Annotated in this window: 47 protein-coding genes (2 of these 47 cut by a window edge); 40 read left to right on the forward strand and 7 right to left on the reverse strand. The window is 65.7% G+C overall.

Translation table 11 applies throughout. The annotated features are described in order from the left end of the window. The 17 genes from AC51GR_RS06835 to ileS all read left to right on the forward strand — a co-directional run. Positions 1-289: the final stretch of a peptidoglycan D,D-transpeptidase FtsI family protein gene (locus AC51GR_RS06835; RefSeq protein ID WP_496324111.1), read on the forward strand. It extends 1,724 nt beyond the left edge of the window; only the last 289 of its 2,013 coding nucleotides appear in the window; its start codon lies beyond the left edge, outside the window; the stop codon is at positions 287-289. 23 nt (positions 290-312) lie between these two features. After that, on the forward strand, positions 313-1,926 hold the full coding sequence (locus AC51GR_RS06840; protein ID WP_496323834.1) for a UDP-N-acetylmuramoyl-L-alanyl-D-glutamate--2,6-diaminopimelate ligase: 1,614 nt from the start codon (positions 313-315) through the stop codon (positions 1,924-1,926). Continuing rightward, positions 1,923-2,399 (forward strand): glutamate ligase domain-containing protein, encoded by a 477-nt coding sequence (locus tag AC51GR_RS06845; protein WP_496323835.1) that lies wholly within the window; start codon positions 1,923-1,925, stop codon positions 2,397-2,399. The genes AC51GR_RS06840 and AC51GR_RS06845 overlap by 4 nt, the downstream gene beginning before the upstream one ends. A 46-nt stretch (positions 2,400-2,445) precedes the next feature. Further along, on the forward strand, positions 2,446-3,534 hold the full coding sequence (mraY, locus tag AC51GR_RS06850; protein ID WP_496323836.1) for a phospho-N-acetylmuramoyl-pentapeptide-transferase: 1,089 nt from the start codon (positions 2,446-2,448) through the stop codon (positions 3,532-3,534). 19 nt (positions 3,535-3,553) lie between these two features. Continuing rightward, complete coding sequence (murD, locus tag AC51GR_RS06855) at positions 3,554-5,071, forward strand: UDP-N-acetylmuramoyl-L-alanine--D-glutamate ligase (RefSeq protein WP_496323837.1); 1,518 nt, start codon at positions 3,554-3,556, stop codon at positions 5,069-5,071. Further along, positions 5,071-6,843 (forward strand): putative lipid II flippase FtsW, encoded by a 1,773-nt coding sequence (gene ftsW, locus AC51GR_RS06860; protein ID WP_496323838.1) that lies wholly within the window; start codon positions 5,071-5,073, stop codon positions 6,841-6,843. The genes murD and ftsW overlap by 1 nt, the downstream gene beginning before the upstream one ends. 54 nt (positions 6,844-6,897) lie before the next feature. Continuing rightward, on the forward strand, positions 6,898-8,025 hold the full coding sequence (gene murG / locus AC51GR_RS06865; protein WP_496323839.1) for an undecaprenyldiphospho-muramoylpentapeptide beta-N-acetylglucosaminyltransferase: 1,128 nt from the start codon (positions 6,898-6,900) through the stop codon (positions 8,023-8,025). Continuing rightward, positions 8,022-9,542 (forward strand): UDP-N-acetylmuramate--L-alanine ligase, encoded by a 1,521-nt coding sequence (murC, locus tag AC51GR_RS06870; RefSeq protein ID WP_496323840.1) that lies wholly within the window; start codon positions 8,022-8,024, stop codon positions 9,540-9,542. The genes murG and murC overlap by 4 nt, the downstream gene beginning before the upstream one ends. Beyond that, a complete protein-coding gene (locus AC51GR_RS06875; RefSeq protein WP_496323841.1) occupies positions 9,539-10,501 on the forward strand; it encodes a cell division protein FtsQ/DivIB in 963 nt (320 codons plus the stop codon). Before murC ends, AC51GR_RS06875 begins: the two co-directional genes overlap by 4 nt. Positions 10,502-10,704: 203 nt before the next feature. Beyond that, positions 10,705-11,895 (forward strand): cell division protein FtsZ, encoded by a 1,191-nt coding sequence (gene ftsZ / locus AC51GR_RS06880; protein ID WP_496323842.1) that lies wholly within the window; start codon positions 10,705-10,707, stop codon positions 11,893-11,895. 8 nt (positions 11,896-11,903) lie between these two features. Then, positions 11,904-12,620: a peptidoglycan editing factor PgeF gene (pgeF, locus tag AC51GR_RS06885; protein ID WP_496324112.1), complete on the forward strand. Its 717-nt coding sequence runs from the start codon at positions 11,904-11,906 to the stop codon at positions 12,618-12,620. Then, positions 12,613-13,368 carry a YggS family pyridoxal phosphate-dependent enzyme gene (locus AC51GR_RS06890; protein ID WP_496323843.1) on the forward strand — a complete coding sequence of 252 codons (756 nt, stop codon included), beginning with the start codon at positions 12,613-12,615 and terminating at the stop codon, positions 13,366-13,368. The genes pgeF and AC51GR_RS06890 overlap by 8 nt, the downstream gene beginning before the upstream one ends. An 80-nt stretch (positions 13,369-13,448) precedes the next feature. Then, on the forward strand, positions 13,449-14,201 hold the full coding sequence (locus tag AC51GR_RS06895; protein WP_496323844.1) for a cell division protein SepF: 753 nt from the start codon (positions 13,449-13,451) through the stop codon (positions 14,199-14,201). Positions 14,202-14,267: 66 nt separating this feature from the next. Next, positions 14,268-14,549, forward strand: a complete 282-nt coding sequence (locus AC51GR_RS06900; protein WP_496323845.1) for a YggT family protein — start codon at positions 14,268-14,270, stop codon at positions 14,547-14,549. Positions 14,550-14,958: 409 nt separating this feature from the next. Next, positions 14,959-15,780: a DivIVA-like cell division protein Wag31 gene (wag31, locus tag AC51GR_RS06905; protein ID WP_496323846.1), complete on the forward strand. Its 822-nt coding sequence runs from the start codon at positions 14,959-14,961 to the stop codon at positions 15,778-15,780. A 27-nt stretch (positions 15,781-15,807) separates the two neighbouring features. After that, complete coding sequence (locus AC51GR_RS06910) at positions 15,808-16,266, forward strand: hypothetical protein (protein WP_496323847.1); 459 nt, start codon at positions 15,808-15,810, stop codon at positions 16,264-16,266. Between the two features lie 241 nt (positions 16,267-16,507). Continuing rightward, positions 16,508-19,720 carry an isoleucine--tRNA ligase gene (gene ileS / locus AC51GR_RS06915; protein WP_496323848.1) on the forward strand — a complete coding sequence of 1,071 codons (3,213 nt, stop codon included), beginning with the start codon at positions 16,508-16,510 and terminating at the stop codon, positions 19,718-19,720. Here ileS and AC51GR_RS06920 read toward each other — a convergent pair. Further along, entirely contained in the window at positions 19,717-20,436 is a 720-nt protein-coding gene (locus tag AC51GR_RS06920; RefSeq protein ID WP_496323849.1) for a TetR/AcrR family transcriptional regulator, read from the reverse strand. The genes ileS and AC51GR_RS06920 overlap by 4 nt on opposite strands. A 111-nt stretch (positions 20,437-20,547) precedes the next feature. Between AC51GR_RS06920 and AC51GR_RS06925 the strand changes: the two genes are divergently transcribed. Then, positions 20,548-21,003 (forward strand): nitroreductase/quinone reductase family protein, encoded by a 456-nt coding sequence (locus tag AC51GR_RS06925; RefSeq protein ID WP_496323850.1) that lies wholly within the window; start codon positions 20,548-20,550, stop codon positions 21,001-21,003. 87 nt (positions 21,004-21,090) lie between these two features. Beyond that, on the forward strand, positions 21,091-22,452 hold the full coding sequence (locus AC51GR_RS06930) for a DNA polymerase IV (RefSeq protein WP_496324113.1): 1,362 nt from the start codon (positions 21,091-21,093) through the stop codon (positions 22,450-22,452). A 166-nt stretch (positions 22,453-22,618) separates the two neighbouring features. Here AC51GR_RS06930 and AC51GR_RS06935 read toward each other — a convergent pair whose 3' ends face one another. After that, positions 22,619-23,557 (reverse strand): asparaginase, encoded by a 939-nt coding sequence (locus AC51GR_RS06935; protein WP_496323851.1) that lies wholly within the window; start codon positions 23,555-23,557, stop codon positions 22,619-22,621. Positions 23,558-23,702: 145 nt separating this feature from the next. Here AC51GR_RS06935 and AC51GR_RS06940 point away from each other — a divergent pair, with 145 nt between their 5' ends. Further along, the gene (locus tag AC51GR_RS06940) at positions 23,703-24,227 is read left to right on the forward strand and encodes a WKL family lipoprotein (protein ID WP_496323852.1); all 525 of its coding nucleotides are present in this window, start codon (positions 23,703-23,705) and stop codon (positions 24,225-24,227) included. A 122-nt stretch (positions 24,228-24,349) separates the two neighbouring features. On the opposite strand, the gene AC51GR_RS06945 is transcribed toward AC51GR_RS06940, so the two are convergent. Beyond that, entirely contained in the window at positions 24,350-25,342 is a 993-nt protein-coding gene (locus tag AC51GR_RS06945) for a hypothetical protein (protein WP_496323853.1), read from the reverse strand. A 24-nt stretch (positions 25,343-25,366) separates the two neighbouring features. Here AC51GR_RS06945 and lspA point away from each other — a divergent pair, with 24 nt between their 5' ends. From lspA to ilvA, 7 genes are all read left to right on the forward strand, one after another. Continuing rightward, complete coding sequence (gene lspA, locus AC51GR_RS06950) at positions 25,367-26,041, forward strand: signal peptidase II (RefSeq protein WP_496323854.1); 675 nt, start codon at positions 25,367-25,369, stop codon at positions 26,039-26,041. A gap of 17 nt (positions 26,042-26,058) precedes the next feature. Beyond that, a complete protein-coding gene (locus AC51GR_RS06955; protein ID WP_496323855.1) occupies positions 26,059-26,967 on the forward strand; it encodes an RluA family pseudouridine synthase in 909 nt (302 codons plus the stop codon). 2 nt (positions 26,968-26,969) lie between these two features. Then, on the forward strand, positions 26,970-27,638 hold the full coding sequence (locus AC51GR_RS06960; RefSeq protein ID WP_496323856.1) for a hypothetical protein: 669 nt from the start codon (positions 26,970-26,972) through the stop codon (positions 27,636-27,638). Positions 27,639-27,691: 53 nt separating this feature from the next. Next, positions 27,692-28,855 (forward strand): serine/threonine-protein kinase, encoded by a 1,164-nt coding sequence (locus tag AC51GR_RS06965; RefSeq protein ID WP_496323857.1) that lies wholly within the window; start codon positions 27,692-27,694, stop codon positions 28,853-28,855. A gap of 193 nt (positions 28,856-29,048) precedes the next feature. Next, the gene (dnaE, locus tag AC51GR_RS06970) at positions 29,049-32,600 is read left to right on the forward strand and encodes a DNA polymerase III subunit alpha (protein WP_496323858.1); all 3,552 of its coding nucleotides are present in this window, start codon (positions 29,049-29,051) and stop codon (positions 32,598-32,600) included. 93 nt (positions 32,601-32,693) lie between these two features. Then, entirely contained in the window at positions 32,694-33,131 is a 438-nt protein-coding gene (locus AC51GR_RS06975; RefSeq protein WP_496324114.1) for a nitroreductase family deazaflavin-dependent oxidoreductase, read from the forward strand. A 56-nt stretch (positions 33,132-33,187) separates the two neighbouring features. Beyond that, entirely contained in the window at positions 33,188-34,543 is a 1,356-nt protein-coding gene (gene ilvA / locus AC51GR_RS06980) for a threonine ammonia-lyase IlvA (protein ID WP_496323859.1), read from the forward strand. Between the two features lie 104 nt (positions 34,544-34,647). On the opposite strand, the gene treZ is transcribed toward ilvA, so the two are convergent. Next, positions 34,648-36,360, reverse strand: coding sequence for a malto-oligosyltrehalose trehalohydrolase (gene treZ / locus AC51GR_RS06985; protein ID WP_496323860.1), 1,713 nt, complete (start codon positions 36,358-36,360; stop codon positions 34,648-34,650). A 466-nt stretch (positions 36,361-36,826) separates the two neighbouring features. Between treZ and AC51GR_RS06990 the strand changes: the two genes are divergently transcribed. Genes AC51GR_RS06990 through AC51GR_RS07030 form a run of 9 tightly spaced genes read left to right on the forward strand, consistent with a single transcriptional unit; the run spans position 36,827 to position 45,986 of the window. Then, positions 36,827-37,567, forward strand: a complete 741-nt coding sequence (locus AC51GR_RS06990; protein WP_496324115.1) for an MlaE family ABC transporter permease — start codon at positions 36,827-36,829, stop codon at positions 37,565-37,567. A gap of 1 nt (position 37,568) precedes the next feature. Then, complete coding sequence (locus tag AC51GR_RS06995; protein ID WP_496323861.1) at positions 37,569-38,435, forward strand: ABC transporter permease; 867 nt, start codon at positions 37,569-37,571, stop codon at positions 38,433-38,435. Positions 38,436-38,439: 4 nt separating this feature from the next. Next, positions 38,440-39,741: an MlaD family protein gene (locus AC51GR_RS07000; RefSeq protein ID WP_496323862.1), complete on the forward strand. Its 1,302-nt coding sequence runs from the start codon at positions 38,440-38,442 to the stop codon at positions 39,739-39,741. After that, positions 39,738-40,757: an MCE family protein gene (locus AC51GR_RS07005; protein ID WP_496323863.1), complete on the forward strand. Its 1,020-nt coding sequence runs from the start codon at positions 39,738-39,740 to the stop codon at positions 40,755-40,757. Before AC51GR_RS07000 ends, AC51GR_RS07005 begins: the two co-directional genes overlap by 4 nt. Continuing rightward, the gene (locus AC51GR_RS07010) at positions 40,754-41,758 is read left to right on the forward strand and encodes an MCE family protein (protein ID WP_496323864.1); all 1,005 of its coding nucleotides are present in this window, start codon (positions 40,754-40,756) and stop codon (positions 41,756-41,758) included. Before AC51GR_RS07005 ends, AC51GR_RS07010 begins: the two co-directional genes overlap by 4 nt. Then, positions 41,752-42,876 (forward strand): MCE family protein, encoded by a 1,125-nt coding sequence (locus AC51GR_RS07015; RefSeq protein ID WP_496323865.1) that lies wholly within the window; start codon positions 41,752-41,754, stop codon positions 42,874-42,876. The genes AC51GR_RS07010 and AC51GR_RS07015 overlap by 7 nt, the downstream gene beginning before the upstream one ends. Further along, a complete protein-coding gene (locus AC51GR_RS07020; protein WP_496323866.1) occupies positions 42,873-43,991 on the forward strand; it encodes an MlaD family protein in 1,119 nt (372 codons plus the stop codon). The genes AC51GR_RS07015 and AC51GR_RS07020 overlap by 4 nt, the downstream gene beginning before the upstream one ends. A gap of 10 nt (positions 43,992-44,001) precedes the next feature. Next, positions 44,002-45,159: an MlaD family protein gene (locus AC51GR_RS07025; protein WP_496323867.1), complete on the forward strand. Its 1,158-nt coding sequence runs from the start codon at positions 44,002-44,004 to the stop codon at positions 45,157-45,159. A 56-nt stretch (positions 45,160-45,215) separates the two neighbouring features. Next, complete coding sequence (locus AC51GR_RS07030) at positions 45,216-45,986, forward strand: hypothetical protein (protein ID WP_496323868.1); 771 nt, start codon at positions 45,216-45,218, stop codon at positions 45,984-45,986. Between the two features lie 130 nt (positions 45,987-46,116). Here the strand turns inward: AC51GR_RS07030 and treY are convergent, their stop codons facing one another. The 3 genes from treY to AC51GR_RS07045 all read right to left on the reverse strand — a co-directional run bounded on the left by treY (position 46,117) and on the right by AC51GR_RS07045 (position 53,268). Next, on the reverse strand, positions 46,117-48,459 hold the full coding sequence (gene treY / locus AC51GR_RS07035) for a malto-oligosyltrehalose synthase (protein ID WP_496323869.1): 2,343 nt from the start codon (positions 48,457-48,459) through the stop codon (positions 46,117-46,119). Further along, the gene (gene glgX, locus AC51GR_RS07040; RefSeq protein ID WP_496323870.1) at positions 48,459-50,951 is read right to left on the reverse strand and encodes a glycogen debranching protein GlgX; all 2,493 of its coding nucleotides are present in this window, start codon (positions 50,949-50,951) and stop codon (positions 48,459-48,461) included. The genes treY and glgX overlap by 1 nt, the downstream gene beginning before the upstream one ends. A 94-nt stretch (positions 50,952-51,045) precedes the next feature. Next, entirely contained in the window at positions 51,046-53,268 is a 2,223-nt protein-coding gene (locus AC51GR_RS07045) for an acyltransferase family protein (RefSeq protein ID WP_496323871.1), read from the reverse strand. Positions 53,269-53,412: 144 nt separating this feature from the next. On the opposite strand from AC51GR_RS07045, the gene AC51GR_RS07050 reads away from it, so the two are divergent. The 4 genes from AC51GR_RS07050 to bioB all read left to right on the forward strand — a co-directional run. Next, positions 53,413-54,771 carry an adenosylmethionine--8-amino-7-oxononanoate transaminase gene (locus AC51GR_RS07050; RefSeq protein WP_496323872.1) on the forward strand — a complete coding sequence of 453 codons (1,359 nt, stop codon included), beginning with the start codon at positions 53,413-53,415 and terminating at the stop codon, positions 54,769-54,771. Positions 54,772-54,776: 5 nt separating this feature from the next. Further along, a complete protein-coding gene (locus AC51GR_RS07055) occupies positions 54,777-55,925 on the forward strand; it encodes an 8-amino-7-oxononanoate synthase (protein ID WP_496323873.1) in 1,149 nt (382 codons plus the stop codon). Positions 55,926-55,943: 18 nt separating this feature from the next. Next, positions 55,944-56,609, forward strand: a complete 666-nt coding sequence (bioD, locus tag AC51GR_RS07060) for a dethiobiotin synthase (protein WP_496323874.1) — start codon at positions 55,944-55,946, stop codon at positions 56,607-56,609. 74 nt (positions 56,610-56,683) lie between these two features. Further along, on the forward strand, positions 56,684-57,671 hold the 5' portion of the coding sequence (gene bioB, locus AC51GR_RS07065) for a biotin synthase BioB (protein ID WP_496323875.1). Its footprint extends 26 nt past the window's final position; 988 of the gene's 1,014 nt are visible here — the first part of the coding sequence; the start codon lies at positions 56,684-56,686; the stop codon falls past the right edge of the window.

Here is a 57,671-nt window from a genome sequence, read left to right on the forward strand (position 1 = left end):
CCCGGGTTACCAGATCAGCGGCAAGACCGGTACAGCGCAGCAGGTGGATCCGAAGTGTGGTTGCTATTCCAACGAGGCGTACAACATCACGTTTGCCGGAATCGCGCCCGCCGACAAACCGCGATACGTGATCGGCATCATGCTGGACAACCCGAAACGGAGCAGTGATGGCACCGGTGGACAGAGCTCTGCGCCGCTGTTCCAGACCATCGCGTCCTGGATGCTGCAGCGCGAACAGGTACCACTGTCATCCGCCCCGACGCCGCCACTGGTCTTGCAAGCCGGGTGACCCCACGGCGGTATGTTGAGGCAATGTCTGCTCCCGATAGTTCGGTGCTGCGCCCTGCCCTGGTCACCCCGACCTCGGTCGAGGCTCTCGCGGCAACCGGCAACGCACAGATAGACCTGATCGGCGCGGCGACGGTACAGACCGCTGTGCGCGGTGTGACCCTGCGGGCTCAGGATGTCCGGCCCGGTGATCTATACGCGGCGCTACCGGGCAACCGATTCCATGGCGCGCAGTTCGCCGCGGATGCACTTGCAGCCGGTGCGTCGGCAGTGCTGACCGATCCTGCCGGCCGCGACATCGTCGCCGGTCTCGATGGATCCCACGACTGTGCGGTGCTGGTTCATCCGCAGCCACGGCAGGTCCTCGGTGACGTCAGTTCACAGATCTATGGCCACCCCTCCCGGCATCTGACACTGATCGGTATCACCGGCACCTCGGGCAAGACCACCACGAGCTACCTCACCGAGGCGGCGTTGATGGCGGACGGGCACTCGGTGGGCCTGATCGGCACCGTGGAGACCCGGATCGCCGGGATCCGGCAGCCCAGTGCATTGACGACGCCGGAAGCCCCACAGCTACAGGGACTGTTGGCCGCGATGCTCGAGCAGGGCGTGGATTCGGTGGTGATGGAGGTCTCGAGTCACGCGCTGTATCTCGGACGCGTGGACGGGAGCCGATTCGCGCTGGGTGCGTTCACCAACCTCTCGCAGGACCATCTCGATTTCCATCCGACCATGCGCGATTATTTCGACACCAAAGCGCTTCTGTTCAAGCCGGATTCGTCGGTGCATGCCGAGAAGTCGGTGATCTGTGTCGACGACGACTGGGGACGCGAGATGCTGCAGATCGCCGGACCCGGCGCGATCAGCGTCTCCACTTCGGGATCGCCGCAGGGCGTCGACTGGCACGCCGGTCCGTCCGAGGTGGCGGCAGACGGCGCCCAGCACGTGACGGTGACCGGGCCGGACGGCCGGACATACGAGATGGTCGTGCCGATGCCGGGCCGATACAACGTCGCCAATGCGCTGACCGCCGTTGCGCTCGCCGCCGGTGCCGGTGTGCCGGTGGCGACGGCAATCGAGTCGATCGGTGGCGTTGCGGTGCCCGGACGTGTCGAGCGGGTGGTCCGCGGCCAATCGTTCCTGGCCGTTGTCGACTACGCCCACAAGCCCGCTGCGCTCGAGGCAGTCATCGGCACTCTTCGCGGTCAGAGCGAGGGCCGGATCGCCGTTGTCGTCGGAGCAGGCGGGGACCGCGACACCGGTAAGCGCCCGATCATGGGTGAGGTGGCCGCGCGCGGCGCCGAATTCGTTGTCGTCACCGACGACAATCCGCGCACCGAAGTCCCCGAAGAGATCAGGGCGCAAGTGGTCGCCGGAGCCGAGGCGGTACCGATGGCCGAACGCCCCACGGGTGCCGAGCCGGTCCGGGTGATCGGCGACCGAGCCGAGGCGATACGTGCCGCCGTCCGCTGGGTCAGGCCCGGCGACGTGGTGCTGGTGGCCGGCAAAGGTCACGAGGCAGGTCAAGAGATCAATGGCGTCAAACATCCTTTCGATGATCGAGTCATCCTGGCCCAGGCGATCGATGAGCTTGAAACGCAACACAATTCGACTGACACGGAGTCTTCACAGTGAGTAATACCGATAGTGGCCGGGCCGAGCAGGTGGACCGGGTCGACACCGGGGCGGTACGCGCTGCCCTGCGAGACCTGGCCGACGCGGTACACGCCGCGCCGCAGCGGCGCAGTTGGGCGGTGCTCGGTGAGATGGACATCCCGAAGGATCTCGATCCCGAAGACCGGCTTGCGATGACGCGCTGGGTGGTCTCGCACGACGAACTCGGGCGGCTGGCCGTGCGCCTGGACATCGGGCAGGTCATCTGTGTTGGAACGTCGCGGGCCGTCCACGGGCTCCACCAGGGGGCGGTCATGGAGGGCTCGTGGGGTTCGGAGGCGGTCCTGGTGTCAACGCCGCAGGAGGCGGCGGAGATACTGGACGCGCAATTCGGCGAGCACGACGTGGTGCTGGTGATGGGTGGGCGCGATCTCGGTCTCACCGAATACCTGACCGGCCGCGGCCACCGGACGCCGGGCGGAGATCCGGCATGAGTGCCTTCGATCACAGCGTTGATATTCGACAGATAGGGATGTTCAGGTGAGGCAGATCCTGATTGCGGGCGTGATCTCGCTGGCGGTGGCGATCTTGCTGACCCCGGTGTTGATCAAGGTCTTTTCGCGTCAAGGCTTCGGTCAAGAGATCCGCGTCGAGGGCCCGGCGAGCCACCAGACCAAGCGCGGCACCCCGTCGATGGGTGGCGTGGCCATCGTCGCGGCACTGTGGGCGGGCTACGGGGGATCGCATCTGTTCGGGTACATCTCGGACGGCAGTGGCCCGACGGCCTCGGGCATCCTGGTGCTGTCGCTGGCGACCACGCTGGCGCTCGTCGGCTTCCTCGACGACTTCATCAAGATCCGCAAGCAGCGCAACCTCGGGCTGAACAAGACCGCGAAGTCGGTGGGTCAGCTCATCGCTGCGTTGCTGTTCGGTGTGCTGGCACTGCAGTTCCGCAATGAAGCCGGTTACCAGCCGGCCAGCCCGAAGCTGTCCTACGTCCGCGAGATCGATGCCATCGCCATGGGCTCGGTGGTCTTCATCATCTTCGTGTGGCTGGTCGTCTCGGCCTGGTCCAACGCCGTCAATTTCACCGACGGTCTCGACGGCCTCGCCGCGGGCTCGATGGCAATGGTCCTCGGCTCCTATGTATTGATTACCTTCTGGCAATACCGCAACGCCTGCGTCGGTGGACCCAAGGCCGCCGAGCCGGGCTGCTACACGGTCCGTGATCCGCTCGACCTGGCGCTGATCGCCGTCGCCGGCGGTGGTGCCTGCCTGGGATTCCTGTGGTGGAATGCCGCCCCGGCAAAGATATTCATGGGAGACACCGGATCCCTGGCCCTCGGCGGACTACTGGCCGGCCTGTCGATCACCACCAGCACCGAACTCCTGGCCGTCGTCGTCGGCGCCCTGTTCGTTGCCGAGATCATCTCGGTCGTCATCCAGATCGCGGTCTTCCGGACCACCGGTAGGCGGGTGTTCCGCATGGCGCCGTTCCATCACCACTTCGAACTGTCCGGGTGGGCAGAGACCACGGTGATCATCCGGTTCTGGCTGCTCACCGCCATCGCGTGTGCGCTGGGTCTGTCGCTGTTCTACAGCGAGTTCCTCAGTGCCAGCGGGGGATAGGCCAGTGGGGGATAGGCCGGTGAGGGTTGAACCGGTCGGGCCGCCGCCGTGGGGTGAGCGCGTCCTGGTCGCCGGCGCCGGGGTGGCCGGCGCGTCCGCGGCCCGGTTCCTGGTGAGCCGGGGTGTGGCGGTCACCGTCTGCGACAACCGGCCGGCGGCGCTCGAACCGCTGGTTGCCGCCGGTGCCACGGCGGTGTCCCCGGGCGCCCTGATGGCGACCTCCGATTGGACCGACGACTTCGATCTCGTCGTCGCGTCGCCGGGATTTCGGCCCGACAACCCGCTCGTGGTGGCCGCCGCGAAGGCTGGGCTACCGGTCTGGGGTGAGGTCGAATTGGCCTGGCAGGTCGACCGATCCGGCGTCACCGGGCCGCCACGACAATGGCTGGTGGTCACCGGCACCAACGGCAAGACGACCACCACCGGGATGGTCGAGTCGATCATGACCGCTGCCGGGGCCTCGGTGATGGCCTGCGGCAACATCGGCCTGCCGGTGCTCGATGCATTGGTCGCCGAGCCCCGCGTCGATGTGCTCGCCGTGGAACTGTCGTCCTTCCAGCTCTTCTGGGCGCCATCTGTGCGTCCGACCGCGGGTGTGGTGCTCAACATCGCCGAGGATCATCTCGACTGGCACGGCTCGATGGATGCCTACATCGAGGCCAAGGCGATCGCCCTGTCCGGGCCGATCGCGGTGGTCGGCCGCGACGACCCGGTGGCGCGAGACCTCGCCGGTTCGGATCCGGACGGACGCACACTCGGCTTCCGCCTCGGCGTGCCGGAACCGGATGAACTGGGTGTGGTGGACGGCCGATTGGTCGACCGGGTCGACTGGGAGGCCGGTGCCGATTCCGCTCCGATCCCGTTGGCCGAGGCCGCGGTGTTGATCGACGCCGACAAGGTCCGGCCGCCGGGCCCGTCCGGGGTGCTCGATGCGCTCGCGGCCGCGGCGCTGTGCCGGGCGGTCGGGGCCGGCCCGCAGGCCGTCGCCGAAGGACTCGAAGCGTTCACCGTCGCCGGGCATCGCAGCGCGCCGGTCGCCATCGTCGGGACGACCACGTTCATCGATGATTCGAAGGCGACGAACCCCCACGCCGCGCAGGCGTCGATCCTGGGACATCGCCGGGTGGTCTGGGTTGCCGGGGGATTGCTCAAGGGCGCTTCGGTCGACGAACTCATCATCGCCATCCGCGATCGGCTCGCCGGGGTGGTGATCATCGGAGCCGATCGCGACATCATCAGAGATGCAATGGCACGACACGCCCCTTTGGTCCCAACAGTCACACGAGTAACAGGAGAAGATGGGGCGATGAACATCGTCCCGGCTTCGACAGATCCGGCTTCCGCCGACGCGGTCATGGACAGTGCGGTGCGGGCCGCCTGGGATCTCTGCGTAGCCGATCCGGACACCCCCGATGCAGTGGTGCTGGCCCCGGCCGCGGCGTCGCTGGACATGTTCTCCGGTTACGGGGCTCGCGGCGACAGCTTCGCCGCGAGTGCCCGCGCCCTCCCGGGCGCGCAGGTGCTGGGGGCCTCCTGATGCGAAAGAACCGGATCGACGCCGACGGCGACACTGCTGATTCGGATACCGGACCCGGCGGTGTGGACGTCGAGGACGATGGTGACCTCGACGGTGTCGACGTCGGAGGCGACTCCGCGAAGACAGCCTCGGAGTCGACCGGTCGCGCTCGTCGTCCGGCCGAGTCCACATCGGAGCGCCGGGTCATCACCCTGGGCGAGGGGATCGGTTCGATCCTCTCCAGGATTGCCGGTGTCCTGGGCCGGCCACTGGCGTCGTTCCATCTGGTGGTCACCCTCACCGTCCTGCTGACCGCCTTCGGGTTGGTGATGGTGCTCTCGGCCTCCTCGGTGGAGGGTTACTCCAAAACCGGCTCGTCGTACGGCATGTTCACCACCCAGCTGGTCTTCGCCGCGCTCGGTGTGCTGCTGTTCTACTTCGCCGTCCGGATGCCGGTGCGGATAATGCGGCGACTGGCCGCCCCCGCCATCATCATCACCACGATCATGCTGATGCTGGTCCTCGTGCCGGGGATCGGAACCCTCAGTCAGGGTGCTCGCCGGTGGTTCGTCGTCGGCGGGCTCTCGGTCCAGCCCTCCGAACTCGCCAAGGTCGCACTTTGTGTCTGGGGTGCGCACCTGCTGGCCTCACGTCGCCGCGACAACGCGCAACTGCGTGAGCTGCTGATCCCGCTGATCCCGGTGGCCGTGCTGATCTGTGGCCTGATCATCCTCGAGCCGAACCTCAGTACCACTGTCACCATCGCGATCATCATCGGTGCATTGCTCTGGTTCGCGGGCCTGCCGATGAAGGTCTTCGGGTTCTTCGCGCTCACCGGTGTGGTGCTGGCGGGCGTGTTCGCCATGTCGGCCGGCTATCGCAGCGCGCGGGTTCTCAGCTTCCTGGGGCAGGACAACGATCCGCAGGGTTCGGGCTATCAGGCCAGGCAGGCGCGGTACGCGCTGGCCAATGGTGGACCGTTCGGTGAGGGTCTCGGACAGAGCCGCGCCAAGTGGAACTACCTGCCCAACGCGCACAACGACTTCATCTTCGCGATCATCGGCGAAGAACTCGGGCTCGTCGGCGGCGTCATCGTGTTGCTGCTGTTCGGTCTGTTCGCCTTCGTCGGCCTGCGGATCGCGGCCCGCTCGGTGGACCCCTTCCTGCGATTGCTCACCGCAACCATCACGATCCTGATCACAGCGCAGGCGCTGATCAACATCAGTTACGTCGTCGGACTGCTGCCGGTGACGGGTATTCAGCTGCCGCTGCTGTCGGCCGGTGGCACCTCGACTCTGACGACGCTGGTCATGTTCGGGTTGCTGGCCAACGCGGCCCGGCACGAACCGGAGGCGGTGGCGGCACTGGCTTCCGGGGGCGACGGCAGGTTCGGCAGGATGCTCCGCCTACCCAACCCGGTTCCGTACGCTCAGACCCGTGCGGAGGTTCTGCGTGACCGCCTGGACCGGCGGCGGGTACAGCGCGCACCGAGTCCGGTGGGGCGGGCCCGTCGGGCCGCGGCCACCGAACCGGCGCGACGACCGGTGCGGAAACAGCAGCCCCCACGCAGCTATCCGCCGCGTGAGGACACCCGGCGCGTGCGGGTGCAGCGGCCCCAGGATTGGGGATATGACGGCACTGCAAGCCCGCCTCAGCGGAGGTCGCAGTCACTGCGTAACAATGACAGCTATGCCCATGATCGTCAGCCGCGAGATATCCGTCGCGGCAGCAATGCCTCTGCCCGACCGTACGGTGAGGACCGCCGGCGCCGCGACCCGCGACCGAGGCGGTGAGCGCACCGCCGGATGGAAATCTGGAACGGACGCACGTGGATGGGGCATGGGATCATGAGTGACTCGGCACGGCCGTTGTCGGTTGTGGTGGCAGGCGGTGGCACGGCCGGACACATCGAACCGGCCATGGCCGTCGCGGATGCGCTGATCGAGATCGATCCCACGATCACCGTCACCGCCCTGGGCACAGCGCGTGGACTCGAGACGACACTGGTGCCCGAGCGCGGTTATCGGCTCGAGCTGATCCCGCCGGTGCCCTTGCCCCGCAAGCCCAATGCCGATCTTGCGAAACTTCCACTGCGACTGCCGAAGTCGGTCGCCGCCACGCGTCGCATCCTCGACGAGGTGGAGGCCGACGTGGTCATCGGATTCGGTGGGTACGTGGCGTTACCCGCCTATCTCGCGGCCCGTCTGCGGAGCCGTCCGAGCGCGCGGATCCCGGTGCTCATCCACGAGGCCAACGCCCGTGCCGGTGTCGCGAACAAGGTCGGTGCGCGGTTGGCGCAGCGGGTGCTGGCCGCGGTTCCCGGCTCCGGTCTGCAGGCCGAGGTTGTCGGAATCCCGGTGCGCGCGGCCATCTCTGATCTCGATCGTGGTGCGTTGCGCGCCGAGGCCCGAGCGTTCTTCGGACTCGATCCCGACGCCCCGACCCTGCTGGTCTTCGGTGGATCGCAAGGTGCGCAGAGCCTCAACACCGCAGTACGCGGTGCGGCACAGACATTGGCGGACAACGGTATCGGCGTCCTGCACGCCTACGGGAAGAAGAACACCATCGAGCCGTTCGACGCGACTCCGGCGTATGTCGGCCTGCCGTATGTTTCCCGGATGGACCTCGCCTACGCGGCCGCGGATCTGGCCATCTGCCGGGCCGGGGCGATGACCGTCGCCGAGGTCTCGGCGACCGGTCTGCCCGCGGTGTACGTCCCGCTTCCGCACGGCAACGGGGAGCAACGACTGAACGCCGCCCCGCTGGTCGAGGCCGGTGGGGGACTGATGGTCGACGACGCAGATCTGACGCCCGACTATGTGGCACAGACCATCCCGCCATTGCTGACCGATCCGCAACGGCTCGCGGCGATGGCGGCTGCGGCCGCCGGATCGGGTGCCAGGGGTGCCGCTCAGGCGGTTGCCGCGGCCGGCATCGAACTCGCACAGGCCCGGCGTGCGTTGGTGAGCCGATGAACGACTCGAACAACCCAAGCCCGAAACAGCCTCTGCCTGCGCAACTCTCGCGTGTGCACATGGTCGGGATCGGTGGCGCCGGGATGTCCGGGCTCGCCCGGATCCTGTTGGCGCGTGGGGGTCAGGTCTCGGGCAGTGACGCCAAGGAATCGCGCGGTGTCATCGATCTACGCACCCGGGGTGCGCAGATCCACATCGGCCATGACGGTGCGGCGCTCGACATGCTCGACGGGGGACCGACGGTGGTGGTCACCACTCTGGCCGCCATCCCCAAGGACAACCCCGAGCTGGTCGCTGCGCGCGAACGCGGGATCCCCATCCTGCTGCGGCCCGGGGTACTCGCGACCCTGATGGAAGGCCACCGCAACGTGCTGATCGCGGGCACCCACGGCAAGACCTCCACCACGTCGATGACGGTGGTCGCGTTGCAGCACTGCGGCCTCAATCCGTCGTTCGCCATCGGTGGCCAACTGAACGAATCGGGAACCAATGCCCACCACGGATCGGGCGAAGTGTTCGTGGCCGAGGCCGACGAGAGCGACGGGTCGCTCCTGGAATACACACCGAATGTGGCTGTGGTTACCAATGTCGAGTCCGATCACCTCGATTATTTCGGGACCGTGGCGGCCTATGTGCGAGTGTTCGACGACTTCGCCGATCGCATCGTCGACGGCGGCACCCTTGTGGTCTGCCTCGACGATCCGGGGTCGGCGGCGTTCGCCGGCCGGGTGACCGAACGCCTGGCAGAGCGGGACATTTCCATCCGCGGCTACGGCGAGGGTCTGCACCGCGACCTGGCGCCGGATACCCCGCTCGCGGCCGAGCTGTCGAGCTGGCAGAGCCGTGCCGGCGGCGGTGTCGCGCAGGTTCGGTTCACCGAGCGCGACGGCGTCGTCGTCGAGCATGAGATGAAGCTGCCGGTGCCCGGTAAACACATGGCGCTCAACGCGATGGCCGCAGTACTGGCCGGAGAAGCCGCCGGCGCGCCGCTCGCCGATGTGATCAGGGGCGTCGAAGGTTTCACCGGTGTCCACCGCCGATTCCAGCTACGCGGCGCTGTCGGCGGGATCCGGGTGTTCGACGACTATGCCCATCACCCCACCGAGGTCCGGGCGGTGCTGACCGCGGCGCGCGACATGGTCGCGGCCGACGGTGGTCGTGTGATGGCCATCTTCCAGCCCCACCTGTACTCACGCACAGAGACATTCGCGACCGAGTTCGCCGCCGCACTCGACCTCGCCGATCAGGTCATCGTGCTCGATGTCTACGGAGCGCGCGAACAACCGATCCCGGGGATCAGCGGTGTGACGATCGCCGAACGGATCAGCAAACCCGTTGCCTTCCAGCCTGATGTCTCAGCGCTTCCGCGTCAGGTGGTCGAGCTGGCCCAGCCGCAAGACGTCATCCTCACCATCGGTGCCGGTGACGTGACCATGCAGGCCGGGGAGATCGTCAAGGCGTTGCGCGATGCCGGTCAGGTGAGCCGGGACGGCCGGCCGCCGCGGGGCGAACGGTGAACCGATCAGATGAGCCCGGACCAGGTCGTCTCGGTCCGGACGAGCCCGACGCGGATGGACTCGATGCCGGAGACCTCGGCGCGGACGAGTCCGGCGCAGCAAATTTCGGCGCCGACTTCGATGACGACGATTTCGATGACGACGTGCCCGGGGCGGCGGAGGTGGCCGCTCGGGACGACGACGACGGCGATTCGGGTGAATCTGACGAATCCGACACCGGGGGAGGGACGTCGAGGGCACGGCTGCGCCGGTTCACGCGCGGACGATTCACCCGCCGCCGGCGCAGTCGGCCCCCGATCAGCGGGATGCGGGTGCTGGTCGGCACGATCGGTGTCATCGCGGTGGTCTTCGCGCTGTTCCTGGTTGCCTACTTCACGCCGCTGATGTCGGTGCGATCGGTCGACGTGTCCGGCAATTCCGCGGTGCCGGCGGAGGAGATCACCTCAGCGGCAGCGGTTCCCGGTGGCGAGCCGCTCCTGCAGGTGGATGCCGCGGCAGCCGCCCAGCGGGTCTCGATGATCCCGCGGATCGCCTCGGTTCGGGTCAAGCGCGAGTATCCGTCGACCATCAGTATCTCGGTGGTCGAACGCGTCGCGGTCGTCTTCACCGAGCGTGATGGACAGAAGTACTTGATGGACAAGCTGGGATTCGAGTTCGCGCAACAGGATCCGCCGCCCGGACTGGCGCAGCTGCGAACCCAGAATCCGGGTTCGGGTGACGCCTCGACGCGCGCGGCATTGACCGTGATGGCCGAGGTTCCTCCTTACGTGTCCGAACAAATCGCCGCGATCGAGGTCGGTTCCCCGGTGAATATCGTGTTGGTACTCAAGGACAACCGCACCGTGGTGTGGGGAGATGACCGTCGAAATGCGGAGAAAGCGGAGACCCTGCGCCATGTGCTGACGCAACCGGGAACCGAATACAATGTGTCCAGCCCGTCGAATCCGACGTTCAAATAGTCGATTTGGTGCAAATTCGCAGAGTTCTTTCCCGACACGCCGCGCCGGTTGCTGGCTCAGGTGTCCGAAGGTGCCTAGCGTTTCCATCAGCACACGACTACTTGACATAACTCTAAGCCTATGGTTTAGGTTGAGGGTTTTCGCGAAGCGGCCGTGCCGTAGAACCAAACTGGTTCGAAGAGACCAAAAGGAAGGCGAGCGCCATGACGCCCCCGCACAACTACCTTGCCGTGATCAAGGTCGTCGGTATTGGCGGCGGCGGAGTAAATGCCGTCAACCGCATGATCGAACAGGGACTCAAAGGTGTTGAGTTCATCGCGATCAACACCGATGCCCAGGCCCTGCTGATGAGCGACGCCGACGTCAAGCTCGATGTCGGCCGCGATTCCACCCGTGGTCTGGGCGCCGGTGCCGACCCCGAGGTGGGTCGCCGCGCAGCCGAAGACGCGAAGGACGAGATCGAGGAGCTCATCAAGGGCGCCGACATGGTCTTCGTGACCGCCGGTGAGGGTGGTGGCACCGGTACCGGTGGCGCGCCCGTCGTGGCGAGCATCGCCCGCAAACTCGGCGCGCTGACCGTCGGTGTGGTCACCCGCCCCTTCTCGTTCGAGGGCAAGCGCCGCGGGGGACAGGCCGAGGTCGGCATCACCGCCCTGCGCGAATCCTGCGACACGCTCATCGTCATCCCCAACGACCGGTTGCTGCAGATGGGCGACGCCGCCGTCAGCCTGATGGATGCGTTCCGCAGCGCCGACGAGGTCCTCCTCAACGGCGTTCAGGGCATCACCGACCTGATCACCACCCCCGGATTGATCAACGTCGACTTCGCGGACGTCAAGGGCGTGATGAGCAACGCGGGCAGCGCGCTGATGGGCATCGGTTCGTCGCGTGGCGAGAACCGCGCCACCAAGGCTGCCGAATCCGCGATCAACTCCCCGCTGCTCGAGGCCTCGATGGAGGGCGCGCACGGTGTGCTGATCTCCATCGCAGGCGGCAGCGACCTGGGTCTGTTCGAGATCAACGAGGCGGCGACGCTGGTGCAGGAAGCCGCGCACATCGACGCCAACATCATCTTCGGCACCGTGATCGACGACAACCTGGGCGATGAGGTCCGTGTCACCGTGATCGCAGCCGGCTTCGACAGCGGTTCACCGGCGCGTAAGCCGGTCGAGTCGGCGGCCACCGTCGCAGCTCGCAGCGCCTCGGTCGGATCTGCCCGCGCGGGTGCATTGTCGAACGGCAGTGACCACGAACGTCGCGAGCCGCTGTTCGCCCAGGCCCCTGCCGGCGACCCCTTCTCCGATGATCGCGGCGGCCGCCCGACCTCGCGTCCCGCCCACGGGATGGACGAGGCGGACGACGAGGTGGACGTTCCACCGTTCATGAAGCGCTGAACGTGGCAGTGGGTTTTCGCGTCCGGCGGGTGACCACCTCGCGGGCCGGTGGCTTTTCGACCGGTCCCTATGCGTCCTTCAATCTCGGTGACCACGTGGGTGACGATCCGGATGCGGTGTCGCGCAATCGGGCCCGGCTCGGTGAAGAAATCGGCGTCGGTGCCTCGCGGGTGGTCTGGATGGAACAGATCCACAGCCGCAACGTTGTCACCGTCGACGGTCCGGTGTCCGAGCCGGTACCGGCCACCGATGCCCTGGTCACCACGACCAAAGACCTGGCGTTGGCAGTGCTGACGGCCGACTGTGTCCCGTTGCTGCTCAGTGACGAGGAGGCGGGTGTGATCGCGGCCGTCCACGCCGGACGGGTCGGTGCCCGCATCGGGATCGTGCCGCGGGTCCTCGCGGAGATGGAAGCGGCCGGCGCGGTCGTGAGCCGGATCGGTGCGTTCATGGGACCGGCGGCCAGTGGTCGCCGGTACGAGGTGCCCGCGCACATGCAGGCCGACGTCGAGGCCCACCTGCCCGGCAGCGCCACCACGACACTCAAGGGCACCCCGGGACTCGATCTGCGGGCCGGTATCCGGCGTCAGCTGCTCGAGGCCGGGATCAACGCGGTGGCGCAGGATCCGCGGTGCACGATCGAAGACGAGACACTGTTCAGTCACCGGCGTGGGGCGCCGACGGGACGGTTCGCCTCTGTCATCTGGATGGACAGCAGTGCCTGAGGGCTCTGAGTTGTCGTCGAGGCGTGGCGAGGAACTCGCTGCGAATCTGGCTCGGGTCCGCAGTCGCGTCGACGCGGCCTGCCTCGCAGCCGGCCGGTCGGCGGCCGAGGTGCAATTGCTGCCCGTCACCAAGTTCTTTCCGGCCGATGACGTGCGCCTGCTCGTGGATGCCGGTGCCACCGAGTTCGGTGAATCGCGTGAGCCCGAGGCCGGTGGCAAGGCTGCGGAGGTCCGGGCCACGACCGGTCGGAGCGATCTGCGCTTTCACATGATCGGACAGTTGCAGCGCAACAAGGCGAAGTCGGTGGCGCGGTGGGCGGACCGGGTGCATTCGGTCGACAGTCTCAAACTCGCCCAGGCGCTCGACCGCGCCGTGGGGACCGCCCGCGAGGACGGTTCGCGCCCGGGAGCGCTGGAGGTCCTCATCCAGGTCGGACTCGACGACGACGAGGCCAAGGGCCGCGGCGGCGTCCCCGCAGATGAACTGCCTGCGCTGGCCGACCACGTCGGCGAATCGGCGAATCTGGAGTTGCGCGGACTGATGGTGATTGCGCCACTTCGCGGTTCTGCTGAGCAGTGGCTGGAGCAGGCGGCCCGCATCCATCAGGAATTCGTCGCGCGATATCCGGCGGCAACCGAATTGTCGGCAGGTATGTCAGCCGATTTGGAGGTCGCTGTCAAGTACGGATCGACATGCGTGCGTGTCGGTACCGCGATCATGGGCCACCGGCCAGTAATCTCGCCCTAACGGTTAGTCACATGAGTAACACGAGCAACACGGCTAACAGAGATTGTCGAGTACAAGCTGCGGCTGAAAGAGGGAATGCGATGAGCACCATCCACAAGTTCAAGGCGTACTTCGGCATGGTTCCGCCCGGGGACTACGAAGACGACTACTTGGAGGACCCGGCACCCGCACGGGCTCGCCGTTATGAGCGCGACTACCGCGACGAGGACTACCGCGAGCCGTTCTACGGCGACGAGGTCGGTGCGGCCCGTCCGTTCCGCGCCGAGGAAGCCCGTCCGTACCGTGACGAGGTCGACGACCGCGACTACCGGGAGGCCGAGTTCGAGCGGGCCCCCGAGTACGCCTACGCCGGTTCCCGTCGTCCCCAGTTCGAGTCGGTCGACCGCTACGCGGCACCGGCGCCGGCGCGGCCCACCGGACGCCTCGAGCCGCTCGGCAGCAGCCGTCCGGCGGCCACCCGTCCGACGACCGTCGGCGGCGGCACGAGCACCCGTGGGGCACTGGCTCTCGATTCGCGCGCCGAGTTGGACCGGGTCTTCGAAGAAGGCAACCCGCTCGGCAAGATCACCACGCTGCGCCCCAGCAGCTATGCCGAGGCCCGCACCATCGGCGAGCGTTTCCGCGACGGCAGTCCGGTCATCATGGACCTCGTGGACATGAGCAACGCCGATGCGAAGCGGCTGGTGGATTTCGCCGCCGGTCTGGCTTTCGCACTCCACGGCTCGTTCGACAAGGTGGCGACCAAGGTCTTCCTGTTGGCTCCCGCGGACATCGACGTCTCGGCCGAGGATCGCCGCAAGATCGCCGAGACCGGTTTCTACAACCACCAGTAGGACGGGCAACAGGCCGCCAGTGCTGGGGTTTTCCCAAACCGCCGGGAATTCGGGCAGAGTTATGGCGTGACGATCGCGCGAGAAATCATCTACTACATCCTTTTCATCTACTGGCTGCTGCTCCTGGGCCGCCTGGTGATCGAATTGGTACGTACCTTTGCCAGGGAATGGCGCCCGACCGGCGCCTCGGTTGTGGTCATCGAGGGTGTCTTCACATCCACCGATCCGCCGATCAAGACACTGCGGCGCATACTTCCGCCCATCCCGCTGGGCCCGGTCCGGTTGGACCTGTCTCTGATGATCACCATGATCCTGGTGTTGATAGCCATGACCGTCGTCGCCGGATAGTTCGGTCCCGGCGCGGGATCTGCTGCCCGATTCACCGTTCCGGCCCGGCCATTTTGCGGTCGGTGGGGTGGGCGGATCCGGGCAGACACTCCGCCTGAACAGGGCGATGACCCTCCGGATCACCTTGTCCCGGGTGTGACGCACTAGTATCGAGTAGGTTGATAACAAACGGGTCACGGATTCACGGCGCGCCGTTTTAAATGGTGCGTTTTGACCGCCGTTTGATTTCGACATGGCAACCATGGGGTGCAACGAACGGTTCTGGTGTGACAGGATGGACGCCAGTTACAGCCTGTGTGCATATCGTGAATAATATGAAGGACGCTCACGGTTCGGCGGACACGCTGAGCCAGCACCTGCCCGATAAGTAGAGACCGAAGTTCGACACAAGGTATAAGGGGACCGACCAATGCGGCTGACACCAGCTGATGTGCACAACGTCGCGTTCAGCAAACCGCCGATCGGCAAACGCGGCTACAACGAGGACGAGGTAGATCAGTTCCTCGACTTCGTCGAAGCCGAACTGGCGCGTCTGATCGAAGAGAACACTGACCTGAAACAACGGGTCGAAGAGCTCGAAGGCGAGGTTGCTGCGGCAAAGAACGCGCCGGCATCGACTCCAGAACCTGCAACGCAGGCATTTGCGGCGCAACCGGCGGCTCCGGCTGCCGAGCCCGCGGCTCCCGCGGCACCGCAGAGCGACGACCAGAGCGTTCGGGCTGCCCGAGTGCTGGGTCTGGCCCAAGAGACCGCTGATCGGCTCACCAACAATGCTCGTAGTGAGTCCGAGTCGATGGTGGCCGACGCCCGCGCCCGCGCCGATGCGCTGGTCGGCGACGCCCGCGCAAAGTCCGAGGCGATGTTGAGCGACGCGCGTCAGCGGTCCGAGGCGATCCTCGCCGATTCGCAGACCCGCGCCGAGACGCAGACGCGTCAGGCACAGGAGAAGGCAGCTGCGCTGCAGGCGGACGCCGAGCGCAAGCACACCGAGATCATGGGCACCATCAACCAGCAGCGCACGGTGCTGGAAGGCAGGATCGAGCAGCTCAAGACCTTTGAGCGCGAGTACCGGACACGGCTCAAGACCTACCTGGAGTCGCAGCTCGAAGAGTTGCAGCAACGGGGCAGTGCGGCACCGGTGGACAATGCCCGCGGTGGTGACGCCTTCTCGTCCGATCCCGGCAACGGTGGTTTCACCAACACAGGCGGATTCTCCAAGCCGAGCAACTGACGCGACCGGGTAACCAGGACGCTTCACGTGTTGGTTTTGGCGCTGTCGGCCACCCTGGTGGGATTCGTCCTACTGGTGGCGGCTCTGCTCACGGGTGTTCTCTGGCTGGCGATCGCATGCGTGGTCGTCTGCGTCATAGGGGTCGGATTTCTCATCGGCGACCTACTCGGACTGGGGCGGAGTTCTTCTGCCCCAACTGATTCCGACGCGAACGACCCCGATCGCACCGCAGCCGATGACGACGGCAGTGATCTGAACAATGACGAGGTCGGCACCTCGGATCAGGAGCAGGCTGGGGATTGGTCCGCAACGGCGGAGCATGAGGAAGATCCCGCAACCGGCGACTCGTCCGAGGGCCACACCCGCAACGGAGGCAACTTCGACGCGGCCTCCGAGGCGGAAACCGGCGAGATCCCGCGGATATCGAAGCATGATCGGCCGGACGATCCGCCGACCGAAGAATTCTTTCTGGACAAGCCACGTTAGACTTGAAGGACGCGTTGATCCGGCCATCACCGGGGAGCACCCGGAAGAACGGGACCGCGAGGTCCTCAGTAGAACCGGGCGGATTGAGGCCCGTCACAGCCTCGGCGGTTACCGGCAGCAGTGTGCCGGTCAATCGATGGAGTGGCGCCGATCCCAGGCGCAAGCGGGGTGGTACCGCGGCCGATGAAACCATCGGATCGTCCCCGTGCCGGCTAACACGCCAGAGCACGAGGAGACGGTAGTGAGTTCACAAGAATCGGCAACGCAGGACCAGACAACCGGACGGGTCTATCCGCTGGTTGATCTCACCGGCGGCACACGCAGCGGCGCGCCCTCTTTCCCCCAGGTCGAGGAGCGGGTGCTCGACTACTGGAAGTCCGACGACACCTTCCGGGCCTCGATCGAGAACCGGGCGGATGCGCCGGAGTTCGTCTTCTACGATGGCCCGCCCTTCGCCAACGGTCTGCCCCACTACGGTCACCTGCTGACCGGCTACGTCAAAGACCTCGTCCCGCGTTTCCAGACGATGCGAGGCAAGAAGGTCGACCGCCGGTTCGGCTGGGACACCCACGGTCTGCCCGCCGAGCTCGAAGCGGAGCGGCAGCTCGGCATCACCGACAAGGCCCAGATCGAGACCATGGGCGTGGCGAAGTTCAACGAGTACTGCCACTCCTCGGTGTTGCGGTACACCGACGAATGGCGTGAGTACGTCACCCGCCAGGCGCGCTGGGTCGACTTCGACAACGACTACAAGACCCTCGACATCGACTTCATGGAGTCGGTCATGTGGGCATTCAAGACACTTCACGACAAGGGCCTGGTCTACCAGGGCTATCGCGTGCTGCCGTACTCCTGGTACGAGCAGACGCCCCTGTCGAATCAGGAGAGCAAGCTCGACGACGCCTACCGGATGCGTCAGGATCCGGCGCTCACCGTGCGGATGACCTTGAACACCAAGGACTTCGGGCCGACGGAACTCGACGGTGTGAACGCTCTGATCTGGACCACGACACCGTGGACACTGCCCTCGAACCTGGCGATCGCCGTTCATCCCGACACCGAATACAGCCACGTCCGGGGCGAGGACGGACAGGAGTACCTGCTCGCCACCGCGCTGCTCGGCGGTTACGCGCGCGAGTTGGGCGCCGAGCCGGAGGTCCTGGGCACATACACCGGTTCGCAGCTCGAGAACATCCGCTATCAGCCGCCCTTCGACTTCTTCGTCGGCCACGAGGGTGCCCATCGAATCCTGCTGGGCGACTACGTCACCACCGAGAGTGGAACCGGAATCGTCCACCTGGCACCGGCTTTCGGTGAAGAGGACATGGAATTGGCCACGGCCAACGGGATCGAGGTCGTGCAGCCTCTGGACCCGGGCGGCCGCTTCACCTCGATGGTGCCGCCCTACGAGGGGCAGATGGTCTTCGATGCCAACCCGGTGATCATCAAAGACCTCAAGGCCGCAGGCAAGATCGTGCGCCACGAGACGATCGAACACTCGTACCCGCACTCGTGGCGGTCCGGAAAACCGTTGATCTACATGGCCGTTCCGTCCTGGTTTGTCGCCGTGACCACATTCCGTGACCGGATGGTGGAGCTGAACAAGCAGATCGAATGGTCGCCGGAACACATCCGTGACGGCCAGTTCGGCAAATGGCTCGAAGGTGCACGGGATTGGAACATCAGCCGAAACCGCTACTGGGGTGCGCCGATCCCGGTATGGATCTCCGATGACCCGGAGTACCCGCGCACCGATGTCTACGGCAGCCTCGACGAACTCGAACGTGACTTCGGTGTCCGCCCGGACAATCTGCACCGGCCGTTCATCGATGACCTGACCCGGCCCAACCCCGATGACCCGACCGGCAAGTCGACGATGCGCCGCGTGCCCGAGGTCCTGGACTGCTGGTTCGAATCCGGATCGATGCCGTTCGCGCAGGTGCATTACCCGTTCGAGAACACCGACTGGTTCGAGGGCACCGACACCGAACCGGGCCACAGCCCAGGCGATTTCATCGTCGAGTACAACGGTCAGACCCGTGGCTGGTTCTACAACCTGCACGTGCTCTCGACCGCACTGTTCGATCGTCCGGCATTCCGGACGGTTGCCGCGCACGGGATCGTGCTGGGTGACGACGGCCAGAAGATGTCGAAGTCCAAGCGGAACTACCCCGACGTCAACGAGGTGTTCGACCGTGATGGCAGCGATGCCATGCGGTGGTTCCTGATGGCCTCGCCGATCCTGCGGGGCGGCAACCTGGTCGTCACCGAGCGGGGGATCCGGGAAGGTGTCCGGCAGGCGTTGCTGCCGCTGTGGAATGCGTACAGCTTCTTGCAGCTTTACGCCGAGCGGCCCGCACAGTGGAGCACCGCCTCCACCAATGTGCTCGATCGGTACATCCTGGCGAAGGCTGCGGCGACCCGTGATGCGATGACTGAGCAGATGGAGACCTACGACGTCGCCGGTGCATGTGACGAGTTCCGGAACTTCTGTGAGGCCCTGACCAATTGGTATGTGCGCCGGTCGCGTTCGCGGTTCTGGGCCGGCCAGGATGAGGCTCCGGAGGCGTTCGACACCCTCTACACCGCGCTGGAGGTGGCCTGCCGTCTGGCCGCGCCGTTGCTGCCGCTGACCACCGAGGCGATCTGGCGTGGGCTGACCGGCGAGCGGTCGGTGCACCTGACGGATTGGCCCGCTGACGACGAACTGCCTGCCGATCCGGAATTGGTCGCCGCGATGGACGACGTGCAGTCGGTCTGTTCGGTGGCGTCGAGCCTGCGCAAGGCCAACAAGCTGCGGGTGCGGCTTCCGTTGCCTGCGTTGACCATCGCCTCGCCCGATGCGCAGCGGCTGGCGCCGTACACCGATCTCATCGCCGATGAGATGAACGTGAAGTCGGTGAATTTGACCGAAGATGCGGACCAGTACGGGAAAGTGGAATTGTCCGTCAACGCCCGGGTGGCCGGGCCTCGACTGGGCAAGGATGTCCAGCGGGTCATCAAGGCCGTCAAGTCCGGGAATGTGAGCATCACCGAGCGTGACGGCGCCGAGGTGGTCAGCGCCGACGGCATCGAACTGCTCGAAGGGGAGTTCAGCCGCAAACTTGTTGCGGTGAAACCGGAATCGACTGCCGAGCTGCCGTCCGGCAACGGACTCGTGGTCCTCGACACCACGGTCACCGAAGATCTCGAGGCCGAGGGCTGGGCCAAGGACCGGATCCGCGAACTACAGGAAACCCGACGCAGTGCCGGGCTGGATGTGTCGGACCGGATCAAGGTGGTCCTGGCGGTACCTGCCGAGCATCTGGAGTGGGCGCGGCGGCACGCCGACCTGATCGCCGGCGAGATCCTGGCCGTGGACCTGAGCGTGGTCGACGGACGCGACGAGCCCGCATCGGGGCCGTGGGTCGAACTCGGTGACGGCGTACAGGCGACGGTCACCAAGGCGGGCTAGGGAAGCACGGGCCGGCTCGCAGCCAGTCCGATCCGATCGAGGAGCCCATCGATCTGCAGGGTGAACAGCGTCTGCATATCGGTGGGTGACTCGACGCCGAATTGCCCGAACACCTCCAGACTGGTCAGGCCGACAGTGGTGGCCCACAACGCAACTGCGCTGTGCAGGTGATCGTCGTCGAGTTCGAGGTCGAACTCCTCTCGGATGCCGTCGAAGACGGCGTCCACACCTGCCTGGTGCAACGACACCTGAGGGGTCATCCGACCTGATGCGGCGGCATCGGCGATGGTGCGCATCAGCAGTGCGGCAACACGTGTCCCCGGTTCGGTGGTCTTCTCCGCCGGTGCCTGATATCCGGGGACGGGACTGCCGTAGAGCAGTGCGTAGCGCGCGGGTTCGGCGACCGCCCAGTCATGGAACGCCAGGGCGCTGCGGCGGATCTGTTCTCTCGGATCGTCGGCCGGTGCGGTGTCGTGAGCGGTACCGACCGCGTCGGCGAGTTCGGTGTACGCGTCGACCACCAGCATGGTCAGGAGGTCGTCGCGGCTCGCGACGTAGCGGTACACCGCCGAGGACACCAGGTCGAGATCCCGGGCGATCGCCCGTAGCGACAGGGCGGCCGCGCCGTACGTCGCCAGATGCTCCCGGCCGACCTCGAGGATGCGCTGCGTCGTCTGCATCCGGGCCTGCGCACGCGGGGTCGGCTTTTTGTCCATGGTGTCATCCTGCCACAAACAAGAGCAGTGCTCTTGCAATTGGGTCGACGGTGGTGCACACTCGATAACAAGCGAGAGCAGTGCTCTCCGAATCGAGTGAAGGAGCAGGTCATGACCGCAATCACGCACTACAACCGGCCCGGCAGGGGTGTGCATTTCTTCAACGGCATCGTCGCGTGGTTGGCGGACCGGGGAATCACACTCGCCGGGGCACGCACCTTGGAGGTGCGCGGCCGCGTCTCGGGCAATCTGCAACGTATCCCGGTCAACCCGCTGCGCATCGGGGGCCGCACCTATCTGATCGGCGCGCGGGGCGAGACGCAGTGGGCGCGCAATGTCCGTGCAGCCGGAACGTGCACGCTGCGCGGCGGCCGGACCGCCACCACGTATTCGGTCTCGGAAGTCGAGGTCGCCGACAAGCCGGCGCTGCTGCGCCCGTACCTGAAGCGCTGGGGGTGGGAGGTCGCCTCGTTGATGCCGGTCAAGATCGGCGCGGACTCCTCGCAGGAGGAACTGCTGGCCGCCGGAGGGATCATTCCGGTCTTTGAGTTGCGCGCCACTTCCTGACGCCCCGGGTCCATTCCGGTGTCGCCGCCGGGGCATACGATTGCCGATGTGCGACAACAGGGCGGGGGCAGCAGTTCCCGGTGGGTGATGCACATCGACATGGATGCATTTTTCGCCTCGGTCGAACAGCTCACCCGGCCGACGTTGCGCGGGCGACCGGTGATGGTCGGCGGTCTGGGCGGACGCGGAGTCGTTGCCGGTGCGAGCTACGAGGCTCGCGTATTCGGTGCGCGTTCGGCGATGCCGATGCATCAGGCGCGCAGGCTGGTCGGCGCCGGCGCGGTGGTGCTGCCACCGCGGGGATCGGTGTACGGCGCGGTGAGCAGGCGGGTGTTCGGCTTGATGCGCGGGATGATCCCGGTGATCGAAACCCTCTCGTTCGACGAGGCATTCGCCGAGCCCGCCGAACTGGCCGGGGCCGATGCCGATGCCGCGGAAGAGTTCGCGCAGCGGTTGCGCAAGCGGATCAGCGACGAGGTGGGGCTGGCCGCATCGGTCGGTTTCGGCACCGGCAAACAGATCGCCAAGATCGCCTCCGGCATGGCCAAACCCGACGGTGTGGTGGTCGTCCGGCCCGACGAGCAGCGGGAGTTCCTGTCTCGGCTGTCGGTACGCAAACTGTGGGGGATCGGACCGGTCGCCGGGGAACGTTTGCAACGCTTGGGTATCGACACGATCGGTGACCTGGCGGCCATGTCGCCGATGGAGGTCTCGTCGGTACTGGGCGCCACGGTCGGTCCCGGGTTGCACCTGCTCGCACAGGGTATCGACGACCGGCCCGTCGCCGAACGGGCCTCGGCCAAACAGATCAGCGCCGAATCGACGTTCGCCGAGGACATCACGGATCTGGCAAAGCTACGCGGGGCAGTGGAACGGTCTGCGGCGTCCGCGCATCGCCGACTTCTCGCCGACGGGCGCGGATCCCGGACGGTGGTGGTCAAACTCAAGAAGTCCGACATGTCGGTACTCACCCGGTCGAGCACGCTGCCCGCGGCCACCACGGAGTTTCCGGTCCTCGCCGCCGCCGCCCAGCGTCTGGTGCTCGACCCGCAGGAGATCGGGCCGATCCGCCTGGTCGGCGTCGGATACTCCGGTTTGACGGCGGTGCAACAGTTTTCGATGTTCCCGGAGCTGGATGAATTCTCCGGGCCCGAGGCCGGCGAGGGTGATGCGTCGTCGGCGGAGCAGTCCTATCCCGGCGGTCGTACGCCGGACGCCGACCGGCTGCGCTGGACCACCGGCGATGACGTCCACCACCCGGAGCACGGATACGGCTGGGTCCAGGGCAGCGGGCATGGCCGGGTGACGATCCGGTTCGAAACCCGCGCCCGCGGACCGGGATTCGCCCGCACGTTCTCCCTCGACGATCCCGATCTGCAGAAAGCGGATCCGCTGCTCAGCCTCGACTGGCCGGAGGAGTACCTCCGCGAAGTCCCCGAGGAGGAGTAACCCGACCGGCCGCCGAGCGGGCCGAAATCACCGTCGAGCGGGCCGAAATCACCGCCGACTGTGCCAAAACTGTTGAGGTAGTGGCCTGGTGCGTGCAACTTCGGCACGGTCAACGGTGATTTCGGCACGGTCGGCGGAGGGGTGCCGGCTCCGGTTGGCTCGGGCCTCAGTCGGGGGCGAAGAAGGCGGAGATTTCTTGTCGGCCACCGCCGCCGGCAAGGATCGCCTGCACTGCGACCCTTGTCTGCGAGGCGCGAAGCCACGGCGAGATCACCGCGCCGCATCTGATCAGATCGATTGCGCCACCGCCACCTCCGTAGAGTGGCACCACCTCACCGAGCGGGACCCGCGAGCATACGACCACCGGTATGCCGCGGTCGATCACCCGGCCGGCCGCCGCCACGACATCGGGATGGGTATTGCCGGAACCGCTGGCCGACAGGACGATCGCGTCGGCACCGGCGTCGGCGGCCCACTCGAGGATCTGGGGATCGACGCCCGGATAGAGGGTCAGGATGTCCACCCGGACCCCGGCTATCGGAGCGGGTGGCAGCAGTCGTCGGGGCAGACCCGGATGAACCTGCCGGAACGGCATCGGGCTGCGGGTGTCGAACTTGGTTGCGCCACGTGCGGCGACCACCTCGCCGCCCATGGCGATCAGGACCCCGCGCCCGCGTAGGCCGGGGTCGAGGGCCAGTGCAACGGCCGCCTCGATGTTGGCCGGACCGTCGGCGTCGGGGGAGTCCGCGGGCAACTGCGCGCCGGTCACCACAACGGGTCTCGGGTCGCGATGCATGAGGTCGATGAGCATCGCGGTCTCTTCCATGGTGTCGGTGCCGTGCGTGACCACCACCCCGCGGACGTCGGGATCGCCGAGTTCGGATGCCACCGCCTGCCGGATCGCGTCCTGGTCTGCCGGGAGCAGTGCCCCGGAATCGACCTGCAGGATGTCGCGCACCCGCAGTTCAGTGGCGTCCGCGTCCGAGCGTGCGTCCGCGATGAGTTCGGCACCACCGACATCCGGACGCGCGCCGTCGGCGAAACGGCGACTGGCAATGGTCCCGCCGGTGGTGAGAATTGACACGACAGCCTGCGGGTACGCCATGATTGTCAGCTTCGACTCTGGCGGCCTCACGGGTCAAATCCGGATGCATTTGGCATAGTGGGTCGGGACCGATGCCGACTTGGCCCAAACGACCCGATTCACCTGTCACTTCCGGTGACCGGTTGTGAAATGAGAAGGACGGATTTTGAAGCTTCGTAAGTTCGTGACCGCCGGAGTCGCAGTATGCGCCTTCCTGTCCATTGCTGCCTGCTCCGACGACGACGGCGGCGGCGGATCGACCACCACCACGACCACGACGGTTGCCAGTTCTGAGTCGCCAGGCGGAGGCGGCCTGACCGATTCCAGCAAGCCGCCGACCGCAGCCGAGCTCAACACCATGCTCGAGACCGCGCTGAACCCGAACGTTCCGGCCACCGATAAGACCAAGCTGGTGCAGAACTCCGATAAGGACCCGGGCCTCTTCGACAAGCTGGTCGAAGCCGCTGAGGCGAACCCGGACCTGGAATACCAGATCGTGGCCCCCGTCCGTCCCGCAGGTAAGGACCAGGCGAAGGCCAACGTCAAGGTCAAGCTGCCCGATACCCCGGAGCAGCAGCTCGAGGCCTTGATCGTCTTCGACAACGGCACCTGGAAGCTGTCCTCGACCACGGTCTGCCTGCTCCTGTCGGCTGCCAACGAGACCAGCCCGATGTGCCCGGCCACCAGCTAGGACATCGTCCCACCTGAGTAATCGGTACCGATAACAGATCTGAACCGACACCGGCGCCGATCGCGAGTTCTTCGCGATCGGCGCCGGTGTTTCTGTCAGCTGGGGTCGTGCCGTGTTCGGTCCTACCGGCCCCAGGTCGAGTTGAAACCGAGGAGCTGACGGAACTGGGTTCCATCACCACCGACCAGTGTGCGGCCACCGGAGATGTTCATCTGACCGGAGACGGGCACACCCCGGGTCAGATCGAGGACAACGGTTCCGCCGCCGGTCATCGAATAGCTCTCGATGTTGAGGGTGCCTCCCTCGGGAAGCCGGAACACCGCGTTGTTCGGAGTCTCGTCGATGGTGAACTCGATCGTCAGCCGGTCGCCTTCACGGGCGGTCAGGGTCGCATTGATCGTCTGACGCACGCTGGCTCCGGCGTTCACGGTGCGGACGGCCTCCCACCGTGCCCCTATCCCGATGGGTTCGGTCGGCAGGGTGACGGAACGCTGGAAGGTGGACACGAGAGCTTCCTCCACCGCCTGACGCGCGTTGTCGTCGGCGTCCTCGTTCGGCAGGATCCGCAGTGAGATGGGCGCCATACCTGTGCCGATGCTCATGCCGGCGCGCGAACCGTCCTGGGCTTTGAGTGCTTGGTTCAGGGCGGTGTCCGGGGATCCGGCGGCACCGATCTGCAGGTCTATGTCGGTCGCATCGGTGCAGTTGACGCGGGCGGTCATCGGCAGGTCGACCGTGGTCGCCGACGACGCGGCACCCTCGCCGTCCGGGGACGCGAACGTCGACGTGGTCACCAGCTTGGCGGGCTGTGCGCTCGCCCGGTCGAACGCGCTCAGAGCCGCCGCGAGGGGCTGCTCACCTGCGGTTTCCAGGGTGACCTCCGCTGGCGGGACGGGAAGGAGCGCCGCGTCCGTGGCCCCGGCGGTGGTATCGGTGGCACAGCCCGTCGGTGCCGGAGGCGCGGTGTTCTTGTCGTCGGATCCACATCCCGCCAGGCCGATGGTCAGGACCAGGGCGGCGGCAAGGGATCCGACCGGCCGGGACAGACGAGGGGCACGGCGAAGGGGCAGAAATCGGACTCGGGTCGTGGACCGGAGCGGAGCAGGAGAGGACACGGCCGCCAGCGTATCGAGTCGCTCATGGATGATGGACAGGTGACAAGCGAGCCCACCCCCCGGTCAGCCGGCGATCCGACCGCTGACGTAGCCCCGCAACAGCAGGCCCGGCCCAAGGTCTGGGTGACGCTGGTGATCGTCGCGCTCGTGATCCTGATCGCCGACCTCGTGACCAAGATCATCGCGGTCGCGGTGATCGAACCCGGCGATCCGATCGAGATCATCGGTGAGACGGTCACCTTCAAACTGGTGCGCAACAGTGGTGCGGCCTTCTCGATGGCCACCGGATACACCTGGGTTCTGACGATCGTCGCGCTCGCCGTGGTGGTCGGGATCGTGCGGTACAGCAGCCGGCTCGGCTCTCTCTGGTGGGCTGTCGGCCTCGGGTTGGTCCTCGGTGGAGCCCTCGGCAACCTGATCGACCGCATGTTCCGGTCACCGGGCGTACTCCGCGGACACGTCGTGGACTTCGTGTCGGTCGGATGGTGGCCGGTGTTCAACGTCGCCGATTCGGCGGTGGTCTGTGGCGCCGTCCTCCTGGTGGGCCTGACCCTCTTCGGATTCGAGTTCGACGGAACCCGCGCCGGCGACCACCGCGACGACGACCCCCGTGACGACTCAGACAACTCGACAACAACAAAGGCAGTGAACGACAAAGTGAGCACCGAAGATCCGACAGAGAACGGCCGAGACGCATGACCAGGGAATCGCGGTCCATGCCGATCCCGGACGGCCTCGACGGGATGCGCGCAGATGCCGGCGTCGCCCGGATGCTCGGGCTGTCGCGGACAGTGGCGGCGACACTTGCCGACGACGGTGACATCAGTGTCGAGGGCTCGCCGGTGGGCAAGTCCCACAAGCTGGTCGGCGGCGAATGGCTCGAAGTGGTGTTGCCGGCACCGGCGCGGGTCCTGACGATCGAGGCGCAGCCGGTCGAGGGCATGGAGATCATCTACTCGGACGACGACATCGTGGTGGTCGACAAGCCGGTCGGGGTCGCGGCGCATGCGTCCGTCGGATGGACCGGACCGACGGTCATCGGTGGTCTGGCGGCCGCGGGATTCCGTATCTCGACTTCGGGAGCGCATGAACGTCAGGGCATCGTGCACCGTCTGGATGTGGGTACCTCGGGCGTGATGGTGGTCGCGACCTCCGAACGCGCGTACACCTCGCTCAAGCGGGCCTTCAAGCAGCGGACCGTCGACAAGCGCTATCACGCTGTGGTCCAGGGACATCCGGATCCGCGCAGTGGGACGATCGACGCCCCGATCGGCCGAAGTCGCGGCAACGACTGGAAGTTCACCGTCTCGGCGTCGGGCAAACACAGCATCACCCACTACGACACCGTCGAGATGTTCCGGTCGGCAAGCCTTCTCGATGTGCACCTGGAGACCGGCCGCACACACCAGATCCGCGTGCACTTCTCGGCCCTGCACCATCCCTGCTGCGGTGACCTGACGTACGGCGCCGATCCGGTACTCGCCGCCCGGCTCGGTCTGGAGCGGCAATGGTTGCACGCCCGGGCGTTGTCGTTCGCTCATCCGGCTGACGGTCGACTGGTGGAGTTCACGAGTCCGTATCCGGCGGATCTGCAGCATGCGCTGGACATACTCCGGGCCGGTTAGTCGTGGGTTCGGCCGTCCGTACCGCACTCGGCCTGGTGGCCGTGGTCGTGGTCCTGGTGGCCGGTCTCTATGTGGTCGGGGTGGCCAATCCGGTCCCGAAGCCGGTGGTGACCGATGACGTCCTGGGCCCCGACAACGGAGAAGAGGTCGCCGGTTATCTGACGCGGGCGCAGGAGTCGTTGTCCGGACCGGACACCGACCGGTGGGCGCTGATCTCGTTGTCCCAGGCCGATGCCCTCGACGAGGGCTGGGCGCTGGCCACGTCGTATCCGTCGATGTTGCTGTCGCAGAACATCTTCAACGTGCAGATCGACCGGGTTCAGACACCGACGGTGCGGGCCGCGACCGGCAACACCGAGGATTCTTTCCACTGGTCGGAACAGATCGCGGCCGAGCAGGTGATCGTCCGCTCCACCGGCACCGACCGTGCCGAACAGGTCGGTGAGGTGGCCGCGGCGCGGCTGCGGGCCGGGTGCACGTGCCTGATCGGACTGGTGGTCCGTGGCCGGCTCGGGGTCCTGCAGCAGGTCGCCGGAGCTCCCGGCGTCCGGGCGGTCGAGGCGCTGCCCGAGGATGCGGGAGCGGGCATGTTCACGGTGATCCCGTTGCTGCCGTCGATGGTCGATGTCGTCGAACCGGTACCCGACGATGGACCCATTCCACCGGGCTAGCGGCGTTATATGGTGTGCCCTGGACGACGTGTGAGTTGTGGGGAGGGGACACCATGTTGCAGCCGGGGTCCTGGATCGCCGGTTACCGGGTGGAGCGTGCCCTCGGCAGCGGTGGCATGGGCGCGGTATATCTGGCCAAACATCCCGAACTGCCCCGGAGCGACGCCATCAAGGTGCTCGGCGAGCAGGTCGGGCAGGACGAACAATTCCGTAAGAGGTTCTTGCGGGAGGCCGAGGTCGCGGCCGGGCTCGACCACCCCAATATCGTCACGATCTACAACCGGGGCCGCAGCGACGGCATGCTGTGGATCTCGATGCAGTACGTCGCGGGTACCGACTGCGCCCAGGAACTGTATCGGGCGCAGGAGAAAGCCGGTGCGCAGGTGGGTCTCCCGCCGCAGCGGGTCGTCCGGATCGCCGGTGAGATCGCCCGCGGCCTCGACTACGCCCATCGCCGGGGACTGCTGCACCGTGACATCAAACCGGCCAACATCCTGCTCTCGGAGTATGAATCGAGTGGATTCGGCGACGGGATCGACCGCGGTTACGCCACCGACGCCGATGAGCAGCGGGTGTTGCTGACGGACTTCGGCGTGGCGAAGGCGGCCGACGAGAAAGAGTCGCTGACCGTGGTCGGGACGGTCCTGGCGACCTTGTCCTATGCCTCACCCGAGCAGCTCAAGGGCCTGCCGGTCGATGCCCGGACAGATCAGTATTCTTTGGCGGCCACCACATTTCACCTGATCGCCGGCCGGGTTCCGTTCCAGGGCGAGGGCACCGCGGATGTCATCGCCGGACATCTGAGCAAACCGGTGCCGCGGTTGTCGGAGCTGGTCCCCGGGGTGCCGCCGGCGGTTGATTCGGTCATCGCCAAGGCCATGGCCAAGGAGGCCGACGACAGGTTCGCCAACTGCAGACAGTTCACCGATGCGCTGCAATCGGCACTGCGACAGGGCGGCGTGTCCACCTACTCGCCGCCGGTCTCGGCCGGGCCATCGACACCGCAACCGCAGCAGCCGGCGGGGCAGGGTTTCGTCCCCCAGCGGTATCCGCAGGCGACGCCGCCCGCGCACCAGGTGCCGGTGCAGTACCCACACCGGGCACCGACGTCGCCGGCGGCAGGCGATTCCGATTCCAACGCGGTGATGATCGCCCTGCTGATCGGGTTGGTCGTGGTGGCCATGGCGATCGTCGTGGCGATCTTCCTGGTCGTATGACGGGTCACAGTGGGTTGTGTGACGGGGTCACAGTGGGCCACAACAGGCACATCCGTCACTTCCTGAAGAGGTGTCCGCCGCGCCTGTCCGGGCTCGTCGGTACCCCCGCCTAGACTGAAGGCCTTGCGCCCGCGACCCGCTCTCGGCGGCGGCGTCGGCGTGGTGTTCGAGAGTTCGAATTGAGAGGTAGCGCGTGTCGGATTCGTTTGTCCATCTGCACAACCACACTGAGTACTCGATGCTCGACGGGGCGGCCAAGGTCAAACCGATGATGACCGAGGCCACCCGGTTGGAGATGCCCGCGATCGGCATGACCGACCACGGAAACATGTTCGGCGGCAGTGAGTTCTACAACGTCGCCACCGACATGGGTATCAAGCCGATCATCGGTATCGAGGCGTACATCGCCCCGGAGTCGCGACACAACACCAAACGCGTCCTGTGGGGTAGCCGGGACCAGAAGGGCGACGACGTCTCGGGTAGCGGCGCCTACACCCACATGACGATGGTGGCCGAGAACGCCACCGGTCTGCGCAACCTGTTCAAGCTCTCGTCGAGGGCGTCGATCGAGGGACAACTCGGCAAGTGGTCCCGCATGGATGCCGAGATCATCGCCGAGCACGCCGAGGGCATCATCGCGACCACCGGCTGTCCGTCCGGTGAGGTCCAGACCCGACTGCGGCTCGGCCATGAGAAGGAGGCGCTCGAGGCCGCCGCCAAGTGGCAGGACATCTTCGGCAAAGAGAACTTCTTCCTGGAGCTGATGGAGCACGGCCTCGAGATCGAGGGCCGCGTCCGCGACGGACTGCTCGAGGTCGGTCGCAAACTGGGCATCCCGCCATTGGTCACCAACGACTGCCACTACGTCACCAAAGACCACGCCTCCAGCCACGAGGCGCTGCTGTGCGTACAGACCGGCAAGACGCTGTCCGATCCGACGCGGTTCAAGTTCGACGGCGACGGCTACTACCTCAAATCGGCCGCCGAGATGCGCGAGCTGTGGGATCAAGAGGTCCCCGGTGGCTGCGACAACACACTGCTCATCGCCGAGCGGGTACAGAGCTACGGTGAGGTCTTCGAGCACCGTGACCGGATGCCGATCTTCCCGGTGCCCGAAGGCCATACGCAGCCCAGCTTCTTGCGCCAAGAGGTCGAGCACGGTCTGCGGACCCGCCGGTTCCCGGGCCGTGAGGTCCCGCAGGAATACCTCGACCGGGCGAGCTATGAACTCGACGTCATCATCCAGATGGGTTTCCCGGCATACTTTCTCGTGGTCGGTGACCTCATCCGGCACGCCAACGAGGTCGGTATCCGCGTGGGTCCCGGTCGTGGTTCGGCGGCCGGTTCGCTGGTCGCGTGGGCTCTGGGCATCACCAACATCGATCCCATTCCGTACGGTCTGCTGTTCGAGCGATTCCTCAACCCGGAGCGCGTGTCGATGCCCGATATCGACATCGACTTCGACGATCGCCGCCGTGGTGACATGGTGCGGTATGCGACCGAACGGTGGGGCAGCGACAAGGTCGCCCAGGTCATCACCTTCGGAACCATCAAGACCAAGGCCGCGATCAAGGACTCGGCCCGCGTCCAGTTCGGCCAGCCCGGGTATGCGATCGCCGACCGCATCACCAAGGCGCTTCCGCCGCCGATCATGGCCAAGGACATCACGATCGCCGGTATCACCGATACCGGCCATGAGCGGTACAAAGAGGCCAGCGAGGTCCGCACGCTCATCGAGACGGACCCGGATGTCAAGAAGATCTACGACACCGCCCTGGGTCTCGAGGGCCTGATCCGTAACGCCGGCGTCCACGCCTGTGCGGTGATCATGTCGTCCGAGCCGCTGACCGAGGCGATCCCGGTGTGGAAGCGCGCGCAGGACGGCGCCATCATCACCGGCTGGGACTACCCGTCGTGTGAGGCGATCGGCCTGTTGAAGATGGACTTTTTGGGGTTGCGCAACCTCACGGTCATCGGCGACACGATCGACAACATCAAGCTCAACCGCGGCTTCGACCTCGACCTCGACTCGTTGCCGCTGGACGACCCGGAAACCTACGAACTGGTGGCGCGTGGCGACACGCTCGGCGTCTTCCAGCTCGACGGTGGACCCATGCGAGAGCTCCTCAAACGTATGCAGCCCACCGGGTTCGGCGACATCGTCGCCGTGCTGGCGCTGTACCGGCCCGGTCCGATGGGCATGAACGCCCACAACGATTACGCCGACCGCAAGAACAACAAGCAGCCGGTCAGCCCGATCCACCCGGAACTCGAAGAGCCGCTCAAGGAGATCCTGGGCGACACCTACGGCCTGATCGTCTACCAAGAGCAGATCATGCAGATCGCGCAGAAGGTCGCCGGATACTCGCTCGGACAGGCCGACCTGTTGCGCCGGGCCATGGGTAAGAAGAAGCTGTCCGTGCTCGAGGAGGCCTACGCGGGTTTCCGGCAGGGCATGCTGGACAACGGATTCTCCGAGGCCGCGATCAAGGCGCTGTGGGACACCATCCTGCCGTTCGCCGGATACGCGTTCAACAAGTCGCACGCGGCCGGCTACGGCCTGGTCTCGTTTTGGACCGCTTACCTCAAGGCCCATTACCCGGCCGAGTACATGGCCGGGCTGCTCACCTCGGTGGCCGACGACAAGGACAAGGCCGCCATCTACCTGGCCGACTGCCGACGCCTCGGGATCACGGTGTTGCCGCCGGATGTGAACGAGTCGCAGCAGAACTTCTCCGCTGTTGGTGAGGACATCCGGTTCGGCATGGCCGCGGTGCGCAACGTCGGCAGCGGCGTCGTCGCGTCGATCATCGAAGCGCGCGAAGAGAAGTCGAAGTTCACCAGCTTCTCGGACTACCTGGCGAAGATCAGCGTGACGGCCTGCAACAAGAAGGTCACCGAATCACTGATCAAGGCCGGGGCCTTCGATTCGCTCGGCCATCCGCGCAAGGGCTTGTTCCTGGTCCACGCCGACGCGGTCGATGCGGTTCTGGGAACCAAGAAGGCCGAGGCGATCGGACAGTTCGACCTGTTCGGCGATGCCGGTGGCGACGGCGGTGGTGGCGTGACCGACGATGCGTTCGCCGTGAAGGTCCCGGACGAGGAGTGGGATACCAAGCACAAACTCGCGCTGGAGCGAGAGATGTTGGGGCTCTACGTCTCCGGGCATCCGCTCAACGGCGTCGAGCACGTCATCTCGGCCCAGACGGACACCTCGATCAGCTCGCTGCTCGAAGGCAATGCGAAAGACGGTGCCCAGATCGTGATCGGCGGCATCATCTCGGCCGTCACCCGACGGGTCAACAAGAAGGGCGAGTCGTACGCCGTTGTCCAGATCGAGGACATGGTCGGTGGTGTCGAGGTCTACTTCTTCCCGCGGGCCTATCAGGCATTCGGCATGGACATCGCCGCCGATGCCGTGGTGTTGGTGAAGGCGCGCGTCAACCTGCGCGACGACAGCATGATGATCTCCGCGAATGACCTTGCCGTTCCTGATCTTTCGCATGTCGGAGTCGCCAAGCCGGTGTCGCTGATCATGCCGACGAGACTGTGCACCGCCGACCGGGTCAGTGCGCTCAAGCAGGTGCTGGTCCGTCATCCCGGAACGTCCGACGTCCACGTCCGGTTGACCAGCGGTTCCAAGGAGACCACTCTGAAACTTGACGATCAGCTGCGCGTCAACCCGACGTCGGCGCTGATGGGTGACCTCAAGGCGTTGCTCGGACCGTCCTGTTTGAGCGTGTAGATCCGCTGCCGGGTCGAGGAATGCCGGCCCGGCGGGGGAGATTGACCGAAGTTGTGCACGCGGTTCGTGCACATGAACACATATGGAGGATCGATGCCACTGCAGGGTGAATACGAGCCGAGTCCCACCGACTGGGCACGCAAGCAGGCCGAAGAGATCGTCGAGTCCGGCGGTACCAAGGGCACCGAGCTCAACGGTATGCCGGTCGTGGTGCTGACCACGGTGGGCAACAAGTCCGGCAAGCTCCGCAAATCGCCGCTGATGCGGGTGGAGCACGATGGCAAGTACGCGGTGGTCGCCTCGCTGGGCGGCGCACCGAAGAACCCGGTCTGGTACTACAACGTCGTTGCGCACCCGCAGGTCGAACTCCAGGACGGCCCCAAGGTGATGGACATGGTCGCCCGTGAGGTGTTCGGGGACGAGAAGGCGATCTGGTGGGAACGCGCCGTCGAGGCCTACCCGCCCTACGCCGACTACCAGAAGAAGACCGATCGCCAGATCCCGGTGTTCGTCCTCGAACCCGCGCAGTAAACCGGGCGGGTGTGGCGGCGGAAGCCTCGTTTCGGAGAAGTGAGACCATAGCTGGCGTGACTAGTGGATCTCCGACCGACAACATCATCGCCACACCGCTCGATGCCGCCGCGATCGACGCGGCGGCCGAGCGCATCCGTGACGTGGTTGTCGCCTCTCCGCTGCAGCTGTCCGAGCGTTTGTCCGCGCGCACCGGCGCAACGGTGTACCTCAAGCGGGAAGACCTGCAGTCGGTGCGCTCGTACAAGATTCGTGGCGCCTACAACGTCATGGCACAGCTCACGGGCGCCGAGCGGGACGCCGGAGTGGTCGCCGCCAGCGCGGGCAATCACGCCCAGGGTGTGGCCTACGCGGCCCGCAGCATGGGGATTCGGGCCCGGATCTACATACCGACCAATACACCCAAGCAAAAATGTGACCGGATTCGTTGGCACGGTGGCGAATTCGTTGAACTCATTGCCGTCGGAGACACTTACGACGCGGCGGCGGCCGCGGCGCTGACCGATGTCGCGGCCACCGGAGCCACCTGGATCCACGCGTTCGACGATCCGCGGACCGCGGCCGGACAGGGCACCATCGCCAAGGAGATCGTCGCCCAACTCGGCGTGATGCCCGATCTGGTGGTCGTGCCGGTCGGCGGCGGCGGCGCACTGGCCGGCATCACGACGTACCTGCGCGCACACAGCGACGAGGTCCGCATCGTCGGCGTCGAACCGACCGGGGCGATCTCACTGTCCGCGGCACTGGTCGACGGTGGTCCGGTCACCCTGAACAAGATCGATCCGTTTGTCGATGGCGCCGCCGTCCGGCGGATCGGCAACATCGGACATCAGGTCATGGTCGCCGCCGGTGCGACGGTCGCCTCGCATCCGGATCTGCCGCCGGCGAGCACGGTGCATCATGACATCGACAAGCTGCCCCTCGGCGGCTCACACATCACCCACGTCGACGAGGGTGCGATCTGCTCGGCGATGCTGGAGCTCTACCAGAACGAGGGCATCATCGCCGAACCCGCCGGCGCGTTGTCGGTGACCGCACTCGACGATCTGCCGATCGAACCGGGCTGGACCGTGGTCTGCCTTCTCTCCGGTGGCAACAACGACGTCTCGCGCTACGGCGAGGTCATCGAACGGTCCCTGGTTCATCGTGGCCTCAAGCATTACTTCCTGGTCGACTTCCCGCAGGAGCCCGGCGCCCTGCGGCGATTCCTCGACGAGGTCCTCGGTCCGGACGACGACATCACGCTGTTCGAGTACGTCAAACGCAACAACCGGGAGACCGGTGCCGCGTTGGTCGGTATCGAACTCGGATCGCCGGACGGTCTGGGCCCGCTGCTCGGCCGCATCGACAACTCCCGTCTGACGTGTGAGCGTCTCGAACCCGGATCACCGGCCTACCGCTACCTCACCTGACCCGAACCCACCACCCCAAACGAGCCGGTTGTACGAGGACGAGCCACAAATATGTGGCTCATCCTCGTATAACCGGCTCGTTTGTGATGAGGGGGCCCCGGGGATCAGGCCCGGCGCAGCACCGCCGCGTTGTGGCCGGCCATCGTGCCGTCCGCGGGCGGTTCCCACGCCACCAACACGGTGCCGGTGAACGGCAGAGGGACGGGCTGCTCGGTGAGGGTGACGATCGTGGTGATGGCGCCACGATGCATCGCGAACCAGGTGCCGTCGGCGGCCCAGTCGGTGGTCACCGAGTCGAAGGTGTCCGCTGACAGGTCGGGTTCGCCACTGCGCAGCGCGATCAGGGAGCGATAGAAGCCGAGCACCCGGGCATGCTCGCCGACGCCGAGCTCATCCCAGCGCAACTTTGAACGCTCAAAGGTCTGCGGGTCCTGCGGATCGGGAACCTCCTCGGCATCCCAGCCGTGTTCGGCGAACTCGGACTTGCGGCCGTTCGCGGTCGCCTCACCGAGTTCTGGCTCCGGATGCGAGGTGAAGAACTGGAATGGTGTGCTCGCCGCCCACTCCTCGCCCATGAACAGCATCGGGGTGAATGCGGAGGTGAGCACCAGCGCCGCCTTCACCGCGAGTTGTCCGGCGCTCAGATACTCGCCGGGCCGGTCGCCGATCGCGCGATTGCCGATCTGGTCGTGGTTGCAGGTGTAGACCACCAGCGAGGTGGCCTTGATCCGCGCGGGATCGATCGGCCGGCCGTGCCTGCGGCGCCGGAAGGACGAGTACGTCCCGGCATGGAAGAAGCCTTCCCGCAATACCTTCGACAGGCATCCGAGACTGCCGAAGTCGGCGTAATAGCCCTGACGTTCACCCGAGACGGCGGTGTGGATCGCGTGATGGACGTCGTCGCACCACTGCGCGGCCAGACCGTACCCGCCGAACTCGCGCGGGGTGATCAATCGGGGATCGTTGAGGTCGCTCTCGGCGATCAGCGACAGCGGCCTGCCCACCCGGGCCGAGAGTTCGTCGGTGCGGATCTGGAGTTCCTCGAGCAGGTGCAGGGCGGTCCGGTCGACGAGGGCATGGACCGCGTCGAGCCGTAGACCGTCGACATGGAACACCTCCATCCATCGTAATGCGGAGCCGAGGATGAACTCCCGGACCTCGTCGGAGTCGGCCTCGTCCAGGTTCACCGCCTGACCCCAGCTGTTCGCGCCGGACGTCATGTACGGGCCGAAGTCCGGCAGGTAATTGCCCGACGGGCCCAGGTGGTTGTAGACGGCGTCGATGATGACGCCGAGTCCGCGCCGATGGGCCGCATCCACGAACCGGACCAACGCGTCCGGGCCGCCGTAGGGTTCGTGAACCGCGTACCAGCCGACGCCGTCGTAACCCCAGTTGTGGGTGCCGTTGACGGCATTGACCGGCATCAGTTCGACGAACTCGACTCCCAGTGAGATCAGGTGATCGAGTCTGTCGATCGCCGCGTCCAGGGTTCCGGCGGGCGTGAATGTTCCGATGTGCAGTTCGTAGATGACCGCGCCGGCAACCGGCTTGCCCTCCCACCCGGAGTCGGTCCAGACCTGTTCGGCGACCTCGTGAACCTGACTGAGTCCGTGGACACCGTCCGGTTGTCGCGGCGAACGTGGATCGGGGAGCGGCTCGGTCGAGTCGTCGATCAGGTATCCGTAGCGGGCTCCGGGGGCCGCGCTGACGGGCGATTCCCACCAATCACCGGGGCGCGGCAGCATCTCGTGCGTCGTGCCGTCGATGATCACACGCATTTTCTGGGCGACAGGGGCCCACACAGGAAGAAATGTCACTCCTGAACCGTATGTCCTCTAGCCCGGGAGCGTCGCCTGTCCAGGCGCCCCAAATCGCTCCGGGCTGCGGGCTAAGTTAACGAGTAATCGCACCGGGTATCGATTTTGACCGGGCGGTGGGCTGGTGTGACTTCGCACGCTGCCGGTGTTCAGGGGAATTCGGCGGAGTCCCGTATTGCATGAGTTGCTTTTTGAAACGGGCTTTTCCACGAAGCCGAGCGTGTTCGCTGGGCGGTTCGATATCGATGTGGCACTATGAGCGAACTCACACAATTCGGTTACGTGTGGCGGGGGCCGCAGACGAAGCCGAGGCGTAGCTCAACCATTCCGACGAAGGCAGGGTGTGACTACACAATCCGTGACGGCAGGCATCGGGGGAGCTGCCGCGGCGCGCAGGAGGACGGCACCGCTCACGCGGTGGTTCCGCGAGCACATCGTTGCCTCCTTCGAGACCTTCGGCCGGCAGATGACGCTCTTTCTCGAGGTCTTCAAGGTCCTCTTCGTCGACATCATCAAGCGTCGGTTCCCGTTCGGTGAGTTCATCCGCCAATGTGCGTTCATGGCAAACACTTCGGTGGTCCCCACCCTGCTGGTGGCCATCCCGGTCGGCGTGATCGTCTCCATTCAGGTCGGCAACATCGCCAACCAGATCGGCGCGACCTCGTTCTCGGGCGCGGCCACCGGCCTCGGGGTGATCCGGCAGGGCGCGCCGCTGGTGACCTCCCTGCTGCTCGCCGGTGCCGTCGGTTCGGCCATCGCGGCCGATCTGGGTTCGCGGACCATTCGCGACGAGATCGACGCGATGAGGGTGATGGGCGTCAATCCGACCCAGCGACTCATCTCGCCGCGACTGCTCGCGACGATGGTCGTCAGCTTCCTGCTCTGTGGCTTCGTCTGTTTCATCGGGTTCGTCACCGGTTACGTGTTCAACGTCTACGCCCAAGGTGGGACGCCGGGTAGCTACACCGGCACATTCGCGTCGTTCGCCAGTCCCGCCGACCTCGCCTTCGCCATTCTCAAGGCGGTGATCTTCGGTGCCATTGTCGCGGTGGTCGCATGCGATCGCGGTCTCAACACCAAAGGTGGACCGTCCGGCGTCGCCAACTCGGTCAACGCCGCCGTCGTCAATTCGGTGATCCTGCTGTTCACCGTCAACGTGATCCTGACCCAGATCTTCGCCGTGCTCGTCCCGACGAGGGTGGTCTGAGATGGTTGCGTCCAAATACACGCCCCCGGCGCTGAAGCCGCTCGAGTGGGGAAAGAAGGTCTATTCGGGACCCCGCGACGTCCTGGTTCTGATCGGTCACCAGGTCACGTTCCTGGTGCGGTCGGTCGGTGCCGTCCCGATCGCGTTCAAGCACTACAGCAAAGAGATCTGGCGCCTGCTCTCCGATGTCACCTGGGGCAACGGCGCCATCGTGGTCGGCGGCGGAACGATCGGCGTGATCATCCTGCTGGGCATCATGGGCGGTGCCACGGTCGGCATCGAGGGCTACACCGCGCTGAATCTGCTCGGGATGTCCCCGGTGACCGGTGCCGTGTCGGCGTTCGCGACGACCCGCGAGCTGGGTCCGCTGCTCGCGGCCGTGGCGTTCACCGCGCAGTCGGGTTGCCGGTTCACCGCACAACTGGGCTCGATGCGGATCAGTGAGGAGATCGACGCGCTCGAATCGATCGCGATCCGCCCGATGCCGTACCTCGTCACCACCCGGATGATCGCAGCCGTGATCTGCATCATCCCGCTCTACTCGGTCTCACTGGCCGCGAATTACATTGCCTGCCAGGTGATGTTCCAGTTGCAGAGTGGGCAGGGCAGCGGTGTCTACCTGTCGTACTTCTACCAGTTCATCCTCTCTCGCGACATGGTCTACTCGGTCATCAAGGTGGTCATCTTCGTCATGCTCACCACGTTCATCCAGTGCTACTACGGCTTCTTCGCCTCGGGTGGTCCCGAGGGTGTCGGGGTCGCCGCCGGACACGCGATCAGACTGTCGATCATCGTGCTGGTCTTCGCGAATCTCTTGCTGACCCTGGTCTTCTGGGGTCTGTCGCCCGGCATCCGGATCTCGGGGTGAAGTCATGTTCGTAGACACAACCGGGCGCAACCCGTCGGCCACCCAGTACCTGCTGCGTGGCCTCGCATTCGTGATCGTCGTGATCCTGATCCTGGCGGTGCTCGCGCTGCGGTATCAGGGCGCTTTCGACGAGAAGGTGGAGGTCACCGCCGGCCTCGAGGACATCGGGGACGGTCTGGTCACCCAGGCCGACGTGCGGTACAACGGGCTCATCGTCGGTGCGGTGACCGCGGTCGAGGTCACCGACACCAGTCTGTCGGACGTGAAGATCAACATCGTCCCCGAACAGGCGTCGGGCATTCCGGCGAACGTGACCGCCCGGACGGTCCCGAGCAACCTCTTCGGTGTGAACTCGGTCGAACTGATCCCGCCTGCCGACCCGAAGGGGCACCTGTCGAGCGGGAGCAAGATCACCGCCGACGAGTCCAAGGAGACCATCGCCCTGCAGTCGGTGCAGAACGAACTCCGCGAGTTGTTCACGGCCGTACCGCCGGAGGAGATCGGCCGCGTCCTGGCGACCATTGCCGAGGCACTGCGTGGTGGCGGCAACGTGTTCAGCGCATTCGTCGGCACACTCAACCAGTACTGGAAACAGATCAACGCGCAGTTCCCTGATGGTGCGCCCCCGGGTTTCGACAACTTCAACGAGTCGATGCGGGGGATCGCGGAATCCACACCCGAACTCCTCGACGCGATGGGGCGTGCGGTGGTGCCGTCGCTGACGATCATCGAGCGCCGGCGTGAACTGGTGAGCACCCTGACCTCGGCACAGGGCATGATCGACGGCCTGCAGACGCTGTTCGCGGCCAACGGTGACGGCGGTATCCGGATCGTCAACGACCTCAACACCCTGACCGGTGCCATCGCGGTGGATGCCGACGCATTACCGCAGAGCCTGGCCGCGCTCAACGTACTCGCCGGCAAGGTCCTGACCGTGTTCACCGGCACCAATGGCAAGCCCATGCTCAACATCGGTGTCAGCTTCAGCCCGTTCCAGATGTACAAGCACCAGAACTGCCCGGTCTACAACGGCGGGGAATACGGGATGACCCGGGGGCCGGGCTGTACCGGACCCGGTACCGGTACCGGACCGACCAATTCGGGTCCGCTGGCGATCACCCCCGCCGGCTCCAGGACCCCGACGACAACCGGCGACACGACCCCCGCCTCCTCGCCGGGCGTTGTCACCACCGCGACCGACAACAAGACCCTGGAGGCCGCGCTGGAACGGAAGCCGTCCGCGGCCGAGACGTTGATGCTGGGGCCGCTGGTGCAGTCCGTCCGAGTTCAGGGAGGTGGGAGATGAGTTATCGCAAGCCGTTGATCGGGTTCTGTCTCTTCGCCGTCCTGGCCCTGGTGCTGACCTGGACCATCTGGTCGACACTGGAACGTTCGGTGTCGGGTGAGACGAACACGTACACCGCCCACTTCAACGACGTGGCAGGTCTGCACGAAGGTGACGACGTCCGAATGGCCGGTGTCCGGGTGGGCCGGGTCGCGTCGATCGAGCTCGATCGCAACCGCGCCGAGGTGGAGTTCGAGGTCCAGAACAACCAGTCGGTCTTCACCAACACCCGCGCGTCGATCAAGTATCAGAACCTCATCGGGCAGCGGTACCTCGGGTTGGAGCTGGTCGAGGATTCCGAACAGCAGCGGATGAAGGCGGGCTCGACGTTGTCGGAACCGTCGCAGGACTCGTTCGATGTATCCGCGTTGCTGGCCGGATTCCAGCCGGTGTTCGACACCCTGGAACCGGAGCAGGTCAACCAGCTCTCGGAGAGCCTGGTCCAGACCTTCCAGGGCAACGAGGTCTCGCTGAGCTACACGATTGCCCAGATCGGTGAGGTCGCCTCCGATTTCGCCAACCGCGACCAGGTGATCGCCGCCGTCATCACCAACCTCAGTGCGGTGATGGGTGACCTGAGCAAGCAGGGCGAACAGATGCAGGAGCTCGTGAGCAACCTGGCCGGTTTGATCGAGGGTCTCAATGCCAACTCGCCCGCGCTGGGCGCCGCCGTCGACAGCATCGGCAGCGCGACCGATCGTCTCGGTGGGCTGATCGGTCAGATCCGGCCCGACGTCGCGTCGATCGGCAGCGGTCTGCAGAGCACCACCAGCGAGCTGATCGGCATCGGCGCCAAGCTCGACCAGTTGGCCATCGACCTGCCGCTGTTCCTGGCGCATTTCCCGATGGTCATGGGGCAGGGCACATACCTGAACATCTATGCCTGCGATCTGGACGTGTCCATCGGCGGGGTGTTGTTCCCGCCGGGACTGATCAGTCAGATCGGCGGCAGTGAGCACTCGGTGGTGTGCCGATGAGCGTGTTCAATCGGGACCGGCTCCGAACGAGCTGGCGCAACAGCCGATTCATCTGGCTGGGTGTCCTGGGTGCGGTGGCGTTGCTGGTCGTCGTCGGGGCGACGTTTGTGTTGTCCGACTCGGGAATCGGTAAACGTGAGTACACGGCCGACTTCTCCCAGGCCGGCGGTATCCGGCCCGGTGACAAGGTCCGGGTGGCCGGCATCGATGTGGGTGAGGTGTCGTCGACCGAACTCGCCGGTGACCACGTCGAGATCGCCATGGAGGTCGAGAGAGACGTCGAGGTGATGGTGGACGGCTCGGCGGAGATCAAGCTCTCCACGCTGCTGGGACAGCGATTCATCGACCTGAAGGTCGGGGATTCGACCGAGGAGCTGAGCGGGTCGCGGATCCCCAACACCCAGGTGCCCTACGACCTCCAGAAGACCATCGAGCGCGGCACGCCGGTGCTCGCCGGTATCAACGCGGGCGAACTGGCCGACAGCGTCGACGCACTGAACAAGCAGTTGGCCGACGCACCCGGGGTCACCACGCAGACGCTGGATGCACTGACGCAGATGTCGCAGGTGATCACCGACCGCACCGACCAGATCAACCTGCTGATCCAGGACACCGAGACGGTCACCGACGTGATCAGCAGTAGCCAGTACCAGCTCTCGGTGATCGTCGGGCAGGGTCAACTGCTGGCCCAGAAGATCGCGACCAGGCAAGAAATGGTGGCACGCATGCTCGACGGTGTCGCCGAATTGTCGAACGAGATGGAGGCGCTGGCGGCGGAGAACAACAACGAGTTCGCGCCGCTGGTGATGAACCTGAACACCATCTCCGAGGGCATGGAGAAGAACCGGGACAACCTGCGGCATCTGCTCGAGGTGTTGCCGCTGACCGTGCGCGTGATCGCCAACACCACCGGTTCCGGTCCGTACGCGATGGGATATCTCCCGTGGGGTCTGTTCCCCGACAACTGGCTCTGCGCAGCAAATGTGGTGGCCGGATGCTGAATCGAATGGATTCCGCCGCCTCGGGGGCACACCAGCGCCGCACGATTGTCCTGATCGCGGTTTTGCTGACCACGGCGTTGGTGGGCTCTGGTTGCTCACTGATCCCGGAGCGGCTCAAACACGCCGCCGGGCAGTCGATCAAACTGACCGCCTACTTCGACAGCGTTGCCGGCCTATATGTCGACAACGACGTCTCGGTGCTCGGCATGCCGGTGGGTCGGGTCCTGGCGATCACCCCGCAGGGGGAACGCGTCAAGGTCGAGTTCACCGTCGACGACGACATCCCGATTCCCGTCGATGCCACCGCGGCGATCATCAACACCTCGTTGGTGACCACCCGGCACGTCGAGTTGTCGCCGCCGTATGTCGAGGGGCCCAGGCTCGAAGAGGGCGACACGCTGGCAGACGCGAAGTCGCCGGTCGAGATCGGCGCCCTGTTCGATACCGTCGACAATCTGGTGGAGGAGTTCCGATCCGACCCGGACGGCAACGGGCCACTCGGCGACATGCTGACCATCTCGGCCGGCATCTTCGGCGGCAACGGTGAGCGCATGAAAACCGCGATCGACGAGCTGGGCAAGTTCGCCCAGGTCGGTGTCGACAACGGTGACGCCCTGGTCGAGGTCATCAAGAACATGTCGGAGCTGACCACCGCACTGGTGGAGAACTACCCGAAGATGACCGCGTTCTCGGACTCGCTCACGGACGTGTCGCAGCTGCTGGGCGATCAGTCGGTCGGACTCCAGGCGACGCTCGACGCACTGAACCAGACCCTGAACAACACCGCGGTGTTCCTCGAGGCGAACACCAACACACTCGGTGGCGCGATGGGTCGGCTGGCCGGGTTGATCAGCAACCTGAGTGACTATTCGCGCCAGTTGGTCGACACCATCGATGTCGCGCCGTTGGCGTTCGAGAACCTGGCGAACTCGGTGTCGACGGAACAACGGGCCTGGCGTGCGCAGGTCCTGGTCGACAAGTCGCTGCTCGACAACGAGCTCCTCGGGACGTTCTGTGAGGCGATCAACCTGGACGCAGACGGTTGCCGGACCGGTAAGTTGACCGGCTTCGGACCGGACCTCGGTGTGTTCTCGGCGCTGGTGGAGTTGAACAAATGAGGACAGTGAAGTGGGCCGGAAATAAGTTGCACGCGAGTGTGATCGGGGCCGTGGCGGCAACGATGTTGCTCTCGGGATGTGGCGCGATTCCCAGCCTGACGATCGAACAGTTGCCGATGCCCGCACCCGGCGGTGTCGGTGACGGCTACGAGATCAACGGGTCGTTCGGCAACGCGCTCAACCTGCCGTCACGGGCCAAGGTGAAGCTGAACGGCAACGACGTCGGCCTGGTGGAGACGATCACCGCCAACAATTACCGGGCAGATGTCACGATGCGCGTCCGCAAGGACATCGAGTTGCCGGTCGGTACCGGAGCCCAACTCCGCCAGGCGACCCCACTCGGCGACGTCTTCGTGGCGTTGCTGCCGCCGGAGCAGGCCACGTCGGCGGCGTTGATGGCGTCGGGTGACACCCTCACCGGCGAGATGACCGAGGCCGCCACCGTCGAGGACCTGCTGGTGACCGCGACCGCGTTCGTCGACGGTGGCGCCATCAAGAATCTGACCGAGATCATCAACGAACTGTCCGACGCGATCGGCGGCAAGTCGGAGGACCTGACCGGGGTGATCTCGGGATTGACCACCGGTGTGAGCCGTCTGGCCATGAACACCGAGGAGATCGACGCCTCGCTCGCGTCGTTGAACGCGGTGGCCACCGACCTGGCCGACGGCCGGACCGAGTTGCTGGCGTCGATCGGCACGGTGGGCCCGGCACTGGATGTGGTCAACGGTCAGATCCCGTCGATCGTGACGACGATGAACAAGACCAAGGCCGTCACCGATGCGCTCAACGACTTCCTCGACAGCCAGAGTGCGAACACCGTCGAGTTGGCCAACAACCTCGCCATGGATGTCGAGGCGTTCGGCCGCGCCGCCGGTGAGCTCGGTCCGCTGGCCGACAGGCTCCGGGTGCTGACTCCCAAATGGGTCGACGCCACACCCGGCAGCGCTGCCACCGTGTCCGCGAGGGTCTGGTACCTGTCGCCGGGATTCGGATTCGATTCCCGCAGCAGACTTCCCGAGATGGAGGACCTCACCAATGGTGTCAACAGTCTGGAACAGACGCTGACCAGGGTGCTGGCCCGCCTGACCGGTACGCGCGGATGTTGTGGGTGAGGGGCGAGCGATGACAGCCTGGTTGTACAAACACAAGATCTTGCTCTCCAACCTTGCCCTGGTGCTCGTGATGTTCGTCGGCATCGGTTACCTGAGCCTGGGCGTGCTGCGCTGGCGGCCACTCGACGACACCTACGAACTGACCGTCGAGTTCGCCAATTCCGGTGGCGTGCAGAGCACGTCCGATGTGACGTTGCGTGGGGCCCGTGTCGGTGCGGTCGATCAGATCCGGGCCACCCCGACCTCGGTCGAGGTGACGGTCGTGATCGACTCCGAGTACAAGATCAGCAAGGACTCGCATGTCGCGGCACTCGGTCTGTCCGCCGTCGGTGAGCAATACGTCGACTTCCAGCCGAGTACCGCCGACGGACCGTACTTTTCGAATGGTGACAAGATCTCGACCACACAGACGTCGTCGACCGTCGCGTTCCCGAAATTGCTCGAATCGTCACTGGACGTGGTCCGACAGATCGATGCGGAGAAACTGAGTGTCACCATCGACGAACTCGACATCGCACTCGACAGCGATGGGAAGAACCAACTGCGCGCGTTGTTCAACAGCGGCGGCGTGATCTTCGCCGACCTCTATCGGGTACTACCGGAAACGGTGACGCTGATCCAGAACACCGGAACGATCCTGGAGACGACGGCCGACATCCAGCCCGACCTGGGAACGCTGACAACCGGTATCGGTGATCTGATCGACGCCCTGGTCGCCTCGGACCAGGAGTTGCGTACCTTCCTCGGGCGGGCACCGGCGCAGCTGACCACCCTGAGCGGTTCCCTCAACCAGTTGACCGATCCGTTGTCGGGTGTACTGACGCAGTTCCTCGACATCGCGGAGCAGGGTGCGTTGCGTGCGCCGGCGCTGGTCAATCTATTCCCGGCGATCCGCGACGGTGCGATCACCTCGCAGGCGATGTTCCACGACGGTGCCTGGTGGGCCTACGGGTCGATCTATCCACGACCGTACTGCGAGTACCCGGTGTTGCCGGAACCGCCGACCGAGATCCTCGAGGCCACGGTGCCGGTCAACCTGTACTGCGTGACCGAGGATGAGACACAACAGATCCGCGGGGCGTCCAACGCTCCACGGCCGCCCGGCGATGACACCGCCGGACCGCCCCCGAATTTCGATCCGAACGCGCGTACCGTCCCGTTGGGCTGAGCTACCGGAGCATTACGCGCCACCGTCCGACAATTGTTATGAGGTAGAAACGCCGTATGGCCGAGAACAGCAGACCCGAAACCGAAGGCGAGCCCACCGAGGGTGTCTCGATGGGCAAGAAGCCCACGGGGAAGCCGCGACGCAAAGCCGCGGGTCCGGAGGTCGACGCGCCGACAGTCGAAACCGCTGTACCGGGACCGATCGCCGCTGAATCGAATACCAAGAGCGGCAAGCAGATCACCATCAGCCTTGCGGTCGTCGGAAAAGTTCTCGCCGGTGCGGTCGTTGTCGCACTGTTGGGTGCCGTGATCTTCTTCGGCGTCAACTGGAAGTCGGACAAGGCCGAGCTCGACGCGGCGGCGGACGCGAAGAAGGCGTCCGACTACTTCGTCACCCAACTGCTCGATTCGATGAACACCACCACCGCCGGTGAGTACGTCAACCGGATGTCGCCGTTGACCACCGGCGCGTTCCGCGACAACCTGCTCAACGAGCGGGAGAAGACCCAGACCGACATCGCCTCCATGCAACTCAAGATCACCCCCGAGATCTGGTCGTCGGGTGTGGTGTCGAACACGACCGACACGGCAACCACACTGGTGGTCGCCGAGATCACCGGCACCAGCAGCGTGGCGACCACTCCGGTCACCAACCTCGGTATGTTCCAGCTGACGATGGAGAAACACGACGGCAAATGGCTGGTGTCCCAGATGGATCCGGGTCCGTCGAGCACCGGCATCGGTTCAGCCGACACCGGTACCGGCGCGGATCCCAACGTCACCGCACCCGCTCCGACCCCCGAGCCCGCTCCGGCGCCCGCCGGCTGATCCGTCGACCGTGCCCATATCACCGTCGAGTGTGCCCTAAACACCGTCGAGCGTGCCAAAACTGCATGCGTGCGTGCATCTTTGGCACGCTCGACGGTCCGTTCGGCACGCTCGGCGGCGGGGGTTCGGGCTAGTCGTGGATGCGTTCGAGGATGCCGACGTCGGTTCCGAATCGGGAGAGGTGCACGGTTCCGGACATGTCGCTGCCGGTCAGGAGTTCTCGCCAGGTGCCCGGTGGCAGGTCGAGTGTGGTCTGCTCCCACCGCTCTTCGTCGAGCCGTGCGGTCCAGCGGCAGCCGGTCATGATCACCGAGATGTCCCCGCCGGGTGCGCTGCGACCGAACGCGATGACGTGTTCGGCCGCAGGACCATGCGCAGTCAGCGGGTGATGGTCGCCGTTCCCGAATACCTCGGGACGTCTGCGGCGCAGGTGTGCCGCGGTGCGCACGATCGCCACCTTGGGGTGATCGACCGACTGCGTGTAGTCGATCTGTCGCCGGTTGTCGGGATCGACCAGTGAATCGTCGAACCACTCGGTGCCCTGGTAGACGTCGGGGACTCCCGGCGTCAGCATGGCGAGCCCCTTTTGCAACAAGGCGTCGGATTCGACGTGTGATCGGACCTCGGCCAGAAGGTCGGTCAGATCCCTGGCGCAGGGGCCGTCGAATACGTTGTCGATCCACGCATGCACTGCCGACTCGAAGGCGTCATCGACCTCGGTCCACGTGGTGCCGACCCCGCCCTCGCGGATGGCCTTTGTCGCGTAGTCGTGGAAGCGGCGGCGCAGATCGTCCGTGATCACACCGTCGATCGGCCAGATGCCGAAGAGGTTCTGCCGCAGGAACAATCCGGTGACACCGTCCGGCGCCGGATTGCGCGCCTGCGACCGATCCACCAATTCCGTCCAGCGCGCGGGGACCTGGGACAGGACGCCGATACGCGCGCGGACGTCCTCGCTGCGTTTGGTGTCGTGGGTCGAGAGCGTGGTCAGGGCTCGGGGCCAGGCGCCGGCCCGTTCGACGTTGACGCGGTGAAAATCGTCGATCGAGTCGCTGAAGGTCCCCGGATCACCACCTACCTCCTGCAAACTCACCAGCCGGGCGGTTCGGTAGAAGAGGCAATCCTCGACACTCTTGGCGGTGACGGCACCGCAGAGCTGCGCCAGACGCGCCCTGGCCTCGGTGTCCCATTCGACGGCTGCGGCGATGAGGTCGAATGCCGGACCCAACGCGGGTAGTCGCTTCTTTTCCTCTGCCACCACCCGTTCCAGGGTTCCGGCGAGAACCGGGTAGTCGCTGCGGTACACCCCCAGGGAGGCGATGACCGCACCGATTGCCGACTCGATGTCCGCGGCGGCCGGTGCAGGTCCGTCGGCCACCGGATCGTCGGCCGCGTACGCCTCGAGGGTGCGCCGGAGTCGGGCGCGTTCGGCGGGGAAGGTGTCCGCCATGATCGACAACTTCAGATGCCGCTCGGTGGCCTCGATCCACCGGTGATCGCCGCGGTCGCCGGCGTAGCGCTGGTGGAGATCACCCAGTGGCTCTTCACCATTCGGGTCGACGAGTACGGCTCCGACGGTACGCAAGGTCTCGTATCCGGTGGTGCCGTCGACCGGAAGCGTCGGGTCGAGTGGTTCGCCTTTCGAGAGGATCTTCTCGACCAGCAGGATGCGGTCCGGCCCGAGGTCGTCGCGGAGGTTGCGCAGATAACCCTGCGGGTCTGCCAGGCCGTCCGGATGATCGACCCGGATCCCGTCGACCAGGTCCTCATTGATCAGCTGCCGGACCAGGGTATGGGTGGCCGCATACACAGCCGGGTCTTCCTGTCGCAATCCGGCGAGCCCGTTCACGGAGAAGAAACGGCGATACCCGATGACGCCGATGTTCCATGGCACCAACCGATATGACTGCTTCTCGTGCACCGCGCCGGCCGATTCAGGTGCCGGTGGGTCGTATGTCCCGGGAGCCAGGGGAAAGCGGTGCTCGTAGAACGCGAGTTCCGGCTCCGGACCAGAGGCGTCGATCTCCAGTGCGTCGAGGTCGTCGGGTGAACCGAGAACGGGCAGAGCAATTTTGCCGTCTGCACCGTTTTCCGGCGACCAGTCGATATCGAAGTACGTGGCGTACTCGGAGTCCGGGCCCAGCCGTAGGACGTCCCACCACCACGGGTTCTGGCGAGGGTCCTCGACGCCGGTGTGGTTGGGCACGATGTCGACGATCAACCCGATACCGCGTTCGGCGGCGGCGTGGCGCAACGTCCGAAGGCCGTCGATGCCGCCGAGTGTGGGGGAGACCTCCGGCGGCGGCACCCAGTCGTAGCCGTGCTCCGAACCCTCCTCGGCGGTCTGTACCGGCGAGAGGTAGAGATGGCTGATCCCCAGTGCCGCATAGTGATCGAGATGTTCGACGGCGTCGGCGAACGTGAAGCCACTGTTCAGCTGGAGGCGATAGGTGGCGGTGGGTGGCAGGATCATCAGTGCACCTTGCGCAGGACCAGCAACGACCTTCCGGTGACCAGGACCGGGCTTCCGGCCTTGGCGATGACGGCGCTGTCACCGAGAGGATGTGCGGTGTCGAGGACGCCCTCCCACTCGTTGGCGTAGAAGGTCGTGGGGAGTTGGAACGCGATCGGCTCGTAGTGCGCGTTGAAGCACATCAGGAAGTCCTCGTCCTGCACCACGCGACCCCGGATGTCCTTTTCTGCGATGGCTGATCCGTTCAGGAACACCGCGAGCGACTTCCCGAAACCACTGTCCCAATCCTCTTCGGTCATCTCGTCGCCTGACGGTGTGAGCCAGGCGATGTCACGAGGTTCGTCGCCGGAGCGGATGGGACGTCCGGCGAAGAAACGCCGACGGCGGAACACCGGATGTTCTTTGCGGAGTTCGATGACCCTTGCCGTGAAATCGAGGAGCTCCGAATTGGTCTCTGCCAGCGCCCAATCCATCCAGGCGAGAGGGTTGTCCTGGCAGTAGACGTTGTTGTTGCCCTGTTGCGTCCGGCCGATCTCGTCGCCGTGGGCGATCATCGGGGTGCCCTGACTGAGCATCAGGGTGGCCAGGATGTTGCGCTGCTGTCGGCCCCTGAGGGTTTCGATGACCGGATCATCGGTCGGACCCTCGACGCCACAATTCCAGGACCGGTTGTGGCTTTCTCCGTCCCGGTTGTCCTCGCCGTTTGCCTCGTTGTGTTTCTCGTTGTACGACACCAGGTCTCGCAACGTGAATCCGTCGTGCGCGGTGACGAAGTTGATGCTGGCGCTCGGCCGGCGGCCGGTGGCCTCGTAGAGATCAGAGGATCCGGTGAGCCGGGAGGCGAACTCTCCCAGGGTCGCCGGCTCGCCACGCCAGTAGTCGCGGACGGTGTCGCGGTACTTGCCGTTCCATTCGGTCCACAGGGCGGGGAAGTTGCCGACCTGGTAGCCGCCTTCGCCGATATCCCACGGCTCGGCGATGAGTTTGACCTGACTGACCACCGGATCCTGTTGCACGAGATCAAAAAACGCCGACAACCTGTCCACGTCGTGCAGTTCTCGGGCCAGGGTGGAGGCGAGGTCGAAACGGAAACCGTCGACGTGCATCTCGAGGACCCAGTACCGCAGGGAGTCCATGATGAGCTGCAGGGTGTGCGGATGCCGGGCGTTGAGACTGTTGCCTGTCCCGGTGTAATCCATGTAGGCCCACGGTTCGTCGTCGACGATCCGGTAGTAGGCGGCATTGTCGATGCCGCGGAAGGCGATGGTCGGGCCCATGTGATTGCCCTCGGCGGTGTGGTTGTAGACCACGTCGAGGATGACCTCGATACCCGCGTCGTGGAACGCCCGGACCATGGCCTTGAACTCGGGTACGGCGGCACCGGCCCGGCGGTTCGACGCGTAGTCGGCATGTGGCGCCAGAAACCCGAAACTGTTGTAGCCCCAGTAGTTGCGCAAACCCTGATCGAGCAGCGTCTGATCCTGCAGGAACTGGTGTACCGGCATCAGTTCGATGGCCGTGACACCGAGCTTGGTCAGGTGGTCGATGATCGCCGGATGCGCCAGCCCCGCATACGTCCCGCGGAGTTGTTCCGGGACCTCCGGGTGCGTGGCGGTCATGCCCTTGACATGGGCCTCGTAGATGACGGTCTCGTAGTACGGGCGGTTGGGCGCGCGGTCGTTCTGCCAGTCGAAGAACGGATTGATCACGACCGAGGTCATGGTGTGGCCCAATGAATCCAGGCGTGGAGGATCTCCGAACAGTGGGTCGGGTTCCCCCGATTGCGGTTCCGGCTCGGGCGCGGTGTCCTCGGCTTCGGTGGCCGTGTCTGCCTCCGCGTCGCCATCGGCGAAGTCCTCGATGTCGGTCGAGGGCGCGGCCGCGGTGTCGGTGGCCGTACCTGCCTGGGCACCGGTGGGATGGGTCTCGGCGTCGGATCCGTCGACCGCTGTGCCGTTTTCGTCCACCGCTGATTCCCCGGACGAGGATTCGGGGGCGGGGGGATCGAGTGAGATCGGATACGAGTACAGCGACGCGTCGCCGTCGAACTCTCCGTGAAACGACTTTCCATAGGGGTCGACCAGCAGCTTCGACGGGTCACATCGCAAGCCCTGACGGGGATCGTAGGGTCCGTGGACGCGGTAGCCGTAGCGCTGCCCGGGGGAGATCGTCGGCAGGTACGCGTGCCAGACGTAGCCGTCGACCTCCTCGAGTTCGATGCGTGTCTCCGTGCCGTCTTTGCTGATCAGGCACAACTCGACCTTGGTCGCGACCTCGGAGAACAGCGAGAAGTTGGTTCCGGTGCCGTCGAACGTGGCGCCGAGGGGGTAGGCCGTTCCCGGCCACACCATGAGGTCTTCGACCTCTTCGGTCAGGGCGGCACCGTTCTGGACCGGTGTTGCGGTGGGGGTGTCCGATTCTGGCGTACTCACCTCGGCGGCGACTTCTTCACCGGCGTCCTGCGTGAGCGCACCACCATCAGGCGTCGTCATCTGCACTCTCGTTTACTCATGCCCACGACCCTACTGGGATGCGGGCCGGGAGGCATTCGCAAGTAGAGCGCATCACGTCACCGCGATCTGCCGGTTACGTCCAGGGCAGGGCAGCCTGCATCTGACGTTGCAATTCCGGGATCAGGCTGCGGATGAAGGTGGCGCTGAGGTGGTGCCAGTCCTTGTAGACGGTGATGTTCCCCACGACGGCAGGACACGTCGTCTCATCGCACATTCCGTCGGTGAGGTCTATCGGATGCACGTTGGGGAACTGCTCCACGATGTCGAGCGTCGGGTCGGTGGGTGCGAAGGCCCACTCGCGGGACGTGCTGCACTCGTCGTTGGAGTTCTTCGACAGGCAGTCCGGGGTGTTGATGGCGCCGGCATCGTTGTGCGGCCAGGCACTGTCACGCATGCCCAGAACCGGGATTCCGGCCTCTGCGAACTGGCCGAAGATCGGCAGGTAGTCGTCGGGCACCCAGTCGCCGGGATCGTTGTCGCGGGGCCGCGTCGTGTTGGTGAACACCGCGTCGGGGCGGTCGGCGATGATCATCGGCATCACCTTGTCGACCCATTCGCGGCACTGCGGGTAGGGGACTCCGGACTGCTTGGGTTCTGCTTCGGCGGTCAGCGGGCAGCCCATCTTCAGGTAGGTCCTGACCTTGAAGTGGTTCTGCTTGCCGAGGATGTCGAGCGCAGTGATCCACATCTCTGCATGCGAACCGCCCGCCAGGGCAATGGTGTTGGTGGCCTGCAGATCTCCGTACTCGCCGATGTGGACGTCGCCGTCCTCGAAGTCACTGATGTGACCGTTGAACGAGGTTGCGGGCAAGTCCATGACCACTGCCATCGGCGACGGTTGCGGATCCACGCGGGGCACGGCGACCCCGTCGAGGAATGCGGCGGCGCCGGGGTAGACGCGGGGATCGAGGTTGGTGGTGTCGACGGTCATGTGAGTGGCGTGATACTCCCAGGCCTTGAACCCGGCCGTCATCACGATGGCGCCGACCAGCAGGAGGCTGCCCGCGACCGTCGAATAGTTCAGCAGACGCCGGCGCCACGGGCGAACGGGCGTGGCGTGGGACGGTTCATGGTGCCGTGTCGGTGTTCCCTTGTGCGGCGGATTCTCTTTGTGGATCGACACCGACCGCGGTGCGCGCAGCGGTTCCTCGATGTAGCGCTTGGTCAGCCACGCCAAGGCGATCGAGAGCGCGATCAGGACAGTGCCCTCGAGGATTGTTGCGTCGTTCTTGTCGCGCCAGGTCAGGTAGAAGATGAGCAGCGGCCAGTGCCACAGGTACAGCGCGTACGAGATCGAGCCGAGCCAGACCATCTGCCGGGTGGCCAACGCGTTGCTGACCGCGGGCCGCTCGACCGATGACCCTCGTTTGACGGCGTTGTTACCGGACCAAATGATCGCCAGGGTGGAGAGCACCGGCACCAGGGCCCACGGTCCCGGGTACTGCTCGACACCGACGATCCACCAGCCGCAGCTGATGATCAGGCCGAGCGCGATGATGGCCACCAGGTTGCGGATGACGTCGGGGACCCGCCATTTCGGCATCCACACGGCGAGTAGCCCGCCGGCGAGCGGTTCCCAGGCCCGCGAAATGGTGTCGTAGTAGTTGAACTGCTGGTTCACGCCCATCCGCATGTGCGCCCAGTAGAACGACACCGCTGCGACGCCGAGGATCGCGACTCCGACGACCACGCGGATCACCGTCGGGTCGGCCAGCTTCTTGAACCCGGCCCGCACCAGAAGTTTGAGGGCGCCGGCAAGCGCCAGTGCGGTGAGCATCGTGACGATGAAGAACTGGCCCTGCACCGACATCGACCACAGGTGCTGCAACGGGCTGTTGGCCGAGCTGGCTGCGGTGTAGTCCTGGGAATTGAAGGCCAGGAACCAGTTCTGGTAGTAGAACAGGCTCGCGATGACCTCGCGCCCGGTGGCCAGCCACCGCGTCTCCGGGAGGATCAACAGCGTCCCGAGGCTGATGACGATCAGGATCGCGACCATGGCCGGCAGCAGGCGCCGGGCCAGGCGGGTGATCCGTTGGACCGGGTTGACGGTCTTGAAGAGCGTGGTCCGGTCGTCCTGGCTGACGATGGTGTGTCGCAGGAGCGAGCCGACGAAGAAATAGCCGGACAGGGTCAGGAAGACGTCCACGCCGCCGGAGACCCGGCCGAACCAGATGTGAAAGCACGCCACCAGGACGATCGCGAGGCCACGGAGTCCGTCGAGGTCGGTGCGATAGATCGGCACCGTGTCGGCCGGAACCGTGGAGGTCCGCGTGTCAACGCTGGGCGTGGCAGTCAATGGTCTGGTGTCTCGTTTGTTCAGGGTCTGCCGCGCACTCGTTCGGATCGCAGCAATCCGTTGGATGTCCAGCCACGTAATGTACCTGCCTCAGATCAGAATCCCCGGCTCAGTTCCACCGCGCGCCCTCACTAGTGTGGGTCCGTGCCCCCGTTTCCTGACGCTTCGAACGAATCGGCTGCGCGTTGCGCGGCGGAGATCAGCAGGCTCGATTCCGAATTGATCTGGCACCCGTACGGCACCATGCCGCATCCGGCGCCGGCTCCGCGGGTGGTGCGCTCGGCCGAAGGCGTGCGGTTGACGTTTGCCGACGGGACCACGGTGGTCGACGGGATGAGCTCGTGGTGGGCAGCGATCCACGGCTATCGCAACCCGGTCCTCGACAACGCTGCGCGTACCCAGCTCGACTCGATGGCGCACGTGATGTTCGGCGGTCTCACCCATGAACCGGCGGCCCGGCTCGCCGAGCTGCTGGTTCAGATCACCCCGGAACCATTGCGCACTGTGTTCTTCTCGGATTCGGGATCGGTGTCCGTCGAGGTCGCGGTGAAGATGGCCCTCCAGTATTGGCGGGCTCGGGGTACGGCCGGTCGAAACAGGCTCTTGACCTGGCGCGGCGGCTATCACGGTGACACGTTCACGCCGATGAGCGTCTGCGACCCCGAAGGCGGTATGCATTCGCTGTGGACCGACGTCCTGACCCGGCAGGTCTTTGCGCCGGCGCCGCCGGTGGAGTTCGGGTCCGACTACGTCGGCGAGTTCGAAGAACTGGTCATCGCGCACCGGGACGAGCTGGCCGCGGTCATCGTCGAACCAGTGGTGCAGGGCGCCGGCGGGATGCGTTTTCATGACCCGCGTTATCTCGTGGAGCTCCGCCGCATCTGCGACGAGCAGGGTGTGCTGCTCATCTTCGATGAGATCGCCACCGGATTCGGCCGGACCGGAGAGCTGTTCGCCGCCGACCACGTCGGCGTCTCGCCCGACATCATTTGCGTCGGCAAAGCGTTGACCGGCGGCTATGTGTCGATGGCAGCAACGCTGTGCACACGTGAGATTGCCGACACCATCTCGGGTTCGGCCGTCGGGGTGCTGGCACACGGCCCCACATTCATGGCCAATCCGTTGGCGTCGGCGATCGCGGTCGCCTCGACCGAACTGTTGCTCTCCTCGCCGTGGCGCGATCGGGTCGCCGGGATATCGGCGACTTTGGCAGGCGGCCTGGCGCCGCTGTCCGAGCTGCCGGGGGTGCGGGAGGTACGTGTCCTCGGGGCCATCGGGGTGGTGCAACTCGACGATCCGGTCGACATGGCCGTGGCGACGGACGCCGCTGTCGACGCCGGTGTCTGGCTGCGCCCGTTCCGCGACCTCGTCTACACGATGCCTCCGTACATCTGCACCGAATCGGACATCGAGACCCTCGTGGGTGGCGTGGGCGCAGCGGTACGGGCCGCGGTGGCGGGCCATGCGACGACATCGAGCCCTGTGAGAGGCTTCTCACAGTGAACCCGATGACGCCGAACGCCACCGATACCGAGACCGCGCTGGACTGGCTCGGTGAGGCCGCCGACGTCCGCGCCGCAGAGGGGCTGCATCGGACTCTGGTGCCACGCGGCACCGATGACGGGTTGCTGAATCTGGCGTCCAACGACTACCTCGGGTTGTCCCGCCATCGCGACGTGGTCGCGGCCGCCCACGAGGCACTCGACCTGTGGGGTGCCGGATCGACATCGTCGCGGTTGGTCACCGGGACCACCGAGATCCACGAATCGCTCGAGAACGACCTCGCGGACTTCCTCGGCTACGAGGCGGCGCTGGTGTTCTCGTCGGGTTATGTCGGCAACATCGCCGCTGTGTCGGCCCTGATGGGTCGCGGGGATCTGATCGTTTCGGACGGGGGCTCTCATGCCTCGCTGATCGACGGGTGCCGTCTGTCGCGGGCCCGGGTGGTGGTCGTCGACCGCGGCGACCATGCGGCGGTGCGACGCGAGTTGGAAGGACGTGGCGAACAGCGCGCGATGGTGGTCACCGACTCGGTGTACTCGATCGACGGAGCCATCGCCCCGGTCGCCGAGTTGTATGCCGCGGCCCGCGCCAATGGTGCGGTGCTGTTGGTGGATGAGGCGCATGCCTTCGGAGTTCGTGGCATCGGCGGTCGCGGGGTTCTGGACGAAGCCGGTCTGGCCGGCGCCCCCGACCTCGTCACCACCACGGTTCTCTCGAAATCTCTTGGCTCCCAGGGCGGTGCGGTCCTGGGCTCGGCGATGGTCCGAGACCATCTGATCGACCGGGCCCGCACATTCATCTTCGACACCGGCCTGGCGCCTGCCGCGGCCGGTGCCGCGCAGGCGGCGTTGGCAGTCCTGCGAGCACAGCCCGAATTGGCAACCCGGGTGCGTGCCAACGCTGCCCGGCTCGCGAGACTCTGTGGCGGGACGGAGTCAGAGGCGGCGGTGGTCTCGATCATCATCGGGGATCCGGCGCAGGCCTTTGCCGCCGCCGGGCGGTGTCGCGACCGCGGAGTGCTCGTCGGCTGCTTCCGTCCTCCGTCGGTTCCGCCGGGTACGTCGCGGCTGCGCCTGACGGTCCGGGCAGATCTTTCCGACGATGACATCACCCGGGTGGCAGAGGTGGTAACAGCCGTTCTCGCCGAGATCTGAGGGCGCACTGTGAGACTCGTGATCACCGGTACCTCGACCGAGGTCGGCAAGACAGTGGTGACCGCCGCGGTGGCGGCCGCGGCGATGGCGTCCGGTGCGACGGTCGCCGTGTGCAAGCCGGCGCAGACCGGGGTCGGGCCGGGGGAGCCCGGCGATGTCGACGAGGTGGTCCGGCTCGCGGGGGTCACCGCCACGTCCGAGCTATACCGCTTCCGCGATCCGCTCGCGCCGTCTCGGGCGGCCGCACGTGAAGGTGCGCCGCCGGTGGAGTTGCAGTCGATCATCGACGGCGTCCGGGCTCTGGACGCGCATGATCTGACGCTGGTGGAAGGCGCCGGGGGAGTGCTGGTGAGGTTGGCGCCGGACATCACCCTGCTCGATGTCGCGGCCGGGATCGGGGCGCCGCTGCTGGTGGTCGCCGCGGCCGGGCTCGGCACGCTCAACCACACCGAACTCACCACGTCGGCGATCAAGGCCGCCGGACTCGAGTGCTCCGGCATCGTCATCGGCTCCTGGCCGTCTGAGCCGGGCCTGGCCGAACGGTGCAACCTCGACGACCTACCCGCGCTCACGGGTGTCCCGGTGGTCGGCCGGATTCCGGCAAAGGCCGGAAGCCTACCGCTCAGTAGTTTTACTTCGCAGGCATATGGGTGGTTTGATCCGGATTGGCTGGCGGGACTGTGACCCGCGACCACATGTCCGATTTGGGTGATGATGCACACTGAGGCACAACGTTCACGATGAAAAGGGGAGGCCACGTGACACAGGCGCCGGTACGTACAGACATACTCGACGTCGCGCGTGAGCAGGTGTTGGAACGCGGGGAAGGGCTCGACCAGGATCAGACACTGCAGGTGCTGCAGTTGTCCGACGATAGGTTGACCGACCTGCTGCAACTCGCTCATGAGGTGCGGATGAAGCATTGCGGTCCAGAGGTCGAGGTGGAAGGCATCATCTCCCTCAAAACCGGCGGCTGCCCCGAGGACTGCCATTTCTGTTCGCAGTCAGGGCTGTTCGCCTCGCCGGTCCGCAGTGCCTGGATCGACATCCCGGCGCTGGTCGAAGCGGCCAAGCAGACCGCCAAGTCCGGTGCCACCGAGTTCTGCATCGTCGCCGCCGTGCGCGGACCCGACAAGCGCCTGATGGCCCAGGTGGCCGCCGGCATCGAGGCCATCCGCGCCGAGGTCGACATCCAGATCGCCTGCAGCCTGGGCATGTTGACCCAGGAGCAGGTCGATGAGCTCAAGGCGATGGGGGTCCATCGTTACAACCACAACCTGGAGACCGCGCGGTCGCATTTCCCGAACGTGGTCACCACCCACAGCTGGGAAGAGCGTTTCGGCACGCTCAAGATGATCCGTGAGGCCGGGATGGAGGTGTGCTGCGGCGGCATCCTGGGAATGGGTGAAAGCCTGGAGCAGCGCGCCGAGTTCGCCGCCGATCTGGCCGCACTCGATCCCGACGAGGTTCCGCTCAACTTCTTGAACCCGCGTCCCGGCACCCCGTTCGGCGACCTCGACGTATTGCCGGCGGCCGAGGCTCTCAAGGCTGTTGCCGCGTTCCGGTTGGCCCTGCCGCGCACCATCCTGCGGTTCGCCGGCGGACGGGAGATCACCCTCGGTGACCTGGGCGCCAAACAGGGCATCCTGGGCGGGATCAACGCGGTCATCGTGGGTAACTACCTGACCACCCTGGGCCGTCCTGCCGAAACCGATCTGGATCTGCTCGACGAGCTGCAGATGCCGA

The sequence above is a fragment of the Williamsia sp. z71 genome (assembly GCF_059553375.1).

What these genes read in the sequence shown, in the direction of transcription:
- wag31 (WP_496323846.1), top strand. Translation starts at nt 14,959, where the DNA reads ATGCGGCTGACACCAGCTGATGTGCACAACGTCGCGTTCAGCAAACCG.
- AC51GR_RS07030 (WP_496323868.1), top strand. Translation starts at nt 45,216, where the DNA reads ATGGCCGAGAACAGCAGACCCGAAACCGAAGGCGAGCCCACCGAGGGT.
- AC51GR_RS06840 (WP_496323834.1), top strand. Translation starts at nt 313, where the DNA reads ATGTCTGCTCCCGATAGTTCGGTGCTGCGCCCTGCCCTGGTCACCCCG.
- murC (WP_496323840.1), top strand. Translation starts at nt 8,022, where the DNA reads ATGAACGACTCGAACAACCCAAGCCCGAAACAGCCTCTGCCTGCGCAA.
- AC51GR_RS07000 (WP_496323862.1), top strand. Translation starts at nt 38,440, where the DNA reads ATGTTCGTAGACACAACCGGGCGCAACCCGTCGGCCACCCAGTACCTG.
- AC51GR_RS06920 (WP_496323849.1), bottom strand. Translation starts at nt 20,436, where the DNA reads ATGGACAAAAAGCCGACCCCGCGTGCGCAGGCCCGGATGCAGACGACG.
- ftsZ (WP_496323842.1), top strand. Translation starts at nt 10,705, where the DNA reads ATGACGCCCCCGCACAACTACCTTGCCGTGATCAAGGTCGTCGGTATT.
- AC51GR_RS07010 (WP_496323864.1), top strand. Translation starts at nt 40,754, where the DNA reads ATGAGCGTGTTCAATCGGGACCGGCTCCGAACGAGCTGGCGCAACAGC.
- AC51GR_RS06990 (WP_496324115.1), top strand. Translation starts at nt 36,827, where the DNA reads ATGACGCTCTTTCTCGAGGTCTTCAAGGTCCTCTTCGTCGACATCATC.
- AC51GR_RS06895 (WP_496323844.1), top strand. Translation starts at nt 13,449, where the DNA reads ATGAGCACCATCCACAAGTTCAAGGCGTACTTCGGCATGGTTCCGCCC.
- AC51GR_RS06925 (WP_496323850.1), top strand. Translation starts at nt 20,548, where the DNA reads ATGACCGCAATCACGCACTACAACCGGCCCGGCAGGGGTGTGCATTTC.
- ftsW (WP_496323838.1), top strand. Translation starts at nt 5,071, where the DNA reads ATGCGAAAGAACCGGATCGACGCCGACGGCGACACTGCTGATTCGGAT.
- murG (WP_496323839.1), top strand. Translation starts at nt 6,898, where the DNA reads ATGAGTGACTCGGCACGGCCGTTGTCGGTTGTGGTGGCAGGCGGTGGC.
- treY (WP_496323869.1), bottom strand. Translation starts at nt 48,459, where the DNA reads ATGATCCTGCCACCCACCGCCACCTATCGCCTCCAGCTGAACAGTGGC.
- AC51GR_RS06965 (WP_496323857.1), top strand. Translation starts at nt 27,692, where the DNA reads ATGTTGCAGCCGGGGTCCTGGATCGCCGGTTACCGGGTGGAGCGTGCC.
- glgX (WP_496323870.1), bottom strand. Translation starts at nt 50,951, where the DNA reads ATGACGACGCCTGATGGTGGTGCGCTCACGCAGGACGCCGGTGAAGAA.
- AC51GR_RS06975 (WP_496324114.1), top strand. Translation starts at nt 32,694, where the DNA reads ATGCCACTGCAGGGTGAATACGAGCCGAGTCCCACCGACTGGGCACGC.
- lspA (WP_496323854.1), top strand. Translation starts at nt 25,367, where the DNA reads ATGGATGATGGACAGGTGACAAGCGAGCCCACCCCCCGGTCAGCCGGC.
- AC51GR_RS07015 (WP_496323865.1), top strand. Translation starts at nt 41,752, where the DNA reads ATGCTGAATCGAATGGATTCCGCCGCCTCGGGGGCACACCAGCGCCGC.
- AC51GR_RS07005 (WP_496323863.1), top strand. Translation starts at nt 39,738, where the DNA reads ATGAGTTATCGCAAGCCGTTGATCGGGTTCTGTCTCTTCGCCGTCCTG.
- AC51GR_RS07020 (WP_496323866.1), top strand. Translation starts at nt 42,873, where the DNA reads ATGAGGACAGTGAAGTGGGCCGGAAATAAGTTGCACGCGAGTGTGATC.
- AC51GR_RS07055 (WP_496323873.1), top strand. Translation starts at nt 54,777, where the DNA reads ATGACGCCGAACGCCACCGATACCGAGACCGCGCTGGACTGGCTCGGT.
- AC51GR_RS06935 (WP_496323851.1), bottom strand. Translation starts at nt 23,557, where the DNA reads ATGGCGTACCCGCAGGCTGTCGTGTCAATTCTCACCACCGGCGGGACC.
- AC51GR_RS06930 (WP_496324113.1), top strand. Translation starts at nt 21,091, where the DNA reads ATGCACATCGACATGGATGCATTTTTCGCCTCGGTCGAACAGCTCACC.
- AC51GR_RS06955 (WP_496323855.1), top strand. Translation starts at nt 26,059, where the DNA reads ATGCCGATCCCGGACGGCCTCGACGGGATGCGCGCAGATGCCGGCGTC.
- AC51GR_RS07025 (WP_496323867.1), top strand. Translation starts at nt 44,002, where the DNA reads ATGACAGCCTGGTTGTACAAACACAAGATCTTGCTCTCCAACCTTGCC.
- AC51GR_RS06995 (WP_496323861.1), top strand. Translation starts at nt 37,569, where the DNA reads ATGGTTGCGTCCAAATACACGCCCCCGGCGCTGAAGCCGCTCGAGTGG.